The sequence below is a fragment of the Marinobacter sp. genome, assembly GCF_040904845.1.
Lineage (GTDB): Bacteria > Pseudomonadota > Gammaproteobacteria > Pseudomonadales > Oleiphilaceae > Marinobacter.
In genome coordinates this window covers 1-57,671 of sequence record NZ_JBBDSR010000007.1, presented here as the reverse complement: position 1 = coordinate 57,671, position 57,671 = coordinate 1, and the positions used below count along the sequence as shown (strand labels likewise).

51 protein-coding genes (1 of these 51 running past the window's edge) are annotated in these 57,671 nt (G+C 54.2%); 39 read left to right on the top strand and 12 right to left on the bottom strand.

Annotated elements, in window-relative coordinates:
* A protein-coding gene (locus WD429_RS01080; protein WP_368420319.1) for an FCD domain-containing protein crosses the window boundary here: on the bottom strand, positions 1-312 show its 5' end (the start). Its footprint begins 447 nt before the window's first position; only the first 312 of its 759 coding nucleotides appear in the window; its start codon is at positions 310-312; its stop codon lies beyond the left edge, outside the window.
* A gap of 340 nt (positions 313-652) precedes the next feature.
* On the opposite strand from WD429_RS01080, the gene dctP reads away from it, so the two are divergent.
* From dctP to WD429_RS01040, 8 genes are all read left to right on the top strand, one after another.
* Positions 653-1,705, top strand: a complete 1,053-nt coding sequence (gene dctP, locus WD429_RS01075) for a TRAP transporter substrate-binding protein DctP (protein ID WP_368420325.1) — start codon at positions 653-655, stop codon at positions 1,703-1,705.
* 99 nt (positions 1,706-1,804) lie between these two features.
* Positions 1,805-2,518: a TRAP transporter small permease subunit gene (locus tag WD429_RS01070; protein WP_368420318.1), complete on the top strand. Its 714-nt coding sequence runs from the start codon at positions 1,805-1,807 to the stop codon at positions 2,516-2,518.
* Positions 2,515-4,053 carry a TRAP transporter large permease subunit gene (locus WD429_RS01065; protein ID WP_368420317.1) on the top strand — a complete coding sequence of 513 codons (1,539 nt, stop codon included), beginning with the start codon at positions 2,515-2,517 and terminating at the stop codon, positions 4,051-4,053. Before WD429_RS01070 ends, WD429_RS01065 begins: the two co-directional genes overlap by 4 nt.
* A 19-nt stretch (positions 4,054-4,072) precedes the next feature.
* The gene (locus WD429_RS01060; RefSeq protein WP_368420316.1) at positions 4,073-4,498 is read left to right on the top strand and encodes a heme-binding protein; all 426 of its coding nucleotides are present in this window, start codon (positions 4,073-4,075) and stop codon (positions 4,496-4,498) included.
* A gap of 40 nt (positions 4,499-4,538) precedes the next feature.
* Positions 4,539-6,014, top strand: coding sequence for an FAD-linked oxidase C-terminal domain-containing protein (locus WD429_RS01055; protein ID WP_368420315.1), 1,476 nt, complete (start codon positions 4,539-4,541; stop codon positions 6,012-6,014).
* Entirely contained in the window at positions 6,004-7,068 is a 1,065-nt protein-coding gene (gene glcE, locus WD429_RS01050) for a glycolate oxidase subunit GlcE (protein ID WP_368420314.1), read from the top strand. The genes WD429_RS01055 and glcE overlap by 11 nt, the downstream gene beginning before the upstream one ends.
* Before the next feature lie 190 nt (positions 7,069-7,258).
* Positions 7,259-8,467, top strand: a complete 1,209-nt coding sequence (gene glcF / locus WD429_RS01045; RefSeq protein WP_368420313.1) for a glycolate oxidase subunit GlcF — start codon at positions 7,259-7,261, stop codon at positions 8,465-8,467.
* Positions 8,468-8,520: 53 nt separating this feature from the next.
* On the top strand, positions 8,521-8,967 hold the full coding sequence (locus WD429_RS01040) for a DUF4124 domain-containing protein (protein WP_368420312.1): 447 nt from the start codon (positions 8,521-8,523) through the stop codon (positions 8,965-8,967).
* Between the two features lie 13 nt (positions 8,968-8,980).
* On the opposite strand, the gene WD429_RS01035 is transcribed toward WD429_RS01040, so the two are convergent.
* Positions 8,981-9,952, bottom strand: coding sequence for a calcium/sodium antiporter (locus WD429_RS01035; protein WP_368420311.1), 972 nt, complete (start codon positions 9,950-9,952; stop codon positions 8,981-8,983).
* A 126-nt stretch (positions 9,953-10,078) separates the two neighbouring features.
* Between WD429_RS01035 and WD429_RS01030 the strand changes: the two genes are divergently transcribed.
* Positions 10,079-10,717, top strand: a complete 639-nt coding sequence (locus WD429_RS01030) for a hypothetical protein (protein WP_368420310.1) — start codon at positions 10,079-10,081, stop codon at positions 10,715-10,717.
* Here the strand turns inward: WD429_RS01030 and WD429_RS01025 are convergent.
* Complete coding sequence (locus tag WD429_RS01025) at positions 10,714-10,845, bottom strand: hypothetical protein (protein WP_368420309.1); 132 nt, start codon at positions 10,843-10,845, stop codon at positions 10,714-10,716. The genes WD429_RS01030 and WD429_RS01025 overlap by 4 nt on opposite strands.
* Before the next feature lie 86 nt (positions 10,846-10,931).
* Here WD429_RS01025 and WD429_RS01020 point away from each other — a divergent pair, with 86 nt between their 5' ends.
* Positions 10,932-11,087: a hypothetical protein gene (locus WD429_RS01020; protein ID WP_368420308.1), complete on the top strand. Its 156-nt coding sequence runs from the start codon at positions 10,932-10,934 to the stop codon at positions 11,085-11,087.
* Positions 11,088-11,140: 53 nt separating this feature from the next.
* Positions 11,141-12,322, top strand: coding sequence for a Bcr/CflA family efflux MFS transporter (locus WD429_RS01015; RefSeq protein ID WP_368420307.1), 1,182 nt, complete (start codon positions 11,141-11,143; stop codon positions 12,320-12,322).
* A gap of 28 nt (positions 12,323-12,350) precedes the next feature.
* On the opposite strand, the gene pcaF is transcribed toward WD429_RS01015, so the two are convergent.
* The 3 genes from pcaF to WD429_RS01000 all read right to left on the bottom strand — a co-directional run bounded on the left by pcaF (position 12,351) and on the right by WD429_RS01000 (position 15,181).
* Entirely contained in the window at positions 12,351-13,556 is a 1,206-nt protein-coding gene (gene pcaF / locus WD429_RS01010; protein WP_368420306.1) for a 3-oxoadipyl-CoA thiolase, read from the bottom strand.
* A gap of 27 nt (positions 13,557-13,583) precedes the next feature.
* A complete protein-coding gene (locus WD429_RS01005) occupies positions 13,584-14,375 on the bottom strand; it encodes an enoyl-CoA hydratase-related protein (protein WP_368420305.1) in 792 nt (263 codons plus the stop codon).
* 161 nt (positions 14,376-14,536) lie between these two features.
* On the bottom strand, positions 14,537-15,181 hold the full coding sequence (locus WD429_RS01000) for an IclR family transcriptional regulator (RefSeq protein WP_368420304.1): 645 nt from the start codon (positions 15,179-15,181) through the stop codon (positions 14,537-14,539).
* Positions 15,182-15,295: 114 nt separating this feature from the next.
* Between WD429_RS01000 and WD429_RS00995 the strand changes: the two genes are divergently transcribed.
* Genes WD429_RS00995 through WD429_RS00985 form a run of 3 tightly spaced genes read left to right on the top strand, consistent with a single transcriptional unit; the run spans position 15,296 to position 18,536 of the window.
* The gene (locus tag WD429_RS00995; RefSeq protein ID WP_368420303.1) at positions 15,296-16,462 is read left to right on the top strand and encodes a CaiB/BaiF CoA transferase family protein; all 1,167 of its coding nucleotides are present in this window, start codon (positions 15,296-15,298) and stop codon (positions 16,460-16,462) included.
* Positions 16,455-17,294 carry a citryl-CoA lyase gene (locus WD429_RS00990; RefSeq protein WP_368420302.1) on the top strand — a complete coding sequence of 280 codons (840 nt, stop codon included), beginning with the start codon at positions 16,455-16,457 and terminating at the stop codon, positions 17,292-17,294. The genes WD429_RS00995 and WD429_RS00990 overlap by 8 nt, the downstream gene beginning before the upstream one ends.
* A 24-nt stretch (positions 17,295-17,318) precedes the next feature.
* Positions 17,319-18,536 (top strand): MFS transporter, encoded by a 1,218-nt coding sequence (locus WD429_RS00985; protein ID WP_368420301.1) that lies wholly within the window; start codon positions 17,319-17,321, stop codon positions 18,534-18,536.
* A gap of 3 nt (positions 18,537-18,539) precedes the next feature.
* On the opposite strand, the gene WD429_RS00980 is transcribed toward WD429_RS00985, so the two are convergent.
* Positions 18,540-19,436, bottom strand: a complete 897-nt coding sequence (locus WD429_RS00980; RefSeq protein WP_368420300.1) for a LysR substrate-binding domain-containing protein — start codon at positions 19,434-19,436, stop codon at positions 18,540-18,542.
* Positions 19,437-19,613: 177 nt separating this feature from the next.
* On the opposite strand from WD429_RS00980, the gene WD429_RS00975 reads away from it, so the two are divergent.
* Positions 19,614-20,696 carry a porin gene (locus WD429_RS00975; RefSeq protein WP_368420299.1) on the top strand — a complete coding sequence of 361 codons (1,083 nt, stop codon included), beginning with the start codon at positions 19,614-19,616 and terminating at the stop codon, positions 20,694-20,696.
* Between the two features lie 47 nt (positions 20,697-20,743).
* Here WD429_RS00975 and WD429_RS00970 read toward each other — a convergent pair whose 3' ends face one another.
* The 3 genes from WD429_RS00970 to WD429_RS00960 form a co-directional block, all read right to left on the bottom strand.
* Positions 20,744-21,637, bottom strand: a complete 894-nt coding sequence (locus WD429_RS00970) for an alpha/beta fold hydrolase (protein WP_368420298.1) — start codon at positions 21,635-21,637, stop codon at positions 20,744-20,746.
* A 90-nt stretch (positions 21,638-21,727) separates the two neighbouring features.
* Positions 21,728-23,818 (bottom strand): acetate--CoA ligase family protein, encoded by a 2,091-nt coding sequence (locus WD429_RS00965; protein ID WP_368420297.1) that lies wholly within the window; start codon positions 23,816-23,818, stop codon positions 21,728-21,730.
* A gap of 17 nt (positions 23,819-23,835) precedes the next feature.
* Complete coding sequence (locus tag WD429_RS00960) at positions 23,836-24,984, bottom strand: acyl-CoA dehydrogenase family protein (RefSeq protein WP_368420296.1); 1,149 nt, start codon at positions 24,982-24,984, stop codon at positions 23,836-23,838.
* Between the two features lie 462 nt (positions 24,985-25,446).
* Here WD429_RS00960 and WD429_RS00955 point away from each other — a divergent pair, with 462 nt between their 5' ends.
* The 10 genes from WD429_RS00955 (at position 25,447) to WD429_RS00910 (ending at position 38,243) form a co-directional block, all read left to right on the top strand.
* Positions 25,447-26,412: a TAXI family TRAP transporter solute-binding subunit gene (locus WD429_RS00955; protein ID WP_368420295.1), complete on the top strand. Its 966-nt coding sequence runs from the start codon at positions 25,447-25,449 to the stop codon at positions 26,410-26,412.
* Positions 26,413-26,479: 67 nt separating this feature from the next.
* Positions 26,480-28,339, top strand: a complete 1,860-nt coding sequence (locus WD429_RS00950; RefSeq protein WP_368420294.1) for a TRAP transporter permease — start codon at positions 26,480-26,482, stop codon at positions 28,337-28,339.
* A complete protein-coding gene (locus tag WD429_RS00945) occupies positions 28,326-29,753 on the top strand; it encodes an MmgE/PrpD family protein (protein ID WP_368420293.1) in 1,428 nt (475 codons plus the stop codon). Before WD429_RS00950 ends, WD429_RS00945 begins: the two co-directional genes overlap by 14 nt.
* Before the next feature lie 48 nt (positions 29,754-29,801).
* The gene (locus WD429_RS00940; protein WP_368420292.1) at positions 29,802-31,871 is read left to right on the top strand and encodes a 3-hydroxyacyl-CoA dehydrogenase NAD-binding domain-containing protein; all 2,070 of its coding nucleotides are present in this window, start codon (positions 29,802-29,804) and stop codon (positions 31,869-31,871) included.
* Positions 31,872-31,973: 102 nt separating this feature from the next.
* Positions 31,974-32,531, top strand: coding sequence for an acyl-CoA thioesterase (locus WD429_RS00935; RefSeq protein ID WP_368420291.1), 558 nt, complete (start codon positions 31,974-31,976; stop codon positions 32,529-32,531).
* 152 nt (positions 32,532-32,683) lie between these two features.
* Positions 32,684-34,195, top strand: a complete 1,512-nt coding sequence (tcuA, locus tag WD429_RS00930) for an FAD-dependent tricarballylate dehydrogenase TcuA (RefSeq protein WP_368420324.1) — start codon at positions 32,684-32,686, stop codon at positions 34,193-34,195.
* Between the two features lie 20 nt (positions 34,196-34,215).
* Positions 34,216-35,052, top strand: a complete 837-nt coding sequence (locus tag WD429_RS00925; RefSeq protein WP_368420290.1) for an aspartate/glutamate racemase family protein — start codon at positions 34,216-34,218, stop codon at positions 35,050-35,052.
* The gene (locus WD429_RS00920; protein ID WP_368420289.1) at positions 35,045-36,415 is read left to right on the top strand and encodes a flavocytochrome c; all 1,371 of its coding nucleotides are present in this window, start codon (positions 35,045-35,047) and stop codon (positions 36,413-36,415) included. Before WD429_RS00925 ends, WD429_RS00920 begins: the two co-directional genes overlap by 8 nt.
* A 26-nt stretch (positions 36,416-36,441) precedes the next feature.
* Positions 36,442-37,251, top strand: coding sequence for an electron transfer flavoprotein subunit beta (locus WD429_RS00915; RefSeq protein WP_368420288.1), 810 nt, complete (start codon positions 36,442-36,444; stop codon positions 37,249-37,251).
* Positions 37,252-37,259: 8 nt separating this feature from the next.
* Positions 37,260-38,243, top strand: a complete 984-nt coding sequence (locus WD429_RS00910) for an electron transfer flavoprotein subunit alpha/FixB family protein (protein WP_368420287.1) — start codon at positions 37,260-37,262, stop codon at positions 38,241-38,243.
* Between the two features lie 21 nt (positions 38,244-38,264).
* On the opposite strand, the gene WD429_RS00905 is transcribed toward WD429_RS00910, so the two are convergent.
* Positions 38,265-39,209: a LysR substrate-binding domain-containing protein gene (locus tag WD429_RS00905; protein WP_368420286.1), complete on the bottom strand. Its 945-nt coding sequence runs from the start codon at positions 39,207-39,209 to the stop codon at positions 38,265-38,267.
* Between the two features lie 98 nt (positions 39,210-39,307).
* Here WD429_RS00905 and WD429_RS00900 point away from each other — a divergent pair, with 98 nt between their 5' ends.
* From WD429_RS00900 to WD429_RS00885, 4 genes are all read left to right on the top strand, one after another.
* Positions 39,308-40,756, top strand: coding sequence for an FAD-dependent oxidoreductase (locus tag WD429_RS00900; protein ID WP_368420285.1), 1,449 nt, complete (start codon positions 39,308-39,310; stop codon positions 40,754-40,756).
* A 2-nt stretch (positions 40,757-40,758) separates the two neighbouring features.
* A complete protein-coding gene (locus WD429_RS00895) occupies positions 40,759-41,517 on the top strand; it encodes an SDR family NAD(P)-dependent oxidoreductase (protein ID WP_368420284.1) in 759 nt (252 codons plus the stop codon).
* Positions 41,518-41,547: 30 nt separating this feature from the next.
* Positions 41,548-42,123, top strand: coding sequence for a cysteine hydrolase family protein (locus WD429_RS00890; RefSeq protein ID WP_368420283.1), 576 nt, complete (start codon positions 41,548-41,550; stop codon positions 42,121-42,123).
* A 111-nt stretch (positions 42,124-42,234) separates the two neighbouring features.
* Entirely contained in the window at positions 42,235-43,575 is a 1,341-nt protein-coding gene (locus WD429_RS00885; protein WP_368420282.1) for an MFS transporter, read from the top strand.
* Positions 43,576-43,613: 38 nt separating this feature from the next.
* Here the strand turns inward: WD429_RS00885 and WD429_RS00880 are convergent, their stop codons facing one another.
* On the bottom strand, positions 43,614-45,446 hold the full coding sequence (locus WD429_RS00880) for a sigma 54-interacting transcriptional regulator (RefSeq protein WP_368420281.1): 1,833 nt from the start codon (positions 45,444-45,446) through the stop codon (positions 43,614-43,616).
* Between the two features lie 376 nt (positions 45,447-45,822).
* On the opposite strand from WD429_RS00880, the gene WD429_RS00875 reads away from it, so the two are divergent.
* The 10 genes from WD429_RS00875 (at position 45,823) to dmpE (ending at position 57,596) form a co-directional block, all read left to right on the top strand.
* Positions 45,823-46,707 (top strand): VOC family protein, encoded by an 885-nt coding sequence (locus WD429_RS00875; RefSeq protein WP_368420280.1) that lies wholly within the window; start codon positions 45,823-45,825, stop codon positions 46,705-46,707.
* A gap of 42 nt (positions 46,708-46,749) precedes the next feature.
* Positions 46,750-47,637, top strand: coding sequence for an alpha/beta fold hydrolase (locus tag WD429_RS00870; RefSeq protein WP_368420279.1), 888 nt, complete (start codon positions 46,750-46,752; stop codon positions 47,635-47,637).
* Between the two features lie 11 nt (positions 47,638-47,648).
* Complete coding sequence (locus tag WD429_RS00865) at positions 47,649-48,173, top strand: flavin reductase family protein (RefSeq protein WP_368420278.1); 525 nt, start codon at positions 47,649-47,651, stop codon at positions 48,171-48,173.
* A 48-nt stretch (positions 48,174-48,221) separates the two neighbouring features.
* Positions 48,222-49,445: an acyl-CoA dehydrogenase family protein gene (locus WD429_RS00860; RefSeq protein WP_368420277.1), complete on the top strand. Its 1,224-nt coding sequence runs from the start codon at positions 48,222-48,224 to the stop codon at positions 49,443-49,445.
* A 209-nt stretch (positions 49,446-49,654) separates the two neighbouring features.
* Positions 49,655-51,265, top strand: coding sequence for a DUF1302 domain-containing protein (locus WD429_RS00855; protein ID WP_368420276.1), 1,611 nt, complete (start codon positions 49,655-49,657; stop codon positions 51,263-51,265).
* A gap of 10 nt (positions 51,266-51,275) precedes the next feature.
* A complete protein-coding gene (locus tag WD429_RS00850; RefSeq protein ID WP_368420275.1) occupies positions 51,276-52,649 on the top strand; it encodes a DUF1329 domain-containing protein in 1,374 nt (457 codons plus the stop codon).
* A gap of 70 nt (positions 52,650-52,719) precedes the next feature.
* The gene (locus tag WD429_RS00845; protein WP_368420274.1) at positions 52,720-53,781 is read left to right on the top strand and encodes a photosystem II stability/assembly factor-like protein; all 1,062 of its coding nucleotides are present in this window, start codon (positions 52,720-52,722) and stop codon (positions 53,779-53,781) included.
* A 31-nt stretch (positions 53,782-53,812) separates the two neighbouring features.
* The gene (locus tag WD429_RS00840; protein WP_368420273.1) at positions 53,813-56,329 is read left to right on the top strand and encodes an RND family transporter; all 2,517 of its coding nucleotides are present in this window, start codon (positions 53,813-53,815) and stop codon (positions 56,327-56,329) included.
* 44 nt (positions 56,330-56,373) lie between these two features.
* Positions 56,374-56,790: a heme-binding protein gene (locus tag WD429_RS00835; protein WP_368420272.1), complete on the top strand. Its 417-nt coding sequence runs from the start codon at positions 56,374-56,376 to the stop codon at positions 56,788-56,790.
* 23 nt (positions 56,791-56,813) lie between these two features.
* Complete coding sequence (gene dmpE / locus WD429_RS00830) at positions 56,814-57,596, top strand: 2-oxopent-4-enoate hydratase (RefSeq protein WP_368420271.1); 783 nt, start codon at positions 56,814-56,816, stop codon at positions 57,594-57,596.
* The last annotated feature ends 75 nt before the right edge of the window (positions 57,597-57,671 follow it).

Here is a 57,671-nt window from a genome sequence, read left to right as displayed (position 1 = left end):
CTCCAGTTGCTCCCGCACCTCAAGCAGATCATAAAGGGTGCGCGGGTGGCCGGCGAACAGGTGCATCAGGGGGCTGCGATCATCAAGGTCTTCGGTGGTCGGCACTATGCTGGCCACGAACGACCCTTTGCCATGGAGGGTCTCGACCACGCCACGGCCCTGCAGTTCGTGCAGGGCTTCACGAACGATCGCCCTGGACACACCGAGCCGGTTTGCCAGTTGCCGTTCCGAAGGAATTTTCTGCCCGGGGGCAAGGCCTCCGTCCAGAATCAGCCGCTCGAGCCGGTAGGATATTTCCTGTGAAATGCCCATCTTGAGTTCCGCGATCTCCGTTGCTGGTCTGACCAGTTCAGCCGTCTCGCCGCGAGGGGTAAATTCCTCGCGGCGATTGCTTTCCGGCCCCTGTACTATGGCTTACCGAGGCTATTTCGTCCATTTTACGCAGGTTAAAAACTGGTCTGACCAGTTGGCAATTTTCTGGACTAAACCCACTTCGCCTACGACTATCTATCTAATACTGGCTGGTGCCGGTGTTGACCTCACTCTGCATAACAACAACGTCAACGGAGATGTGTCGATGAACATAAGCAAGAACACCCAAAGTCACTGTGATGACGGTGAAACGCCGCCACGCAGGAGTTTTCTCAGATCCATGGCGGTGGGGGCGGCTTTGTGCGGCACGCTGCTGATGGGGGCCGGGCAGGCGCACGCTGCCACCACCTGGAAAATCCAGTCAGTGTGGGATGCGGGAACTGTCGGTTACGACCTGTTTGAAGAATGGTGCGACAGCATCGAAGAGAAGTCAGGCGGTGAGCTGATTTTCAAAGCGTATCCAGCCAAGTCGGTTGCCGCAGACAACAACGCGTTGTTCGAGGCGGTGCGCAACGGCGTACTGCAGGGTATGAACCCGTTCACCCTGTACTGGTCCGGCAAGATTCCGGCCTCGGTGTTCCTGTCGTCTTACCCAGCCGGCCCGGACCAGCCTCACCAGTGGGACACCATGTTCTACTCGCTGGGTATGCTGGAAAAAACCCGTGAAATCTACAAGAAGTATGGCCTGTTCTACGTGGGCCCGATTCAGCACGATGCCAACATCATTCACTCCAAGAAGCCGGTGAACAGCCTCGCCGACATGAAGGGCCTGAAGATGCGCGTGCCGGGTGGCATGGTCGCGGAAGTGTTCCAGGAGTTTGGCGTAGCGACGGTCAGCCTGCCAGGGTCAGACATTTTCCCGGCGCTGGAAAAAGGCACCATTGACGCAGCGGACTATGTCGGACCTGCCGTGAACTATGAGCTGGGCTTCTCCCAGGTCACCGACTACATCATGTTCGGCCCCCCGGGTGTGATGTCGATCTATCAGCCGGTGGACCTGATGGACCTGACGGTAAACCTGCGGGCCTGGAACAATCTTGATCCCAAGCTGCAGGCTCTGGTCGAGGAGCAGGTGCGCAGTTTCTCCCAGACCCACTACCTGACCATCCAGAAGCGCAATATCGAGGCCATGGAGAAGTTCAAGGCCGATGGTAATCAGGTGACCCGACTGAGCCAGAAAGACATGGAAGAGTTCCGTCGCACCGCCATTCCGATCTGGTACAACTGGGCCAATAAGGATGACGACGCCAAGGCGATCTTTGAAATGCAGCTGGATTACATGATGAACGACACCGTCGGCTACATCGACGAGGAAGACATCAAAGGCATGTAAGCCTTCACATACATAAAAACCATAAAGCGGGGAAGGGCAGGGAGTGCTGTGAAAACGCATTCGCTCCCTTCCCCGCGCTGTGATTGAGGTAGTAACAACATGTCTGATCTGAGCGCCTTTGGCTTTGTGCTGCCCCACTGGTTCTACTGGGGGTGGCTGGCGGTGATGCCGTTGATCATGATGGCCCTGGACCGGTGGTCGGCAAAACGCGGTCAACAGGCGATTGACCGGAACGCCGAAGCCAATGCAAAGCTTCAGCAGATTGAAGCTGAAATGAAGGGCACCATTGGTTACACCTACGAAGGTAACTGGTTCACCAAGTCCGTTGACTGGATCAGTGACAAATCCGGTGTGTTCATCGCATTCTGGACCGTGAACGCGGTGGTGTTCTACTTTTTCGAAGTGGTCATGCGCTACATCTTTAACCAGCCCACCATCTGGGTACATGAAGCCAGCTTCCTGCTGTTTGGCATGCAGTACCTGTTGGCCGGAGCCTTCGCGTTACTCCACGGTGCCCATGTGCGGGTGGATGTGGTCTATAACTTTCTGCCGCCCAGAGGGCGGGTGGGCATGGACATATTCACCTCCATGTTCTTCTTCATGTTTGCGTTTGCGCTGATCATCACCTCCTGGACCTTCTTCCAGAACTCCTACTCCATGAACGAGCGCACGGTGGAAACCTGGGGCATTCAGTATTGGCCGGTCAAGGCCATGATGTTGCTGGGCTCGGTTCTGTTATTGCTGGCGGGGCTGTCAAAACTGATTAAAGACATCGCCACGTTCGTTCACTTGGGCCGGGAGCAGCACGCATGAATTCGACGACGGTTAATCCGCAAGGCTCCGGCAATCTGACCGGAAAACTGGGTACCTGGCTGATGATCATTGCCACGGTGGTTCTGGGCTTTGTGATGTTGGTGGAAGTGATCAACATCGTATTTTACGATCCCTTCAGTGATGAGAAATTCCTGTTCAAATTTTCCGGTGTGTTGTCCGACGTCAAAATTGGCACGTTGACCTACCTGATGTTTGGCTCACTGCTGGTGGCACTGATGATGGGCCTGCCGCTGGCGTTCGTTACCGGTGGTCTGGGGGTTGCCTTTATCTACCTGGTGGGCGACTCGATGATGCTGAACATCGTGCCCAGCCGTATTTTCCCGATGATGACCAACTCGGATCTGGCGGCGATTCCTCTGTTCATCTTTATGGCCTCCATGCTTGAGCGAGCCGGGTTGATCGAGGAAATGTTCAACGTGGTCTACAAATGGATGGGCGGCCTCGGCGGCGGACTGGCCATTGCCACCATCGTTGCCTCCACCATTCTGGCGGCTATGGTGGGCGTGATCGGCGCGGCGGTGGTGACCATGGGCATTATTGCGTTGCCGGCCATGCTTAAACGCGGCTATGACCACAAGATAGCCCTCGGGTCGATCATGGCAGGTGGCACGCTGGGCATCCTTATTCCCCCGTCCATCCTGGCGATTCTCTATGCTGTAGTGGCTCAGCAGTCGGTGGGTGAGCTGTATCTGGGGTCGGTGATTCCGGGCCTGATACTGTCGAGCCTGTATGTGCTGTATATCGCCATCAGAGCCAAGATCAATCCGAAATTGGGCCCGCCCGTGCCCGAAGATGAGCGAATTTCACTGAAGCAGAAACTGCTCCTGCTCAAAGATCTGATCGCGCCTTTGGTGCTGGTGTTTCTGGTGCTGGGCTTGTTGTTCGGTGGCATCGCGACGCCGGTTGAAGCGGCGGGTATTGGCTCGTTCGGTGCCATTCTAGTGGCAATGAAGCACAAAGTGTTTTCCATCGCCTCACTGCGGGATGCGTCGGTGACCACGGCCAAAGCCACCGCGATGGTGCTGTGGATCATGTTTGGTGCCTCGGTGTTTGTGGGCTTCTACATACTGCAGGGCGGTCAGGATTTTATTACCGAATCGATCCTCGGTATCGGCTTGTCACCCTACGCCGTGTTGCTGCTGTTGATGGTGCTGCTGGTGGTTCTGGGCATGTTCCTGGACTGGGTGGGCATTCTGCTGCTCGCCGTGCCGATCTTTATCCCGATTGTGGAAGCGCTGGAATTCCCCGGGCTGCTCGGTTTCCCCGCCGTTGCCGGGGAAGACGTGGTGTTGTGGTTTGGTGTGCTGTATCTGGTGAACATGCAGATGTCGTTCCTCAGTCCACCTTTCGGGTACGCACTGTTCTACCTTCGCGGCGTGTGCCCGCCTGAAATCTCCATGGGTACCATCTTCAAGTCGTCACTGGTGTTCCTCGCGATTCAGGCGTTTGGCCTGTTCATTTGCGTGCTGATACCCGGTGTGGTGACCTGGCTGCCCAATCTTGTATACGGATAAACACAAGGAGTAACTGACTATGTTGACCATTAACCGGCTTGATCTCGCCGACGCCCGAGTGCTGATCGAAGGCGCTGCCGAAAAAGCCCGCGAGATTGGCGTGCCCATGTGCATTGCCATCGTGGATGAGTCCGGTAATCTGATCGCGTTCGAACGTATGGACGGCGGCAAGATCACCAGCGTGACCATCGCCCAGGACAAAGCGTTCACGGCGGCAGCGGCTAAGAAAGCCACCCACGATTACAACAAAGTGAACGTGCCCGGTAGCCTGGCGTTTGGTATTCACACCGAAGTGGGCGGCCGCATCAGTTCGGTTGGCGGTGGCTTGCCGGTAATCGTTAATGGTGACGTGGTGGGCGGCATTGGCCTGAGCTCCGGCACGCCGCAGCAGGATATGGATTGTGCCCAGGGCGGTATTGATCACTTTGAAACCAAACGCGGTTAACCGCTGTCACAGTTGACGAAACACACACCCAGAGACTGATATGGCCACCAGACCCAAAGCCAGTAAAGCCGAGCTGGCGGAGCAGTTCCGGGCGTTTATCGACCCGGAATACGTCATCACCGATGACGAAACCATGAAGCCCTACGAATGCGACGGCATGTCCATGTATTGCGAGATGCCGTTGCTGGTGGTGCTGCCGGAAACCGTCGCGCAGGTGCAGCGCGTGATGCGCATCTGCAACGAAAACGCGGTGCCGGTGGTGGCACGGGGCGCGGGGACCGGGCTCAGTGCCGGTGCCATGCCGAACAAAGAAGGCGTGGTGCTGTCGCTGGCGAAGTTCAACCGCATTCTCAACATTGACCCGCTGGCGCGCACCGCTCGCTTGCAGCCCGGTGTTCGCAACCTCGCCATCAGTGAAGAGGCCGCCCAGTATGGCCTGTATTATGGCCCGGACCCTTCCTCTCAGATCGCCTGCTCCATCGGCGGCAACGTCGCGGAAAACTCCGGCGGCGTGCACTGTCTGAAGTACGGGTTGACCGTTCACAACCTCCTCAGCGTGGAAATGGTCACCGCCGAGGGCGATGTGGTCACCATTGGCAGCGATGGTCTCGATGGCTGTGGCATGGACCTTCTTGCCCTGGTGACTGGTTCCGAAGGGCTGCTGGGGGTGGTCACGGAAGTGCAGGTCAAACTGCTGCCCAAGCCGGAAGTGGCAAGAGTGGTCATGGCGGGCTTCGACAGCGTGCAGAAAGGCGGTGACGCGGTTGGCGGCATCATCGCCCACGGCATCATCCCCGGCGGCCTGGAAATGATGGACGGCCACGCCATCATAGCGGCGGACGATTTTGCCCAGGCGGGCTACCCCCGGGAAGCCAAGGCCTTGCTGCTGTGCGAAGTGGATGGCACTGAAGAGGAAGTGCTGGAACACATCGCCGAGGCAGAAGAGGTGTTCCGCAAGCTGGGGGCCACCTCCGTGCGCACCTCGTGCAGCGAGGAAGAGCGCGCCTTACTGTGGAAGGGCCGTAAATCCGCCTTTCCCGCCGTGGGCCGCATCTCCCCGGATTACTACTGCATGGACGGCACCATACCCCGCCGGGAAATCGCCCACGTGCTGACCGAGATGGAGAAAATGTCGGAAGAATTCGGCCTGCGCGTGGCCAACGTATTCCACGCCGGCGATGGCAACCTGCACCCACTGATCCTGTTCGATGCCAATGTCCCCGGCGAGTTCGAGCGCACCGAAGCCTTCGGCAGCAGCATCCTGCGCCTGTGTGTGGAAGTGGGTGGCTGCATCACCGGTGAGCACGGCGTAGGCGTGGAGAAAGTCCGCCAGATGGCCGTGCAGTTTAACGACGAAGAGCTGCAACAGTTCCACGACGTCAAAGCCGCGTTTGACCCCGCCGGCATCCTTAACCCGGGCAAGGGCGTTCCGGCCCTGAAATTCTGCCAGGAATACCGCTCACTCGAGCACAAACAACACAAGCACGACCAAACGGAAGCGGCCCATGGCGGATAACCTCCAGACCCTACGGGAGCAAGTGCTCCAGGCCCGTAATGCCGGGCACAAACTCAACATCGTTGGCGGCGGCACCAAAACCTTCATGGGCCGAACCGCCGACCCGGACGCCACCACCCTCAACGTGGGAGAGCATACCGGTATCGTCGATTACCATCCGGTGGAACTGGTACTGACGGTACGCGCCGGCACCCCCCTGAGCGAAATCGAAACAACGCTGGCGGAAGAAGGACAAGTGCTGCATTTCGAGCCCCCCCATTTTGGTGAACACACCACCATCGGCGGAACCCTCGCCTGCAACCTCTCCGGCCCCGGCCGCCCCTGGGCAGGCTCCGTGCGCGACCAGGTTTTAGGCGTACGGCTGATCAACGGCAAAGGCGAACACCTGCGGTTCGGCGGTCAGGTCATGAAAAACGTCGCCGGCTACGACGTCTCCCGCCTGCAGGCCGGTGCCATGGGAACCCTGGGCGTCATGACCGAAATCAGCATGAAAGTCATGCCCAAACCCGCCGCCACCCTGACCCTGGTGCAGGATATGGCGATGGACGACGTCATCCACTACATGAACAGCCGCGCCGCCGAACCCAAACCCATCACCGCCGCCTGCTGGATCGACGGCAAAGTCTACCTGCGCCTCTCCGGTGCCCGCTCGGCAGTGGAAGCCACCGCGCAAAAATGGACCGGCGAAGTGATGGAAAACGGTGAAGCGTTCTGGCGGCAAATCCAGGACCTGCAGCACGACTTCTTCACCGGCGATGATCCCTTATGGCGCTTCTCCGTCGGCTCCACCGCCGCCAATCCGACACTCGACGGCCCATGGCTGATCGACTGGGCCGGTTCCCAGCGCTGGTACCGTGGCGAGGCCGACCAGAAGCAGCTCGAGGCGCTGGCGAAAGAAGCTGGCGGACAGGTCAGCCTGTTCCGTGGCGGCGACCGTGAAGGCGAAGTGATGCACCACCAGCCGGACGCCCTGAAAGGCATTCAACGCAGGGTGAAAAACTCGTTCGATCCCGACGGCATCTTCAACCCAGGTCGGCTCTATAGCTGGTTGTGAAGAGAGATGAAATCCCGGTAGTGGCCGAGATGGCCATCAGAGAAGTCCGGGAAGTGAGTGGCAGCCGCTTTTCTGAAACTGTGCGGAGCCATGGATGGCGGAGCCCAAGCACACAGGGATGTGCTTGAAGCGTGTTTCAGAAAAGCGGCTGCCACTCACTTGCGCACCGAACTTAGCACAAAGGTAAACCATGCAAACCAATCTAGTTCAACAATTTGCGAACACCAAAGAAGGGCAGGAGGCCGAATCCATCCTGAGGGCCTGCGTCCACTGCGGCTTCTGCACGGCAACCTGCCCCACCTACCAGGAACTCAATGACGAACGCGACGGCCCCCGAGGCCGCATCTACCTCATGAAAATGTTCCTCGAAGGCCAGGAAGCCACCGAAAAAACCCGCGAACACCTCGACCGCTGCCTCACCTGCCGCAGTTGCGAAACCACCTGCCCCTCCGGGGTACAGTACGGTCGCCTGGTCGACATCAGCCGTGGCCTGATGGAACAGGAAATGCCCCGGCCGCCAAAAGAAAAGTGGCTGCGCTGGTCGCTGGCCCGGGTCATCCCCAATCGCAGACTGTTCGGGTTACTGCTGCGCCTGGGCCAACTGTTCCGCCCGATCCTGCCGGAAAAACTGCGCACCAAAGTGCCGCCCAGAAAACAGGCCAGCCCCTGGCCCTCAGCCAGCCACAACCGCATCGTGCTGGCTCTGGCCGGATGCGTGCAGCCCTCCGCCACGCCCAACACCAACGCCGCTGCCGCCCGCGTACTCGACCGCCTCGGCATCACCATGGTGGAAGCGCCGGAAGCCGGTTGCTGTGGTGCGGTAAATCACCACTTGTCCGAACACGAAAAAGGCCTGGAGCGCATGCGCCAGAACATAGACGCCTGGTGGCCCGCCATCGACGCCGGCGCAGAGGCCATCGTCATGACCGCCTCCGGCTGTGGGGCCATGGTGCAGGACTACGGTCACCTGCTGAAAGACGACCCGGTCTACGCCGCGAAAGCCGAAAAAGTCAGCGAGCTGACCGTCGACCTGGGCGCGTTTCTGCTGAAACAGGATCTGGACAAACTCAAGGTAAACCGGGGCACCGGCAAAGTGGCGTTCCACTGCCCCTGCACCCTGCAACACGCCATGAAACAGAACGGCGTGGTGGAGCAGGTGCTGACCAAAGCGGGCGTGGACCTTGCAGTCACCAAAGACAAACACCTGTGTTGCGGATCGGCCGGTACGTATTCCGTGCTCCAGCCCGAGCTCAGCCAGAAATTACTGGGCAACAAACTCAAGGCGTTAACCGTCGATAACCCCGACCGCATTGTCACCGCCAACGTCGGATGCCAGATGCACCTGGAAACCAAAGCGACGGTGCCGGTTCAGCATTGGGTCGAATTACTGGATCAGTAAGATCTGCTATAGTCCCCGACCCAAAACACTGAAACCACAGGGAGTGGAATCACATGCCAGGGAAATTGGCGCTCTTCATGGTGGCCGTGTGGCTGTTATTGCCCGCGGCGGCCTCAGCCGAACTGTATAGATTCACCGACGACCAGGGCCTGGTGCATTACACCGACACCCGCCCGCCTGATCACCCCCATCAATCCATCACGTTGAAATCGCCGTCGGTTGTGACCATGTCCGACAACCTGGAGCAGGGCAGGCGGGTAACGGCGATACGTAAAAAGGTCAGCCGCGCCTTGGACCGGCCTTCAGGCAGGCAGCGAAAACGTTCTGGTGCAACACAAAAAGTGGCCAAAAACGAAAAACAGTGTGCCGCTTACCGTAAACGCCTGGCCCGCATCCAGCAGCAATTGCGGGCAGGCTACAGCAATGACCGGGGCAACAGCTTGCGACGCCAGCGGCGTACCCTGGGCCAAGCCCTCAGCCGCGAGTGCCTGCTGCGCTGATGCAGGCCACGTGCTACTGGCCGAAAGTTGTGATCACCAGATAGGCGGTGTAACCCACAAAGCACGCCAGCAGGAAGGTACCTTCAAAGCGATTGATGCGGCCCGGGCCACGGAAACCGTAGCCAATAACAAACAGTGAGAGCGTCAGTGCAGCCATCACCATCAGGTCCCGGCTCAACACTTCTGGCGCTACCGCCATGGGCGAAATCAGCCCGGCAATACCGACCACCGCCAGGGTGTTGAACAGGTTGGAGCCGAGAATGTTGCCCAGCGCCAGATCGTGCTCGCCTTTGCGAGCGGCAATGATTGACGATGCCAGCTCCGGCAGGGAGGTACCGACAGCAACAATGGTAAGCCCGATGATCAGGTCACTGACGCCGAATGCTGAGGCCAGATCCACTGCACCCCACACCAGAATGCGCGAACTCACAATGAGCAGCGCCAGCCCCACAACCAGCCACAGCACAGCGGATTTGACTGGCATGGCGCGGGTTTTCAGTTCCGCATCCACTTCTGACCCCATCGTGTCCGCCGTCTGAGTCATCCCCTGGCGAATCGACCAGGCCAGCAACGCGAAAAACACGCCAATCAGAACCACGGCATCCAGCGTGCTCAACACGCCGTCCCACAATTGCCAGATTGCCAGCAGCGTGATCGCCATCAGAATCGGCAGCTCCTTGCGCATCACCTGTGAGTGCACGGCAATCGGGCTAATCAGCGCGGTGATCCCCAGAATCAGTGCTATGTTGGTAATGTTCGAGCCATAGGCATTCCCCAGCGCCAGGCCTGGATTGCCCTGGGTTGCAGCCAGCGCAGAGACCACCATTTCCGGGGCGGAAGTGCCGAACCCAACCACCACCATACCAATCAGCAAGGGCGGCATGCCGAAGTGGCTGGCGGTTATGGCAGAACCCTCAACAAACCGGTCGGCACTCCAGACCAGTAGAACAAGACCAGCAGCAATGGCCAGCAGGGCAAGAAGCATGATTCATCCTCGTAAGGCAGACAGGGCCAGTTCCCGAGAGCAGTTTGCAATTACCAGGCAGTCATTTGCAATCTGTATTGATATATCAATAATCTTTAAAAGAGACGATAAAAGCAGAGGTGACAGATGGATTATGTCAGCGCAGTGAGCAGTGCCATCATGGCACTGGTATGGGTGGTGTATTTTCAGCTTTTCTTCATGCAATACCGTAGGGGTAATCGCGCCTACCTTGTGATTCACCATGCCCAGAACGAAAGCCCCGATGCTCCCTGCCTGCTGGTTAATATGGGGCAGGAACCGGTACACCTGCAATGTGTACAGGCGGTGACACGGTCAGCGGATGGTAAGGACAACGTCTTCACCGTCACCAAATACGACCGGGTGGCCGCAGACGATACCAACATTCAGGAAAACCTCCGCCAGGGCCCCATCCAACCTGGAGGATATCTCGTGCTTGGCAGTTTCCGGGATATTATCCTTGGGCGGCGCAGCGAAGAAGACTGCGCGGGGCAGCTCATTGAAAATGTCAGTGAGCTGGAACTGCGGGCCGCCGTCATACATGGCCCCAGTAAGTTTCCGATTGGCGCGCGCCGTCGTTTTTATCTGCAGCACAATGGCAAAAGCGAGATATTCCCGGAGAACATCCACACCGAACAACTTGTCGGCCGGCGAGACAAAAAAGAAGTCAGCGCCTGGATAGAAGACGAGCTGAACCCCAAGAAAGTCGGGCGGAGTGAATCGGAGGATGAAGAGCAGACCGACTAGCTGGGCTCTCGCTCCATCGACTGACGCACGCCATAACGCAGCCCATTGCTCATGGTGTTCACCGCGCCCGGCGAAATGCTGATCAGGACCGCGGCCACCGCAAAGGTCAGCCAGAGGGTGAGTGACATTACTTACCGCTCCCATGTCGAAGTGTGAATATAGGATGCTAAACTTGTGCCACCAACCCATGATAGCGTCAACAGGAGAAATCGCCATGGCTAGAAAACGGGCAAAGCCTACACAGGAAAGCGCGATCAAGCGCGAACTGAAAACCCCGAAGTACCAGATGCGGGTAGTTGAAGACAAGAGCAAGTATAAACGCCAGCGGGATAAGACAGTGAGAAGCGAGGATTTCCGCAAAGCCGCGTGAGCGTGGTTTTACGGAAATCTTTGATTCTCTCCTTCTACAAGCCCACACATTTTATGCCCCAGATTCAACTGGCACTATTATTGGGAATGACGGTTGCGCTGGGGCCGTTAGCCCTCGATGCCTACCTGCCAGCCTTTCCGGATATCGCTGATGGCCTGGGAGTCTCCCACGGACAGATCGGGTTAACCCTCAGTGCCTATGTCGCGGCATTGGGGCTGGCGCAGCTCGTCGGTGGGCCGCTCTCTGACCGTTACGGTCGCCAACAGGTTCTGCTAGGCGGGCTGGCCATATTTGCGGCAGCGGCCTTCATGGTTGCCCAAGCCGACACCCTCGGCCAGATGCTGTTCTGGCGTGTCATTCAGGGTATTGGCGGTGCGTTCTGTGCAGTCTCGGTTCCGGCGATTGTCCGGGACCAAAGCCAGGGCTCCGAAGCCGCCCGACTGTTCGGCCTTATCGGATTGATCATGTTTGTGGCACCAGCGCTTGCCCCTTCCATGGGGGCCATACTGCTGGTGCTCACCGATTGGCCGGCGATATTCCTGATGCTGGCTGCTTACGCCATAGTACTGGCTATCATCCTGCACTTTGCGCTGTTCCGTCGCCTCCCGAAGCGGGAGAGGGTGCCAACACCCGTTTCCACCCTGGTCACCAACTATCTCCTGGTGTTGCGGCACGCGGTTACCATGAGGTTTATCGGTCTGCAGGCGCTTTGCTTCAGCGCCATGCTGGTGTTCATTACTCACGCGTCTTTTATCTATCAGGAATGGTTTGGTCTGTCGACGGCCATGTTCTCCGGCCTGTTCGCCGCCAATATCGGGGCCATGGCTTGCCTTAACCTATTGAACCGCCGGCTTCTCAGCCGTTATGAATCCGTCGACATCCTCCGGGTGTTGGTTTTCCTGCAAACCGTCGCCATCATCGCACTGGTGTTCTGCGCCTTGGTCGCCGCCCCCTATTGGGCCGTTGCCGCGTGCATCGTTGTTGCCGTGGGCTTCATGGGGGCAATTGTGCCCAACAACATGGCCAATGCCCTGGAGTTCTTCCCGCATCTGGGTGGCACTGCAGCTGCTTTGCTGGGCGCGGCGCAATTCACCATTGCCGGTGCCATCAGTGCGATATCTGCCTCACTCAGCGGTGGCTCCTTGATACCCATTGTGGTGACCATGGCCGTTTGTGTTTCAGGCGCTGCGGTGCTGGCAGCCGGGGCACCGGGGGCGGTTCGGCGAATGCCTTGAGGATCGGCGCTTCTCCGTCCCGCTAAATTCAGTCAATGCGTTCGATGATCATGGCAATGCCCTGACCAACACCAATACACATGGTGCAAAGCCCATAGCGACCATTAGTATTTTCCAGCTGGTTGAGAGCGGTGGTGACGAGTCGTGCTCCACTCATGCCAAGCGGGTGCCCAACTGCGATAGCTCCGCCATTAGGATTAACTCGGGGATCATCGTCGGCTAGCCCCAGGTCTCGCATTACTGCAAGTCCTTGTGCCGCAAACGCTTCGTTCAGTTCGATTGTATCCATGTCTTCAAGCTTTAAACCGGTTAAGGCCAGAACTTTGCGAACGGCCGGAATGGGACCGACACCCATAATCCTCGGTGGAACACCGGCAACCGCTGTAGCTATTACTTTGGCGCGAGGTTTCAGGTTGTGTTCGATGACCCCCTTTTTAGAGGCCATCAGAAGCGCGCATGCTCCATCATTAACTCCCGAGGCATTTCCAGCGGTTACCGTGCAATCAGGACCATTGACAGGTTTTAGCTTCTGCAGAGCGGTAAGGTCTGTTTGGGGGCGAGGGTGTTCGTCTTGATCCGCTGTTTTTGTCTCCTTTCTACCGTAGGGCACGGTAACTGGGACGATTTCTTTTGCGAAGAAACCTCGGCGAAGAGCATCTGCCCATCGCTGCTGGCTTCTCAATGCGAAGCTATCTTGGTCCTCTCGGCTGATTTTGAATTCTCTCGCAACGTTATCAGCCGTTTCGGGCATGCTGTCGACGCCGTATTGCGCTCGCATCAGTGGGTTGATAAAGCGCCAGCCAATAGTAGTGTCTTCGAGCTGAGTCTGCCGGGAAAATGCCTTGTCAGCTTTGCCCATGACGAAGGGTGCTCTTGTCATGGATTCCACACCACCAGCGAGTGCGAGATCTAGCTCTCCTGTTTTCAGGCCCCGAGAAACATTGCTCACAGCATCCAATCCTGAACCACATAGTCGGTTAATTGTCGTGCCGGGAACTTGATTGGTCAACCCTGCAAGTAGTGCGGCCATCCGGGCTACATTCCGATTGTCCTCACCTGCCTGGTTGGCGCACCCGAATATCACATCGTCAATTTCAGACCAATCAAATTCACCATGACGCTCTATCAGCGCTTTGATAGGCATTGCTGCAAGATCGTCAGCTCGGGTTTGTGAGAAAAGGCCACCAAAGCGGCCGATGGGTGTTCGCACTGCATCTACAATATACGCGTCCATAGTTTCTCATCCGGAGTGACTGAAAGGTTAGTTGCCGGTGAATGCCGGTTGACGTTTTTCAAAAAATGCCTGAACACCTTCCTTGTAATCATCTGACAGTCCGCAGCTTTTCTGGAGCTCCGCCTCAAGTTCAAGCTGCTCGATAAAGGTATTCTGGTAAGCAGATTCAACCGCATGTTTAATTGCAGCTAATGCCCTGGTCGGTTTTTGCGCTAGCAGGTGAGCAAAACCAAGGGATTCTCTTGCGAATTCATCGTCGTTGTAGCAGTGCCAAACTAGCCCCCAAGTTTCGGCTTTTGGGGCACTGATTGCTTCTCCGGTCATCGCCCAAGCGATAGCCCTTGCCTGGCCTATCTTTCGCGCCAATGACCAGGTTCCGCCACAATCTGGAATGAGGCCTATGTTGGCGAAGCTCTGGATGAATCGAGCTGATGACTTCGCAATAACGATATCGCATGCAAATGCTAGATTTGCCCCGGCCCCGGCAGCAACGCCATTAACAGCACAAATAACGGGTATCTTTAACGACTTTATTCTGCTGACTAGTGGGTTATAGCCATCCATTAGAGATCGGCTTAAATCAGGAGGGCGCGCTTCGGGTGAGCGGCGACGCTCATTGAGATCTTGGCCAGCGCAGAATGCTTTTCCGGCCCCGGTAATAAGAAGAGCTCGTGTGGTGCTGTCGCACCCTATGGCATCCACAGCATCCATTAACTCTTTTCGCATGATGGCATTAACACTGTTAAGCCTGTCGGGACGATTAAGAGTTATGATTGCCAGAGGTTGTCCGGTTTCCAGTTTTATGGTTTCGAAAGTCACGACTTAGAGCCCACTCTGTTTGTCTGTAGAAACGGATCTATGCAATCGACCGATTCCGTCGGATACTGTCTAGAGTAAGCTAGGGCGCTTCTATAACAACTTCCCGCTAGTTATGCGGCCATGATGAAAGGTAATGCTGCATAAGGTTCAACGCTTGTGCGCTAGAATCGGCAGCAAATTTTTTGGGCTGTTTCTTTAAGCAGGTCCTTAAAGCTGGAGTTTTTTTCGGAACCGATTGATTCAACGCTACCCGAGAGAGTAACGGCTCCGAGCAAACAATCCTGGCTGTCGAAAATGGGTACAGCTATAGCTGCTACACCGGGGAGGCGCTCACCGAAAGAGGTCTGGATGCCGCTATTGTTATCGGCATTTTTTAATACTTTGGCTGCAGCACTGTTGTCGAGTCCGAGCCGAGACCCTTCTTCCACATAATGTCTAAGCTCACCACTTCCTATCTCTCTCAAGAGGCAAATTCGCTCATTTCCATCGCGGATATAAAACGAAGCGGTTTCACCGGTTTTATCTCGAAGCGTCTTGAGATGTGGGCGAATGACTGATTCGAGATCGTTGCTTACTGGAGGCGTAGTGGAGAATCTGAACAGTGCAGTGCCTGGACGATAAAGCCCATCTACTCCACGGGCCACATAGCCAAATCGTTCAAGCGAACCCAGAATCCGTAGGATTGTGCTTTTGTGAAATTTTGTTTTCTCTGCTAATTGGGCGAGAGTCCAAGCATCTTTATCGCTTCTGAAAGTGTTCAGCAGGCTCAAGGCCCGTTCTACTGATTCAACTCGGTTTTCAGCCATTATTCGTATCCTGTTGCATCGGTCGCAATATAAACGTCGTGACGAGGCGTTGCAAAATCTGCTTTGGTGAGAGTATTCTGGTAAGCAGAATGCATTCTGTCTAGGAGAATACTGATGCAACCACTTTCGGGGTACCGCGTCCTCGATTTGACGAACGTTCTGGCTGGTCCATTTTGCTGTCACCAACTTGCCCACCTTGGTGCTGAAGTAATTAAAGTGGAGAATCCGAAAGGCGGTGACCTGGCTAGACAGCTAGGAGCAGATCCGGCGTTGAATGATGCGTTCATGGGGGCGTCGTTTCTCGCACAAAATGCAGGCAAGAAATCAGTTGTGCTAAATCTGAAGGACTCTGGTGACCGGCAGCGTTTTCTGGAGTTAGCGAAGACGGCGGATGTCATCGTAGAAAATTTCAGGCCCGGAGTTATGGCACGGCTATCTCTGGATTTTGAGCTTATCAAATCGGTAAACCCAGAAATCGTGTACTGCGCAATATCCGGTTTTGGCCAAGACGGCCCTTTGGCGAGTTATCCTGCTTATGATCAGATCATTCAGGGGATGGCGGGAGTAATGAACATCACCGGAGATCCGGACACGGCACCATACCGAGTTGGTTATCCGTTGGCTGATACTGTCGGTGGTTTGACTGCGGCGATGGCAATCAATGCTGCTCTTGCGTCCAGCGAACGAAAGGCGACTTTCATTGACGTCGCTATGCTTGACTCTGTTCTCGCAACGATGGGCTGGGCAGTATCCAACCTTTTGGTTGCGGGAAAGCCCCCGGCACCTATCGGAAATAACAATGTCACTGCGAGCCCGTCAGGAACATTTCGTACCAAGGATGGATTGATCAATATTGCTGCCAATAAACAAGAGCAATTTGAGCAACTTTGCATATTGTTGCAGCGGCCCGAATGGCGTGACGACCCCAGGTTTATAAATAGACATTCACGGCTGTCGAACCGCGAGGAACTGAGTCGTTTGATTGAGTCTCTGCTAGTGGAACAAACCACCGAGTTTTGGTGGCATACCCTGACTGAAAAGGGGGTACCGGCTGGACCAGTCTTTAGCGTGAAAGAGATGTTGAATCATCCACAGGTTAAGTCGAGAGGGTTGATTGAGGAGTTTGATTCAGAATGTATAGGTCGACCACTGAAGATTGTTAGTGGCGGTTATAGATTTAATGGTTTGCCTCCGAGAGTTGGCTCACCTCCTCCAACGCTAGGTGCCGATAATGACTCTATTTTGCCAGTTGCGAGCCAGGAGGAAAGGACCGATGAATGACTCAGTACAGAATTTCGAAGCGCAAAACCAGGCCGCAGATTGGTGGCGTACTGAAATTATCGACATGGAGCCTAACAAGATAAATTTCCGGGGCTACCCAATCGAACAACTGATAGGTCAGATATCTTTCGTGGATATGATCTGGTTCATGTTGACTGGAGCTATGCCAAGTAAGGGGGAGGCTCGCCTCATTGAGGCAGCATTGGTTGCGGGAGTCGACCATGGTCCACAGGCCCCGAGTATTGCTATCGCGCGAATGGCAATGACCTGTGGGGGCTCTTTGAATAATGCGTTGGCTTCAGCTGTAAACGTACTTGATGATGTCCATGGTGGAGCTGGAGAGCAAGCCATGATGTTGTTTCAGGATATTCGGTGGAAAGTTGAACAGGGTTTACCGATGTCCGAGGCAACCCGAGAGGGGTTAGATAAGTGGCGTTGTGAAAAAGGAAAGATCGTCCCGGGATTTGGGCACCGTTTTCACACGACGGACCCTAGAGCTCCAAGGTTAATTGGATTGGTACGTGAAGCGGCAGGCAAAGGGGTCGTGTCTGGAAACATAGCTGACATTGGCGCAGAAATTGAGAAGCAGCTTGGTGAGTCTAAATCTCGCAATATCCCCTTGAATATAGATGGCGCTACAGCAGTAATTTTTTCTGAGCTAGGTTTACCTGCGCCACTTGGCAGAGGGTTATTCTGTTTATCACGAAGCGTCGGAATCCTAGCCCATGCTTGGGAGCAGCAACTTCAAGGAGGTCGAAACAAAGGACCTTTACCAAAAGGGTGGCTTTGGAAATATGACGGCGTGCCTCCCAGAGATTTTAAGTCCGCTTAACCTTAGATTGAGCTGAGAGAAAGAATGGCTAAGCCTGGACTAGCATCATCCAATGATCTGATGACCAATATGATTGCTATCTGCTTGGGGCTGGCCAGTGCATTTATGGTTCAGACCATGCTTTTGATAGCAGTGCCTCTTTATGCACTTGAGCTTGGAGCTACCCCGCTGCTCGTCGGGATTATTCTGTCTTTTCCATATTTGCTGCCCCTGATACTGGCAATTCCGCTGGGTGGAGTGATCACCCGATATGGAGGCAAGAGAATCGTCATCGCAGGTGCGGTGGGAATGGTTGCCGGACCATGGATAATAGCGTTTCTCCCAGGTTATGGGGGGCTCATAATTGCTCAGCTAATTATCGGCATTGCACATATGGTTATGGTGTTGGCCGGGCAATCCATTATTTCCGGGCTAGGACACGGCAAGGCGCTGGAAAAGTATTTTGGATGGTACGCCACATGCCTATCCGGTGGTCAGCTCGTTGGGCCACTGTTGGCTGGATGGTTGATTGACTTAAAAGGAACGGACCTGTCGTTAATGGTGATGGGCTGGATCGGCCTTGTGGGAGTGGTCTGCGGGATTTTTCTTACTGGTAGTGCTAAGGAAGGCCAGACTACGGAACGGTCGCTTCTTGGATATAGAGCACAAGCTCGCCTGTTGAAAACTAATCCAGGCGTCAAAATCTCAATCGCTTTGACCGTTGCAGTTATGTTTGCTTTAGGAGCACATGGGAGCTTCCTTCCGGTATACCTGGAGAGTCTGTCCGTTTCTGCGACAGTAATCGGTGCGTTGGTTAGCTTGCGAGCATTTTGCGCAATGGCCGTAAGGCCATTCATGTCGTCGGTCATTGAACTTCTGGGCGGGCGGTCCGCCGCAATGGTTTGGTCATCGGTATTTGTTGCTGTAGGGCTAATGTTTACTGGTATTACTGGGAATATCTATCTTCTTGGCGTGCTTGCTGTGCTTGTGGGGATTGGTTCAGGAATATCACAGCCATTGTCAATGGTAGTACTTGCAGAGCACGTGCCTGCTGCTCAGCGCTCTAGTGCATTAGGAATGCGTCTTATGGGGAATCGTGGTGTTCAGTTCCTTGCCCCTTTAACACTGGGGATTTTGGCAGAAGCTGCGTCCTTTAGTTTAACTTTTTTTGTTGGTGGCCTATTCGTTTTTGCATTCGTTGCACTGATCGTTTTTCTAATACCCGACTTCAAAAGAGAAGTACTAGCGACAGAAAAATATTGAGTTCTAAAGAACGTCTTCTTTAATTTCATTTAGAAGCCATTCTCGGAAGATGCGCATCTTAGGAGATATTATTCGACCCTCGGGATAAATAAGATAATACGCTAATTCCCGAGTTAATGGACTGTTGAAAGGTCTTACAAGTGTGCCTGATCTAAATTCGTCTTGAAGCATCCTGGTCTGCCCCATTGCGATACCCATGTTGTCGATGGCTCCTTGGTATGCGAGGAGTGAGCTTGGAAACTCAGTTGTTTCTAAATCTTCAGGCAAGCCTACTCCCATATAGTTAAGCCAGTCTTTAAAGTCGGTTTTTCTATAATGTGACTGTAATAATGGGTATTCTAATATATCGATAGGATTAGTGATTGGGATGTCTTCTTTTATAAGATCTGGGCTGCAAACAGGTTCTATTATATCATCAAATAAATGTTCGCCTTCTCCTTCATGACTCTTTTCTCCGCATAGTTGAATGGCGGCATCTGCGTCTGATTTTGAAAAATTTATTGGAGCTACACTAGTCGAAATACGAATTGGTATCTCAGGATGTATTTCCTTGAAGCGGTTGAGTCGCTTTATTAACCATTTTGCTGCAAACGTTGTATATACCTGTATTCGAAGTGGTGATGTGAGAGAGGATCGTTGCAGACGCTCTGTAGCTGATGCAATGGCCGTGAATGCTGGCCCAATCTCCTTCTGGTAGCTTTCTCCCGCTTCTGTGAGACATACCCCGCCTTGGTCTCTGATGAAAAGCTTAATTCCCAGATAGTCCTCCAGCGTTGCAATCTGGCGGCTGACTGCGGATTGACTGACAAACAGTTCGACTGCGGCTTTCGTGAAACTGCCTTGCCGAGCTACACACTCGAACACTCGCAACGGATTGAGGGGTGGGACTTTTCTGCTCATTTTAACATCATGCGTTTTGTGAATGGGGGGGTTACAAATGCGAAGTAGTAACACCGCTTGGAAACAGTTTAACTGACAATGCACGGTTTGGGAAATGAAGGGAATATTTGAACTAAGGTTCTTGTTCAAACGTTCGATTTCCTTTTTTAAAATCAGAAATTAATATGGGGTTTTTTGATGTTCAAACAAAAACAATTGTCCGTCTTTCTATCAATTATTGTCGCAAGTGCTGTTTCGGGACCGACTTGGGCTCAAGATTCATCTTCAAAGGTGGATATTGAAACCTACGGTCACCTTAATATTGGATATATGAATGGTGACACTGGTGATGGTTCCGAAAGTTATATTGTAGATAATGATAATAGCGCCAGTCGTGTAGGTGCTAAATTAAGTGGATATGTTGATGAGCTCGGAATGACCGTGGGTGTTCATGCTGAATTGGAATATCAACAGAATGCCTCTAACCTCGTTACGTCTGAAAACCGTAGCATAGACGGTGACTTTAACGAGCGCCAACTCAACGTCTTCGCTCAGGGTGGCTTTGGTAAGGTTTCATTGGGGCAAGGCGATGGCGCAGCCAATGGCAATATTGAAAGAGACCTCTCTGGGACAAATGTTGTTTCGTTTGCAAATCCCGCTCTAATCGGTGGTGCTCTTTCCTTCATTGATCGCGGTGCAGGCGACGAAGTTGCTCTGAAGTCGGCGATGAGTGATCAGGATTTTGAGAGTCGTTATGATCGCTTGCGTTATGATGCACCTTCGCTTGGCCCGGTTGATCTATCTGTGAGTCAAGGCGTGAAGGGTAACGATGATGTAACTGAAGTGGGCGGGCGAGTTAGCGTCCCATTTGCCGGAAAACTGGCTGCAGGGCTTGGTTACTCTGTTAAAGATGTCGGCGGAGCGACTGGTGATGTCACGACCGCAGGTGGCTCGGTATCCTGGTTGCATAGCACCGGTATCAGTTTGACGGGAGCTTTCTCACGAATTGAGGACGATGATTCAACCAATCCTGATTCTGATTTTTATTTGCTAAAACTGGGTTACAAAGTGGGTAAGCATGCATTTGATGTACATTATGCAGAAGCCGAAGACCGAGCGGCAGAGGGAGATAGCGCTGATACGAAAGGGGTAGGCTATGTGTACACTCCGGTGAAATGGCTGAACCTATACGCTGGATACAATAATCATTCACTTGAGCGTCGAAGTGGAGATTATGAAGATGTGAATACTGTCCTGGTAGGTTCTCGCCTGAAATTCTAAGTGGTACCGGGAAAAAAGAAGGGGCTCAAATGAGCCCCTTCTTTTTTCTATTTTCTAAGTAGTGTGGGGGTTTTTTTAGTCCAAGCAATGATTTCACCTGCTACCGGCATCATCGAGTTCGCATCAATATGTAGGTGATGGCCTCCCTCAAGTTTGATTTGTGTGAGGCCTTTGATGGCTTTTCGACACGCATGACTAGGGTCCCGTTCGTGAATAATGCCCCGGTCTCCTTCAATAAGTAAGCTTGGGCATTGAATATTATCTAGAATGGCAACGGCCTGATCGGTTGAAAACGCTACTGGTCTCGGAGCTGTAATCTGGCGGTCGATACGTAGTCGATACCCGTTCTGAGTGTCACCTGCCAAGCTGCGAATTACGATTGGCCGCACCGCGTCGGCCGTAATTGGCAAGAGACTCTTACGGACACGCGCTTCAATGGCTTCATCAATATCTTGGTATTGTTTCTCGTGGAGGTACTCTTTTCGCTGTGCTGAGACACCACTCCTAAGCTGATCGACCAGATGTTCCGGTTCGACAAGACGGCCCAGAAGGCCATCAATCAGTACTATCCCTCGTACGAACTCGGGATAGGTTGCTGCCATGAGGTTTGCTACGCCTGCACCTAGAGAATGACCCAGAAGTGTCACCTTAGGATTACCAAGCTCATCCAGTACATCGAGTACGTCATGACAGTAACTCCACATCGAGTATTCCGAACCTGGTGGCCGATGGCGAGAGTGCCCGTGGCCGGAAAAATCGATAGCAATAATTCTTACACCGAGTTCATTTGCGATAATTGGGGCGATCCTTGAGAAGGAGGCTGCGTTGTCCATCCAGCCGTGCATAGCGATCCACAGTGGATCGCTCCGAGAACCCCAAGTCATCCCCGACAGCTTACTTTGCTTACCAGTGAACGTCCGGTTATTAGTATCGTGCGACATTGTAGCCCCCTATAAAAAAAAGCCCTCACAGTAAATGCGAGGGCAAAATCACCATGTGGAATCGGTGAGGGTCACTCGTTAGATTTTGCGCTAAGCTGAAACCGTGACAAGCGCATCTACCGCCAGTGCGCCTTTGCCATCCTCCATGACCATCAACGGGTTGATTTCAGCCTCCATGATTCCGTGGCTTTCAGATACTGCTAATTGAGAAAGTTTAACTATCGCTTCTGCTATAGCCTTGATGTCTCCTCGAGTTCTGCCTCTGAATCCTTTAAGAGCTTCAAGGGCTTTTACTTCTCCGATCATCTCCATTGCAGTGTCAAAGTTTACTGGAGCGAGACGTAAACTCCGGTCCTGATAAAGTTCTGTATAGATCCCGCCAGCTGCAACCATAACGATAGGCCCTACATCTTTGTCTCGCTTAATACCAATCAATGCTTCGCCTACTGATTTCTCCATGCGTTGTACCAGCACTCGCTCAACTTTTTCACCGGGAAGGTTCTTCTCCACGTTATGACGAATCAGGTTGATGGCCTTTCCGAGTTCTTCTTCGTTATGAATTGGAAGAACCACACCACCGATGTCTGTCTTATGAGAAATCTCACTGCTTAGTATTTTGGCTACAACTGGGTAGTCGAAAGTAAGCTTTGGAATTGGCTCGTTTACATCTACCACGATGTAATCTGCATGGGGCAGTCCAATCTCAGCAAAAAGCTCGTAAGCTGCAGCCTCGTCGATGGGGCGCGGGTTTGAGGGCCAGTTGCCGGTCGCGGTTTTGAGTTCGGGGTTCGGTTCCCGTCTGTTTAACGCTGAGGCAATAACATCACCACAGGATTCAGGCGTTCTGAAGTTGGGTACCCCTTCTTCGGTGAGAAGGACTAAGGCTTCCGGTGCCTCTGGAACGATAAAGCAGGCTAAAGGTTTCTTTTGATTGACGCTGTCAATGACGGGTTTAACCGCGAGGTTTGGATGATTTCGCGCGGATGACCCAACCACTGCAAGAACAAGATCGAACTCTTCTGCCTGGCAATAGGTATCGAGCGCTGACTTCATCACATCATACTGAGTTCCGGCCAGCGTCAGATCGAGAATCCGTCCGGATCCTCCATCAATACCAGCTGCTTGAAGCTTTTTCTGCGTTACTTCCGAGGGTGGAACAATGTCGATGCCGCGGATGCCGAGTTGATCCACGGCCATTGCTGCGCCGCCTCCAGTAGTAGTGACTACGCCAACACGTGGACGTGGGTCACCTGATTTTCGGCGCGGGGTCTTGGCCAGCAAAGGCAGCGATTCCAGAAGCCCTTCAAACGTGTCGACGCGTGCGATTCCGCAGTCTCTTAGTAACGCATCAGTAACACTGTCTTCACCAGCCAATGCGCCTGTATGAGAGACTGCAAGTTCAGCGGCAGCCTCAGAGCGCCCGAGCTTATAAGCAACCACTGGCTTGCCACGAGCCGCCGCAGCAATAGCGAAACGCTTGAGCGCCTCAGCATTGCGAGACGTTTCCAAAAATAACAGATAACCAGTGATGGTGGGGTCATCGAGTGTGGATTCACAAATTTCACCGACTGACAAGTCGCACTCACTGCCGACGGAGACCAGCGTGTTGAATCCAATACCTCTGGATCTTCCACGCGAAGTCAGCGCGCCAATAAGACTGCCACTGTGGGAGGCACAGAAGATGCCTCCTTTTGGTAAACCAGGTTCGCCAAATGCAGCATTGGCCGTGAGGGTCAGGTTTTGATGAACATTAACCAGTCCAATGCTGGACGGCCCAAGCAGACGGACGCCAGATTTACTGGCGATGTCCTTGAGGCGTTTTTCGCGCTGGACCCCGGCTGAGCCTGTTTCTGAAAAGCCGCCTGCGAGAATTGTGGCAACAGGAATTCCCAGGGCTCCGCATTCCTCAACCGCGGCAATAGCCTGTTCTGTGTTGGTGAGGATGAATGCGTGATCAGGAACTTCAGGCAAGGCGCTGAGTGATGGGTAGGCCTGCTCTCCCTGCACCTGTTCGCGGGCAGGGTTTACGTTGTAGATCGTGCCTTCAAAGCCTGCGCGTCGCAGGAACTGAAGAGGGCGAGCCGCCGTCTTTTCGGTATTATTTGAAATTCCGACCAGTGCAACGCTAGCAGGATTTAGCAACGCTTTCGCCAGGGCTTGGCCAGTAACTGCATTAGACATGAGGTAACCTCTTGGAATCATTTGGCGCGTTGGTTAAAGCGGCGCTCGAATACCGACTCTGCAATTCTGTTCTTCAGGACCTCCAAGGAGCCGCCCGCAATCATCCAGCCACGAGTCCGCTTCACGCAGTATTCGACAAGTGATTCGGAAGAAAATCCATATGCACCCATAGCTTGCATGGAGTCGTTAGCAACGTTGAAACCAGCCTCATTGCAGGCCAGCTTCGCGATTGCTGTGTCAAACGCGGTAGGTAGGGAGTTTTCACCATTTACAGCCGCGCGATACAGCAACATTTGCGCTGACTCAAGTTGCAAAGCCATCTCAGAAAATTTCCACTGTAAACCCTGGAATTCACACAGCGGCTTTCCAAACTGGGTTCGCGTCTGACAATGTTCTTTAGCGATGTTGAAGGCATATCGACCAAGAGCAAGAGCTCGGGATGCGTTGCCGATTCGCTCAACGTTAAATCCTGAAATCTGTTTTTTGAATCCACCGGGTCCAAGAAGGACGTTCGATTTGTGAATCCTGCAATTATCGAAATACAGCTGGCACCATTCTTCGCCACTCATAAAGTGCGAGGGTTGGCCCACCTGTAGGCCTGGTGCGTCTCGATCAATAATGACCGAGCCAATGCCGTCAAGGCCCGGTCCAAACCGCACGTATACCAGGTATGCTGTTGCATCTACGCTATGTGTGGAGAAGACCTTTGTGCCGTTAATGATGTAGTGGTCACCATCTTCTTTGGCGCTGGTTTTTAGCTCCGTTACTGCTGAGCCAGCCTCTGGCTCACTCATTCCAAGACCTAGCAACGTTTTTCCTGCGAGTAGGTCGGGGAGGTAGCGCTCTTTGAGTTCAGGCGAGGCGTATTCGGCAAAAGTGCGAATTGCACCGAAATTTCCTGCTTGAACAATGTCAGCGCTCTTGGGGCAGGAGGCCGCCAGCTCCTGGATCGCTATGACAGCGTCCATGAGCGTGCCGCCGATGCCGCCATCTTCTTCTTTTACAAGAATCCCGATAAGACCTTGCTCGGCCAACATTCGTGCTACTTCCCACGGGTAGCTATTAGCGTGCGCTCTTTCAAGTGCGCCACTGGCCAAGTGGGCCTGACCGAAACGTCGAACGCTGTCAGAGAACGTTTGCTGTTCTGGTGTTAAATCAAAATTCATAGCTGTCGCCTAATGTGTTGGGTTGAAGGATGGGGCAAGCTGTAACTATAGAATCCCTCCGAACCCCAGGCTTAGGCAACTTCGCATAAGTTAAGGCGGCCATGAGTTATTTGAATGCTTGCTGATTCCACGCGAAATTAAACGACTAAATTGGCGTGTCAGCATCTTGTCCCTGCTTCTCTATCAACAAGTTAGAGGGAACACGATTGAGCGCGTTGAGCGCCGTCCCTTTTCACCGAATCTGAGGGCATGATGAATGGTTATGCCCGCATTCGAAATGGTCTGTACTCAGCGCTCGAGCAATTGGGATAGTCTGCCAGTCAACAGTTCATCGAAATTTGCTCTTTATAGGGGCATCGATGAACCGAGTCGGGCCCAGGCTTCTGGGGGACTCACTGAGAGGCAGAGCTTTAAATCTGTCGATTGAATGCCACAAAAATTACAGTAAATGTGAGGTTTGACATGAAAATAAAAAAGATAGTTAAAACAATTGGGTATGCCGGAATCTGTGCTTCGCTGTGCCTCGGTACAGTAGCAACTGCAACGGAATACCGAAAGGTTGCAACTGCATCGACGACGGGTGCTTTCTACCCGATTGGCGGCGTGCTCGCCTCAATCTTGTCTGATGAAATGGAAGGTTATAATTTTACTGCAGAGGCAACAGGTGGCTCTGTCGAAAATGCCCGCCTGATCGGGTCTGGTCAGAGTGATATTGGCTTCTTTGGTGGGGATACTCTCTGGAACGCTAATCGGGCACAAGGGCCATTTGAGGGGCGCCCTGCAATCGAGCTCGCACCAATTGCGAAGCTCTACAGCATGCCGCTGCATTTCGTTACTTTGGAAGGCACTGGTATAAAAACGATAGCGGATTTGAAAGGAAAAACCGTCGCTGTAGGAGCCCCGGGCTCGGGTACAGGAAGTAAGGCAAAGATCGTACTTGAAGGCGCAGGTTTCACCTATGGTGAGGATCTGGAACCACGCCTCCTTAACTTCAGAGAAGGGGCCGACGCCCTAGTTGACGGTAACGTCGATGTAGTCGTCATTTCTGTTGGTATGCCATCAGGTAACGTCCAGGAAATTGCAGCGACACACGATTTGGTGCTGGCAAGTATTGGCGAGAAAGAACTGAAGAAAATGATAGAGGCCGCGTCTTATCTTGAGCCTTTTGTTATTCCGGCCGGCACTTACACCAGTGTTGATGAGGACGTTCAAACGATCAGTACGTCCACGTATCTTGCAGTTCGCCAGGACATGGACGAACAGGAAGTCTACAACATCTGTATGGCAGTGTTTGATAAAAACATCGACAGGTTTAAAGCAGGGCATGCCGCGCTCAGGACCACTCCGGTTGAGGAATACCCTAAGGGAATTATGCCTCTGCACGCAGGGGCTGAACGTTGCTACAAGGATATTGGGTTAGTTGAATAAATAGACTTTCAAGACCATTCGGCTCCCGTTAATAAACGGGAGCATTCTTACTTGCCGAGGTGACATTATGGTGCGGCACTACACCATTTTTATATTTGCCATGCTGATTTCTGGCTTCAGCCTCTATACTGGTATCTTTGGTAGTTTGACGCCGGTTCTTCAACGCGGTTTTCATGTTACCTTGATTATTGCGTTAATCTTCCTTGTTCATCCTATGAAGAGGGGTGGAGTCTTTGGTCAAATTGTCGACCTTATTCTTTTTGCAGCAATAATTGCATCTGGTCTTTACTTGTACGAAGCCTATCAGACGATAAACCAGCGTATTGGTTATCTCACTATCTGGGATCGTCTGTTTGGATCTGCCTTTATTGTAATTCTACTCGAGGCATGTCGGCGCGTAGTTGGTTGGCCTCTGACAATTATCGCTCTGGTTTTCTTGGGATATGGTTTTTTTGGATACGTCGTTCCTGGAAGTTTCGGTCATGGTGGTTATGGTCTAGATCGTATTGTTACAACGATGTTCTTGACTACTGAAGGTATATTTGGTCCGGCGGCGGCTGCAGCAGCAACATTTGTTGCCATATTCATTATTTTCGGGACATTTTTGGAAAAGACTGGCGGAAGCCAGATATTTATTGACTTAGCTACGGCAATTGGTGGCAGGCGTCGCGGTGGTCCTGCAAAAGTTGCAGTATTCGCCAGCGCTTTGACAGGCTCTATCAATGGTAGTCCAGTAGCAAACGTCACTACGACTGGCATTTTTACCATCCCGCTAATGAAACGGGTTGGCTATAAGCCGCATGTCTCAGGCGCTATTGAATCAGTTGCATCTTGTGGTGGCTCTGTGCTCCCGCCCGTAATGGGGGTGGGTGCTTTCGTCATGTCTGAAATGGCAGGTATTGCTTATGCAGATATTGTCATTGCTGCAATCCTGCCGGCTATTCTTTATTTTGTGTCGATCTTCTTTGTAGTCGATTTTGAAGCGGCAAAACGTCAGTTGAAGGGGTTGAACAAAGAGGACCTTCCTGACCTTAAAAAAACTCTCAAAGCTAGTCTTCTTTTGCTGATTCCCTTGGTTGTACTTGTCTATTTCCTGGTGTTCGCGAAGGTGTCTGTGACGCGTTCTGCCTTGTTTGCTATCGGCGCAACCATTGTTGTTGGATATTTTAATCCGATTGAGCGCCTAAACTTCCGAAAAATCATCGAAATTCTTGAGGTGTCTGCGAAGCGAATGCTATTGGTTTCCGTAGCTTGTGCTGCGGCGGGCCTGGTTGTAGGAATTATTACCCTGTCAGGAGTTGGCTTAAAACTGTCTGGCGTTCTAATGACTCTGGGTGAAAATTCGCTGCTCTTGAGCTTGGGGCTTGTGATGCTCGGTACCCTTGTTATTGGGATGGGATTACCTCCAACGCCCGCTTATATCGTTTTCTCGGTTCTTTCTGTGCCGGCTTTGCTAGAGCTTGGGGTTAGTGCATTGGCAGCGCATTTATTTGTTTTCTATTTTGCATCCTTTGCACCAATTACACCGCCAGTTTCATTGGCTGCCTATACGGCTGCAGGAATAGCGGGCAGTAAACCGATGGGGACAGGTATGACCGCTTTCCTGTTCTCATTGCCAGCTTTCATGATTCCGTTTCTTTTCATATACGAGCCGGGATTATTACTGGACGGTGATATTCAGTCGATCGCAACTACCTTTATTACGTCTGCGTTGGGTATTGTCGCGTTTGCCACGGTCACAGTTGGCTGGTTCATCTCTAATCTAAACCTCTGGCAGAGGGGGGTGATTGCGATTGGAGCGTTCACGCTGATTATTCCCGATGGTACGACGGATTTGATTGGTGTGGCCGTCATTGCTGCGGTTCTGATTCAGATTCTCGTATTGCGCAGAAAAGTTTCTTCGGAGTCAGTAAATGGCCACGCTTGAACGTAGCCAGCACTCCTGCTCAACCCAATTTGAGGACAATCGAATGTCTTTACTAATGAGCGCGTCTGAAAAGGCTTGTGGCCTTGCAAGCAGGCCTATTTCGCCGACCACGTTGCATGAGACAAAGCGGGTCGTAATGGACTGGTTTGCGGCAACTTTGCCAGGAACCATCACTCCGCTTGTCGGCTCTCTGAAAGATGCGATGACAGACGATCTGTTTGATCAGAAGGGAAAAGGCTCGAGTATTCTTGGCGACGTTAGGCGGGGCTCACCGCGCACCGCTGCCTTTATTAATGGCACGGCTTCGCATGTTGTTGAGTTCGATGACATTTTCCGTGATGCGCTCTACCACCCCGGGAGTCCCGTGATAGCTGCGGCCTTCGCCTTGGGTGAAGCCAGGAATGTCACCGGTATGGAGTTTATTCGTGCAGTGATTTGTGGTTACGAAGTGTCAACTAGGATCGGTGCCGCTGTGCAGCCGGCACACTACAAGCATTGGCATACCACAGGAACAGTCGGGTGTTTTGGGGCGGCTGCTGCCGCTGCTGCAATACTCAAGCTGCCTCCCCGGAAGTTTGCTCATGCGCTATCGACAGTTGGGACCTTTGCAGCTGGCTTGCGTGAGGCGTTTCAGTCTGACGCTATGAGTAAGCCTCTTCATGCTGGCCGTGCTGCGGAAGCAGGTATTACGGCGGCTCTGCTTGCAGAAAAGGGATTTACCGGCGCTGAAGCGATTCTTGAAGGTGACGCAGGTTTTGGTGTTGCGATGGCGGATGGCGATGTGGATTGGTACGGTGTATTTGACGACATTGGTGAGACATTCAATATCGAATCGGTCACTTTAAAGAATCACGGCTGTTGTGGGCATACCTTCGCTGCTATTGATGCTGCTCTCGCTCTCGTTAAAACCCACAAATTTACCTGGAAGGAAGTCGAGCACGTTGAGATCGAAACATATCGAACCGCAGTACAAGTTGTAGGTCGTGATGACGTCAAGACGTCGTTCGATGCTCGATTTAGCGTTTTCTTCACTTTAGCAACTGCTTTGGTCTATGGAAGTGTACGGCTGAATGCGTTCGGTCCTGAGCGGCTTGCTGATCCTGCTATACGATCCGTAATGGATCGCATCAGCTTATCGGTTAACGAGGAGCTAGAGAGCAGCTACCCCAAAAGGCGAGGTGCCCTCGTCCGCATAACTTATCGTGGAGGCCACGTTGTTGAATATCTACAACGGTTCCGGCATGGCGATCCGGAGGAGCCACTTACTGATGAGGAACTCTCAGATAAATTTTACGAGTTGGCCACGCCCGTAATTGGTTGCGAATCAGCGGAATTGTTGAGTGATCAGATTGCGAACCTGGATACCCTTGATCTTGCGGATTTGCTCGGCACATTGAATAGAACCACTCGGTAAAGCCGGTTTTAGACAACACAAATTTAAGTTTATAGGGGAGAAGAAACTTTGGATAGCGAGGTTTTTTACGAGCGTAAGGGGTCTTTGGGTATTATCCGAATTAATAATCCACCAGTGAACGCATTAAGCCAGAGTGTCAGGCGAGGCATTCTTAAAGGGCTTGATCAAGCTTTAGCGGATGTAGAAGTGTCGTCGATTGGAATATGTTGCGAGGGAAAAACATTCATTGCTGGTGCGGATATAAAAGAGTTCGGAAAGCCCCCGGAGGCGCCGTTTCTGCCTGAAGTGACGGATGCCATCGAGGCGAGTAGAAAACCTGTGGTTGCAATGATTCATGGGACCGCCTTAGGTGGGGGGTTGGAAATCGCTTTGGCATCCCACTATCGGATAGCAAGTCGCGATTCGAAATTCGGCATGCCTGAAGTGAACCTGGGATTGATACCAGGAGCCGGAGGCACACAGCGTCTTCCACGATTGATCGGTGTTCCTCTTGCGACCAATATGATTGCTCGTAGTGAAAAAATTGACGCAGTTAAAGCGTTGGAGGTTGGTCTCGTTGACGAGGTTGTCGATAACGATTCTTTATTTGCGAAAGGCTACGACTTTGCCCGTGAGGTGGCAACAAAAGAGCATGCCCATCCTCTGGTTAGTAATCGCCCCATTCCTGACCGCGAGAGCGCGCATAGATGGCTTGCCAATGAGGAGGGCGATTTGGAGCGACGCTCGAAAGGACGAAAATCGCCCTTGCGATCCCTCCAGGCTATTCGGTCTTCGCTGGACCTGCCTTTTGATGAAGGCTGTGCAGAAGAGAGAAAAATTTTCCTTGAAATGAAGGACTCTAAAGAGCACCAGGGGCTTACGCACGCCTTTCTAGCCGAACGTGAGGCTTTCCGTGTGTCGGGACTTGATTATGGTAAAGCAAAGACCATTCGTTCTGTAGCAGTTATCGGTGCAGGAACAATGGGACGCGGGATTGCGATCAGCTTCCTGGATGCTGGTATCCCTGTGCGCCTTTTTGAAATTAAAAGCAGCGCGCTTGAAAACGGCGTTGAAGTTATATGCAGTCATTATGATCGAATGGTTTCGAAAGGTCGGCTCGACGTTACGGAGGCCAGTAAACGTAAACAGCAGCTATCTTCAACTCTTGAATACACTGATTTGTCTGATGTGGATTTGGTGATTGAAGCAGCAATTGAAAATATGGAAATTAAGTGCAGTATTTTTAAGGAGCTAGACCGGGTGTGTCGTCTTGGGACAATGCTGGCAACCAATACATCGACCTTGGATCTCGACCAGATTGCCGGAGCAACCAGCAGACCGGAAGATGTTGTAGGGCTACACTTTTTTAGTCCCGCCAACATTATGAGATTGCTGGAAGTGGTATCGGGAAAAGAGACCTCCGATGTTACTAAGGCGACAGCAATGACTCTTGCTAAACGATTGCGCAAAGTCGGCGTGTTAGTGGGGAATTGTTATGGGTTTGTTGGGAATCGAATCTTATACAGTCGATTGCCGGAGGCACTTTGCCTCGTAGCACAAGGAGCTACTCCGGCCCAAGTTGACCGTGTTCTGACAGATTTCGGTTTTCCGATGGGGCAGTTTGCGATGTCTGATTTAGCGGGCCTGGACATTGGCTATAATGCTCGAGAGGGGCGTAGAAAAACTGGTGAACACGTCCCACGAACATGGCTGGACGAATTAGTTGAGAAAGGCCGGCTGGGTCAAAAAAGTGGGGAGGGGGTTTATCGTTATGAGGAGGGGAGCCGAACACCCATTGAAGATAACCAAGTAGATCAGATAATCGACGATTATCGCTCTGCTCAAGGCATCACCCCTCGAGTGGTAACAGATTCAGAAATTCTAGAACGGTGCCTTTACGTAATGGTTAATGAAGCCTTCAAGATTCTGGATGAGGGTATTGCAGGCCGTGAAATCGATATTGATGTAGTTTGGAACAGTGGATATGGATTCCCCTCATATAGGGGAGGGTTAATGTTCTGGGCCCGTGAAATGGGTCTCGACAGGATTTTTGAGCGAGTGCAGGCATATTGTGAATTGGATGGTGGTGAGCAGTGGAAGCCAGCTCAGGGTCTGGAGCGCGAAGTTTTTGGTTCGTAAGGCTATTGAAAGTCTCGTGAGGAGGTAAGGCGGGTCCTTAACTGGTGGTATTTAATAATAAGCATTCAGATTCCATTGATCTTAAAAAGAGTTTTATAGGCTATGAGTGAGGTCTATTTTAATCGGGTTTCGAATTCGCAAATTGTTCTGAAAGAATTGATGGTCCCATCCTATGAAAATTTCAATGGAAAAGTTCATGGTGGGGTAGTCTTGTCGTTAATGGACAAGATTGCTTACGCATGTGCCGCATCACATTCCAAGCGATACTGTGTTACGGCGTCCGTGGATAAAGTGGATTTTCTGAATCCAGTCGAGGTTGGCGAATTGTTAACATTGTATTCGTCTGTGAACTACACAGGAAAAACCTCGATGGAAATAGGCATTAGAGTGGTTTCTGAAGATTTCAAGACGGGTATTTTTAAGCATACTAATACCTCATACTTCACAATGGTTGCTTTGGATAAAGAGACCAAAGTTCCGAAGAATGTTCCTGGATTAGTTTTAGAAACTGAAGATGAAATCCGGAGGTTTATAGAAGGCAAGCTCCGAAGAAAACTCAAACACTTACATAAGAACGATATGTTTGATGCGAGGAAAGAACTTGATATGAGGATAGAGCTTGATTCACTGACTAGTGAAAACTGTCGGGTGGTCAAATAAAATATACCCGGTTCTCGACGCCGGGAGCTGCAATTCCATGAGCACTTTACGCTTTGGCTGAAAAGCCCCTTCGATCTCGATGCCTGTCAGGCGTCACCCCCTGCTTACATAATGATCCGCATAAATCCTTTTAAAGGCGAAGCCAGGCCCAGATAACGGCAGGGGATGGCTTCCTGTCCGGGAGTTTTGCGATGGATCATTACGATGTTGTTGTGCTGGGTGGAGGCAATGCGGGACTTTGTGCGGCGCTGTCCGCCCGCGAGACCGGTGCCCGGGTGGCGTTGCTGGAGCGTGCGCCGGAAACCGAAAAGGGGGGTAACTCCGCCCACACCGGCGGCGCATTCCGGGTGGCCTACGATGGCGTGGATGACCTGAAACGGCTGGTGCCGGATCTGCTGGACAGTGAGATCGAAACCTCTGATTTCGGAACCTACAGCGCTGAGGACTTTTTTGACGAACTGGCGGTTCAGAGCCAGTACCGGGCAGACCCGGATGTTCTGGATACGGTGGTCACCGACAGCCTGGATACGCTGGAATGGATGACGGGCAAGGGCGTTCGGTTTATGCCCATTTATGGTCGGCAGGCGTTCAAGGTTGATGGCAAGTATAAGTTCTGGGGTGGCCTGACGATCGAAGTCTCAGGAGGCGGCCTTGGCCTCGTTGATGCGCTGACCCGGCGCGCTACCAAAGACGACGTTGATATTCTCTATGGATGCCGCGCCAGATCGCTTACCCGAAACGGAGAAGGGTGGCAGGTTCACTGCGCAAGTGGTCAGGACTATACGGCCGGCTCCGTGATTATTGCTACCGGTGGTTTTCACGCCAACCTGCGATGGCGCACCCAGTTTCTGGGGCCGGGCTGGGATCTGGCGAAGGTTCGGGGTTCCCGCTTCAACACCGGTGATGGCATTGAATTGGCGCTGGATGTAGGCGCTGCGGCCCATGGTAACTGGTCTGGCTGTCACGCGGTTTTCTATGATCTCAATGCGCCCGCCATGGGCGACATCAACCTTCTGAACATGCAGAAAAACTACTTCCACCTGGGGGTGGTTGTTAACGCCGATGGCGAACGTTTCTTTGATGAGGGCGTGGATTTTCGCAACTACACCTATTCCTCAATGGGGGCAAGGGTGCTCAAGCAGCCCGGTGGTGTGGCCTGGCAGATCTTCGATCAACACTCCGAACACCTGCTGCCGGATGAGTATCGCATTCGGCAGGCTACCCGTATTGAGGCAGGCTCCCTGGAGGAACTGGCGGGAAAGCTGGACGGGATAAATGCAAAAGGCCTGTTGAATACCCTGAATGCCTTCAATCACGCCGTCGATGAAAATACGTCATTTAACCCCGCCGTTCGTGATGGCCGCTCCACCCGGGGCCTGGGCATTCCCAAATCCAACTGGGCTAACCCTCTGACCAAACCTCCGTTTGTCGCCTACGCCGTTACTTGCGGCATTACCTTTACGTTCGGCGGGCTCAAGGTGGACAGCCAGGCGCGAGTGCTTGATGAGGACGATCAGCCAATCAAAGGGCTATACGCGGCCGGAGAGCTGGTAGGGAATCTGTACTTCGTGAAATACGCCGGTGGTGCGGGCCTCACATCCGGTTCCGTTCTTGGCCGGATTGCCGGCCAGGACGCAGCGACTCTCACAAACACCGACTCATGACGTTGTAAGGAACCTGTTCAATGACCATTCGAATCTGGCACCAAAGCTTCACCGTTCTAAGTGACCTCGGAGCCTACGACCGTGCCCTGAAGTCTCATTTCCGGAAGGTGGCGCGTCCTGATACGGAAATCCACATGCACGGTATGAAACCCGGGACATACCGCAGCAATTACCCGGGCGAGGATATCAAGCATGCGTCGCTGCAGTATCTCCATGGCCTGCAGTTCATGGCTAACGGGCTGAATGCCGAGGAACAGGGTTTTGACGCCTATGCCATCAGCACCCTGCCGGAACCGGCACTCAGAGAGATTCGCAGCCTGCTGACCATCCCGGTGGTGGGCTATGGTGAATCCGCAATGCTAACCGCCTGCATGCTCGGGCGTCGATTCGGCGTACTGGTGTTTATCGATGAGCTGGCCGAGTTGGTTACTGACAACGCTTATCGCCATGGGCTCCGCGACAGGCTGGCGGATGTGCGTCATGTGGGCTTCCGCTTTGCTGACGTTCTGGCGGCTTTTGATGACCCGACTGAACTTCTGGATCGGTTTCGGGTGTCTGCGCGGGAACTGATCAGGCAGGGAGCCGAGGTGATCATCCCGGGCGAGGCACCGTTGAATGTGCTGCTGGCGACCCATGGCGTCAGTGAAGTGGATGGTGTTCCGGTATTGGATTCACTGGGTGCGTGGATCAAACAGGCCGAAGCCATGGTGGACCTGCAGCGCGCCAACGGCACCCACACCTGCAATACCGGCTATTTCTCTGCCCGCCCGGATGGCGAGCGGGTCCGTGAGATTTTCAGTTTTTATGGCTTGAGTGAGCGCTTTCTGGATAAGGCGCAGGAGGTAGGTAATGAGTAATTCTGTTGAGGCGGATCTGGTTGTTGTTGGCGGTGGTCTGGCTGGCTTCTGTGCGGCGCTTGCCGGTGCCGAATCCGGGCTGAGTGTTCTGTTGCTGGAAAAGACGGATGCCATCGGTGGTTCGTCTGCAATGAGTGGTGGTTGCCTGGCATTTGCCGGTACAGACTTGCAACAGGAATACGGTATCGAGGACTCGCCCGAAACCCTCTACCAGGATCTCGTGAAGGTTGGCAAGGGTGAAGCGGATGAGTCGCTGGTCCGGGCCTATACCGATCTGCAGTTGGATACCTACGAGTGGCTGAGGAAACACGGGGTCGAATTCCAGCCGGTGATTGAAGCCGCTTCCGGGCAGTCAGTGCCCCGGGTACACAGTGTGGACCCGGCCGATATGGTGCGCCAGTTGGAAAAAGCGGCACGGGCCACTGGCAAAGTGGACGTAAGGTTCAATATCCGTGCCCGCCGTCTGATCCGCAACGCGGCAGGGCGGGTCACCGGGCTGACGGCCACCAGCAACGGCGAAGAGCTGACCATTACCGGCGATAAAGGCGTGGTGCTGGCTTCCGGCGGCTTCGTCAAGGATCAGGACATGATCCACCGCTTCGCGCCCCTGTATGACAACGCGGTGTTTATTGGCGGTGAAGGTAACGAAGGCGATGGCCTGAGAATGGCATGGGCACTGGGTGCAGATGTACGCGACATGGTCCACATCAAGGGTACCTTCGGCAAGCATCCGATGGATGAGATGAATCATCATGCCTGCCTGGCAGTCTACAAGGGTGCCGTCGCGGTGAACCAGGAAGGCAAACGATACGTCGATGAATCGCTATCCTACAAACTGCTGGGCGATGCCTGCATGCAGCAGTCCTACGGCGTGACCTACCAGATACTGGACCGGGGTATCATGGAAAGTGGTGACAACCGGGTCAGGATTCTTGATTTCGAACGCCGGCTGGAGGAAGGGCTTTTTGTGGAAGCCGAGTCGCTGCAGGAACTGGCGAAACTGCTGGAGCTGCCCGAGGACGTTTTCCTGGCCGAAGTCGAAGCCTACAACCAGGCAGTTGCGGATAACGAAGCGCCTGAATTCGAACGCAAGCATCTGGTTCACGAGCACGGTGAGCTACGCACCATCAGTGAGCCGCCCTTCTACGCCTACCCTTCTACTGCGGCGGTCTTTGGCACCTACTGCGGGGTAAAAGTTGACCCGACAATGCAAGTGTTCGATGTATTCGAGGAGCCCATTGAAGGACTGCTCGCGGCCGGTGAAATGGTGGGCGGCTTCCACGGCGCGGCCTATATGACCGGTTCTGCGCTGGGCAAGGCGGCAGTATTCGGGCGCATTGCTGCGATGACCGCGGCGGCCTGAGACCGCACAACCAACGAGGAGTGAACATGGATATTCTCGTACTGCTGGCGGGCGTGGCGGACAGCCGCTATCCGCTTCACGAAGTCAGTCTTGACGGTAACGGTGATCTGGCAGAAACCGGTCAGACCCGAAGGGTCCTCGGCCCCTTCGATGAAGGCGCGCTGGAACTGGCCCTGAAACTGCGGGACAAGAGCGAGACCACGCGAGTGCACGTGCTGGTTCTGGGTGGTCCCAACGAGGACGCCCTTGCCCGCACGGTGGCCGCGTTCAAGCCCGACAGCCTGCGGGTGCTGGAACTTCAGCCCTGCCGGCCCTGGGATTCGGCACTGACTGCATCCCAGTTAGGAGCGTTTATACGCTCCGATAACAGCGTTCCCGATCTGGTATTTGTGGGGCGTGAATTTGGCGATCTGGATGAGGGCAGTATCCCGGTATTGCTGGCCGGTGAGCTGGAAATGCCGATGTTTCCATTGACCCAGTTTGCTCAGTGGCGGGGTGGACAGGAGCAGGAGCAGGAGCAGGAACAGGTGCGCCTGATGCGTGAGCGTGGCACCTCCCGGGAATGGCTTGCGCTCGACAACACGTCGTACCTCGCAACCGTGACTAACGACAAGCGCAACAAGCTTCGTCATCCACTGATGAAAAACGTCATGATGGCCAAAAAGCAGCCGGTCGATAAGGTTTGCCAGGCAACAGATAAGGCTGCCGGCGTAACCGCGACCTCGATGACAGATCCGGAAACGACCGAACGCAATGTGCAGTGCCGGATGCTGGAGGGCAGTGTGCAGGATCAGGCGGCGGCGATTGCCGACTACATCAGGCAGGCAGCGGGCTAGGAGGAAGTATGGATCAGACAAATCAGATGTCCCGAATCGTGGGTGTGGTTCCGGGAGCTTGGGGCAATGAAGCTGTAGAGACGACGCTGGCGGCTCTGCAGTCCGTGTGTGGTGACATGGCGGATTGTGACCTGCTGGTGCCCGGAGACGCTGGTATTGAACAGGTCCGCGAGCTGGCCGGTCATGCCGGAATCAAGCGGGTCCATTGCATCACTGGTGATGGCGCGGCTGACAGAGCAGAGCCAGACGTAGCGGCCAGACTGGTCAGTGAAGCGCTGAGCCAGACTGGAGGAAGTGAACCAGCCACGCTGATTTTGACCCCTCCTGGTCCCGATGGCGAGGAGCTGGCGGCGCGGGTTGCCTTCCACATGAACGGGAACGCCCTGGGCCGTTGTGAGAATGTCCGTGTCGAGGATCACGGAGTTGTGGCTACCCGGTCGGCATGGGGAGGGCGCAAGCAGCTTGTGCTGAACGTATCTGGTGGCCTGTCCGTTGCGTCTATGCGCGCCGGCAAACCGGTGCTGGATTCATCCCGCAGTGAGGCGGAGCAATTCGCTATCGATGTAAATGTGGAACTGCCCCCAGAACCTTCGCTGGATCAGGAGCCCACCGGTGAGAGCCTGCCACCGGTTGAGAGTGCCAGGTTTGTGGTGTCGGGTGGTCGTGGCCTGAATGAGGAAGGGTTTGCCCAGTTGGAACAGATTGCCCGTAAGGCAAAAGGCACGCTTGGTGGCAGTCTGCCGGCGGTGGATGCCGGGCTGGTACCAGTGGTGAGACAGGTTGGTATATCCGGAAAATTTGTAACGCCCGAACTTTATTTTGCCGTGGGGATCTCCGGCACGCCGCAGCATATGGCGGGAGTCAGCCCGGACACCCGGATTGTAGCGATTAACAAGGATCCCGAGGCACCCATATTCAGCATGGCGGAAGCGGGCGTTGTTGGCGAGTGGCAACAGTTGCTGCCGGAGATTCTGAAAGCGCTGGACGATTAGGCCGTCAGGCCTGCTCGCTGTTCAGGTGTCACGGCCGGGCCGCAGCTTGACCTGGGCGGTGACGGCTGGCCGGCGCTGGGCGTCCAGTGTCGACATCATGAAGTCGATAAACGCACGGGTGCGTGGCGCAACAAAACGCGCCTGTGGCGTGACCGAGAAGAAGGTTCTGCCATTGGTCGACCACTCCGGGAAAAGGTCCACCAGCTGTCCTGACGAGATAAAACTGTTCACGAATACGTCCAGAACAAAGATGATGCCCTGATCTTCCAGCGCCGCCTGAATAAGCGCGTCGGAACTGTTGAAGTGCAGTTTGCCATCGGGCACTACCTCTACGGATTCCCCTTCCTTTTCGAATGACCACTTCCGGGGTGTGAATCGGGAGTGTCCGAAAATACCGAGGCACACTTTCGGGTCGAGCTCGGAGGGGTGGGCGGTGTGCCCGATCTTTTCCAGCAAGGCGGGCGTGCCACAGGCCACGTAGTGAGCCTGGTAAAGGGGCCTTGCAACCAGATCTGCGTCGCTTACCGAATCTATCCTGATAGCGACATCTGTGCCACTTTCAATCAACCCTTCCGGGTGATCCGTCAGCCTCAGCGCGATGGACAGATCAGGGTGTTCGGCAGAAAAAGCCGACAATCTGGGCGAAATGACGGCTTTTCCGAATCCCACTGGCGATTCAATCCGCAACTGCCCCTGAATCGCGGAATTCTGTTCCCGCACGGAACTTTCGGCTTCTTCCACCCTGCGAAGCAGATCGGTGCAATGGTCAAAAAATCTCGACCCTTCGTCGGTCAGCCGAAGGGTTCGGGTATTGCGAGACAGCAGGGTGACGCCGAGGTAGGTCTCCAGGTTACGCACGCTGGAGGTCACTGTCGCATTGGCGATGTCGAGCGATTCCGCTGCGCGGCTGAAACTGCCACATTCCACAACCCGGGCAAATACCTGCATTGCCCAGAGCTTGTCCATTCGGTTCTTCACCTTTTTCAAATACCCCATTAGCTCAGCATGCATCGAACCCCCGATGGGGCGGACTTATAGTAGCAACAATTCAGGGAGGCACAAACATGACAAATTTAAAGTTCGATCTGATCGTCGTCGGGTGTGGCGTAGCAGGCCTGTCTGCTGCGGTTTCCGCAGCGGAAAATTGTTTGAGTGTTGCGGTACTGGAAAGGGCAACCCGTGATGAGCGGGGTGGCCAGAGCCGATTTACCGAAGCCTATCTTCGCATGCAGAGCGAAACGGCCGTGACGGATGACTTCGAGGACTTCCTCGCGGAGAACTCCGGTTTTTATCAGGATCCGGACTATGTTGCCGAATCGCTGTCGGAGCGCCAGCACTGGTCAGCCCAGGCCAGGGCATTGCCGTCGGTGGATGCCAGCATCATCAGCGCCTTCTCCGAGGGTGTTCCGACCACTATCAAGTGGCTGCAGGAGAATGGCGTCAAGTTTGACTTTCTTCCGACCCAGTTCCTGACCAGTACCCAGCCCCGGCTATTACCTGTCGGCGGTGGCGAAGCGATTGTGGAAACACTGGCGGCCAAAGCCGAAAGCCTCGGTGCGACCTTCTTTTACGAAACCTCCGGTCGCGAGTTGCGGGTCAACCAGGCCAATCAAGTGATTGGCCTGAAGGCTCACTCGCGGGTGAAAGGCGGCATTGAGTTTGAAGGTGAAGTGGTGGTTGCCTCTGGCGGCTTTGAAGGCAACAGCGAGATGATGACCCGTTACCTGGGACACCGCGCGGCGTACCTGAGGCCAGTCTGCAAGGGTGGCTATTACAACCGGGGTGAAGGCATTCAGATGTCCCTGGATGTGGGTGCCGCAGCCGGAGGTGAGTATGGAAACTACCATGCCGAACCGGTGGACCCGCGCTCGGGTATCTCTGAGCCCTCCATCTTTATCTTCCCGTACGGGATTCTGGTGAACAAGGAAGGCAAACGCTTTACCGATGAAGCGCCCGGAACAGTCGATGCCTGGTATGAGCGAATTACCCGCAAGGTCTACGGCCAGACAGATGGCATTGCCTACTGCGTTCTCGATCAGAAGGTGAAGGACATTCCCAACTATCGTCTGGGCATCCGCACCGATCAGCCTGCCATCGAAGCATCGACGATTGAAGGGCTGGCCGAGAAACTGGAGTTGCCGGTCGATGACTTCGTTCAATCCGTGGAGCGTTACAACGCAGCGTGTAAGGGTGGCGAGTACAAACCCCTGGAAGTGGATGGCGTTTGCACTGAAAACCTCAGGCCTGCAAAGAGCAACTGGGCGCTACCAATCGATAAAGGTCCGTTCATGGCCTACCCGATGATTTCGGCAAACGTCTTCACATTTGGCGGGCTGAAAATTGATGAGGGTGCCCGCGTGATCAATATTGACGGTGACCCCATCAAGGGGCTCTACGCTGCCGGGGAAACCGTGGGCATGTACTACCGCAACTATTGCGGTGGTACATCGGTTCTTCGTGGTCTGACATTTGGACGCATAGCGGGCCGAACCGCCGCCGGGCTGGAGGTATAGGCATGGCTAAGATTTCAAGGCCAAAAGTTGCGCTGGTGACCGGAGCCGGCGGCTCTATCGGAACGGCAACCTGTCAGCAGTTGCTGGATGAAGGGTATCGGGTTTTTGGCGCGGATTTACGTGCGCAGGCACCGTCAACATTGCCGGGTGCGGTTTCCTACCATTGTTGCGACATGACCGATGAACATGCGGTGAACCTTCTGGTGGACCGCATAGAGGCCGATGCGGGGAACCCCGTTTCAGCCCTGGTCAATGTTGCCGGTGTGGTCTCCGCAGGCAGTGCGCTGGACTTGTCCGTGAAAGAAATGGAACGAGTGATGCGCATCAACGTGTTCGGCAGCTTCATACCCTGCCAGGTCGTGGGGCGTCGCATGGCGAAGAATCGCTATGGTGCCATAGTGAACCTCGGCTCGGTGGTCGGAAAGAATTCCGGCAACGCCAGGGCCTGGGTCGACACCAAAGAGCTCGACCGGGCAGGCAATGTAGCTTACGGCATGAGCAAGGCCGCCGTTCACACCATGACCGGGTTTCTGGCCAAGGAGTTGGCACCGAGGAACGTGAGAGTTAATGCGGTGGCACCCGGTCCGATCGCGACCGACATGACCACCAGCTTCCCGGAAACGCTTCGTAACCTGATTCCCCTGGGACGCATGGGACAGGCCGATGAGGTCGCCCATGCCATCAGTTTTCTGCTTTCTGACAAATCACGGTTTATCACTGGAGAGACCTTGGATATCAATGGCGCGCTTTGGTGTGACTGAACCCCGAAAAACCATCAAGAGGTGAAAATTATGAGAAGTATTTATCTGGTTATGGATATGCAAAACGACCTGGTTCATCCGGAAGGTGCCAGCGGGAAAACCCCCTTGCAGGATCAGATCCAGTCCCGCGACGTGATCAATCGCACGGCCAAGGCTATTGAAACGGCGCGCAGCAAGGGCATCCCCGTTGCCTATGTGCGTGTTGCTTTCTCCGATGATCATCGCGAGGCCAACACCAGCTCCCAGGTGTTCGGTCCTATCGCCAAGAACGGCATTCTGAAAATGAATGCCTGGGGTGGCCAGGTGCATGACGCGCTGGCACCGAAGGAAGACGAGTGGGATATCGTCAAGCCCCGGGTATCGCCTTTCTACGCAACTCAGCTTGAAGTATTGCTGAAAAAGGAAGGGGTCGAGCGTATCTATTGCAGCGGTGTCAGCACACAGGCCGTGGTTCAGGCCGCCGTGCGTGACGGCCATGATCGGGATTTCGATGTGGTTCTGCTGGAAGATTGCTGTGCCTGCCCGTCGGCACAGGAACACGAAAACTCCGTGGGCAGTATTGGGCGTTTTTGCACGGTCGCGAACTCAGAATCTGCGTTCGAGTGATCGTTCCGGACGCCCTATGCCCCCTTGGGGCGTCCGTTTTTTGATCTGTAATCTGATTGTGGTGATGGCCGGATGGAGCATGTGGAGGCTGATGTCAGTACACAGAAAACCATGACCAGCTGGCTGACCGCTGCGCTCACCTTGGGATGTTTCTCGGTGGTCATGTCAGCAACCACCATCAATGTTGCCATAACCCCGATGATGAAAGATCTGGACTTGGGCCCCCAGGTTGCGCAGTTGTTTTCATCGGTTTTTCTCGGCCTGACTGTTGTTGTTGCTCCCATTTCCGCTTGGGTTGCCGATCGATTCGGCCCCTGGCGGGTTTTTTTGGGTGTCCTCGTTGTTTATGTCATTGCCTCACTGCTAGGTCTTTTCCTCGAAGGTTTTACCCTTCTTTTGCTTGTGCGGGTATTCCAGGGTATGTGCGCCGGAATTGCCCAGCCGCTTTCCATGTTTTTGTTGCTGGAATGCACGCCAGCGGCCCGCCACGGCCGGGCGCTTTCCATGTTTGGGCTGGGTGTGGTGATGGCACCCGCCATGGGGCCTGCCATTGCGGGCTGGGTGGTCGATCATGCCGGTTGGCAGTTTGTTTTTGCCCTCGGTGTGGTGCCGGCATTGATCGCGGCCCTGATGGTTCAAGTTAGCGCCAAGCCAGCCCAGACACCTGCGGAATCCCGCAAAATTACAGATTTTGACTGGCGGGGGCTTAGGGCTCTCGCTGTGCTTGTTGTGGCGGTCTTTCTGTGGCCGTTTTCCTGGGCCGTTTCGCCTTGGGCGGGCATTGTCCATTCATTGGTCTGGGTGGTCGGTCTAACCTTATTCTGGTCAACCCAGAAGTCTCGCCCTGATGCACTGATTCCCACCGATCTTTTCTTGCAGCCGGCGTTCCGGCGTGCCGCTCTCATCACTATGGCCTATGGTACCGGCATGTATGGGTCTATATTTCTGATCCCCCTGTTGCTGCAGGACGGGCTTGGCGTCTCCGCGGCTATGACGGGCAATTTCCTGCTGATCGGCGGTATTTTTCTGGCTGCCAGTATTGTCATCTCAGGTCGTCTGGTGGATGTTTTTTCGCCCAGACATATTCTGGTTCTGGGCATGATGAGTTTTACCCTTTCCTGTGTGCTGTTTACGCTGTCGGAGAATCTGGTCGTGCTGGCGGTCGCTATTGCCTTGAGCCGAGTGGGTCTGGGTAGCATCATTCCCAGCCTGTACTCGGCCATGGCGCGCTCGGTAGGCCCCGAGGAATTGCGCCAGGCAACTTCAATGACTACTTTCCTGCGTCAGGGCGGTGGTGCACTGGGCATCGTCGTTCTTGGTCTTGGGGTTTCCTGGATATCCGTTGGTTTTGATGTTTCTCCGGATAATCATGAGGATATCTATGGTTGGCTGTTTGCCGTACTGGCAGTGCTTTTTGGCAGCGCTGCAGTGATGGCGCGAAAACTGGGGTAGTGACAATGAGGAGCCATCCGTGGCGTGTTCTGCGTAGGTTACTTGTCCGCTGAGAGCTTCTTCAGCCGGTAATCCAGTTGCGCTCTTGTCAGGCCCAGCAACGTGGCCGCTTTCGATATGTTCCCTCCCGTCATTTCCAGAGCTTTCTCAACGAAGATGACTTCGGCGCGGGCCAGGCTGAAACCGCCTTCCGCGAGAATCGGGCCGGCGACGTTCGAGAGCCGAGCTTCCATGGGTTGCTCCGGTTGCTCGCCCTCCGGCGACGGGCCTTCCTGATTCGTGGGCAACTTGATGCCAATGCCGGGGCCAATATCCCAGCTCACCGTTCCCTGTGGACGGTTGTCTTCAAGATCCCCCAGGCCGGAAAGGTGGCGTTCGTCCAGGGGTTCATTGTCGTCTGCCATGATCACGCCGCGCTCGATGACGTTCTCGAATTCACGGATGTTACCAGGCCAGTCGTGATCCAGGATTTTTTGCAGCGCTTTTGGAGTGGTGCCGCTCAGGCTGCGGCCATGGAGGTTGCACAGTTTGGTCAGGATGCTTTCCAGTAACACTGGCAGATCGTCCTTCCGGTCCCGCAAAGGGGCAATGGTGACCGGGAAAACGTTGATCCGGTAATAGAGGTCGCTGCGGAATCGGCCATCTTTGACGGCCTGCCTGAGATCCTCGTTGGTAGCCGCTACCAGGCGAACGTTAACCTTCACCGTTTTGTTGCTGCCCAGTCTTTCCAGCTCACCACTCTGCAACACCCTCAGCAATTTGCTTTGTGCCGTCATACTGAGTGTGGCAATTTCATCCAGGAACATCGTTCCGCCATCAGCAGCTTCAAATCGGCCAGGGCGTGACTCAGAGGCACCGGAATAGGCACCCCGGTGAACACCGAACAGCTCTGATTCGATCAGTTGGTCCGGAATTGCCGCACAGTTGACCTCGACAAAGGGGCCATTTACCTGGCGGCTGTTAGCGTGAATTTCGTGGGAAAACATGGTCTTGCCAACACCGCTCTCACCCAGCAGCAGCACCGTTGCATTGGTCGGTGCGACACGCAGGATTTTGTGCAGGGAAGAATGGTAAGCCGCTGAGCCCCCAATCGGTCTGTCCAGAGGCGTTTTGCTCTCGCTCTCAGCCTTGAGGCCAAATGGCGTGGGTTTCGGCGAAACGGCCTGCTTTGGCTTGGTGTAGACAGGCGTTACCTGGCGGTGATCTGCTGACTGGGGCTGGAAATGTTTGAGGTCGTCCTCAATGTCATCCCAGTCTTCAACAGGCCTGGCAACCGCCCTGCAGACGTTGTCGCCGGCTGCAACACATTCGACCTCGCGAACGATGATGCGCTTGCCCATCAGTCGGGTAAGAAATCCTGAGCTATAACCGATTTCCATCCAGCACACGGGCTCATTGGCACTACCGGAAGACGACATGTGCATATCGCCTTCTATCGAGTGCTTCCAGAGAAACTCACCGTAGAGGTAACCCCGTTCCTGGTCTGCTTCAATCCTGACAGGTTCGACCTGCACCATACCGGACAACGCGTGTAGCTGTGCGCCGGCTGCCAGCATGTCGAGTTGACTCTCATCGCGACGGGCCTTCATCGCCAGTTCGGCGTCCCTCATGCCGGACAGGTAGCCGGCACGGGTCAATAGCCCGCGGGTAAACTCGATACCCAGGGAGTCAATCAGCTCTTGGCGAAGGGCTCCCACGGCCTCAGCGTGCAGGAGCAGCATGCGTTTGTCGCCCAGCCAGATCTGGCCCTCCTCGGGACGAAAGTACAGCATGCTGGCCAGATCTTTCATGTCCGGGAATCGTAGGTCGGTAATAATATCCCTTAGGTTTTTGCTCCCTTGTGTCAGATCGCTGGCTTTTACAGCAGCCATAACATCACCCGCTTAACGTAATTTTGTGCTTGGTCGGTCATTCCAGGCTTCCATCCCATCATAAGGGGTCTGGTGGCAAGGCGTCATTATTCTTTCAGTCGAGTTACAGACAGGAAGTTCAGGATTATCTTCACTGAATTGATGAAATGTCTGAATTTGATGAACTTCCTGTCTGACCCGTTCACCAGCTAGTCCCCGCCCTGAATTCTTTTTATGCCCTTTAAAAACAGTTGCCTGCGCGTCTAGCTAGGCGTTTTTACGGATCTGGCATGCCAGCTGCACTGCCCTTCTACAAGCATACCTGTATTTATCAGGAGTTTATCCGGAGCTGGTCATGCCCATCGGCCCGGGAACAAAAACAACAGGAGGCACTGCAATGGCAGAAATATCTTCTTTGGGTTATATCGGGCTGGGAGTCAGCAGCCTGGACGAATGGCAAACCTTCGCAGCAGACATTCTCGGCATGCAGGTTGGCAGCCGAGACGGAGACGTCATGAAGCTGCGGATGGATGAGTATCTTCAGCGTTTCCTGCTTATTGAGAATGGCAGGGATGACATCATGTTTGCCGGTTGGGAGTTCAATTCAGCCAGTGAACTGGAAGACTATGTCGCGGAGATTCGTGGCAAGGACGTTGAAGTCCGGGAGCTGACTGATGATGAGCGTGCCTTGCGCCATGTCGAAAAAGCCTATGCCGTTCGTGATCCGAACGGCTATGACCACGAATTTTTCTTTGGTCACGGAGTTGCGCAGCTAGCGGATCGTTTTCGCTCCAAGGTTCTCAAGAGTGGGTTTGTAACCGGTGAGCTGGGTATCGGACATATCCTTCCTTTCTGTAAGAACCGAGAAGAAACACTCGGTTTCTACGAGAACATTCTGAAGTTTCGCCTCAGTGACTATATCCGCGAGGAAGTTGCTCCGGGAATGGTTGTTGATGCTTCCTTTTTCCACACCAAAACCGGGCGCCATCATTCCATTGCCACGGCGGAAGTTCCCGACTACCCGCGGACGCTAAACCACTTCATGCTGGAAGTGGCGGATATCGATGATGTGGGTCTTGCCTACGACCGTGTGGCCAAAGCCGGCATTCCGGTGGCCCTTGAGCTGGGCCACCACCCCAACGACAAGGTTTTCTCCTTCTACGCGCAAACACCCTCCGGTTTCAACTTTGAAATTGGCTGGGGTGCCATCGTGATTGATGACAACACCTGGGAAGTGAAGTCCTACAGCCAGATGAGCGATTGGGGCCACAAGCGTCACTAGGTTGCTTGTGACGCGCGCGGAATGATTCAGAAGGAGACCGTTATGAGCCTTTGGCTTGATTTCATGGGCGCAGAGATTCGCTATGTCGATCTGCCTACTTTTGGAAAAACACGGATTGCCGAAGCGGGTAAGGGCAATTCTGAAGCGCTGATCCTGATGCACGGGATTGGTGGTCACCTCGAAGCCTACGCAAAGAACGTTGTGGCTCTTGGCAAACATTACCACGTGATTGCTTTTGATTACGTTGGTCATGGTCTTTCCGAGAAGCGGATGGACATTTCGTACGAGATCGCCGATTACGTCGACCAGCTCCGCGAATTGATGGATGCGCTCGGTATCGATGCGGCCCACATTTCTGGTGAATCACTGGGCGGGGTGGTGACAGGCACGTTCGCCACCACCTATCCGGCCCGTATCAAGCGCGCGGTTCTGAATACCACCGGTGGCATTCCGATCGTGACGGAGAAAGGCCGCCAGGACCTGAAGAATCTGGGTGAGCTTTCAGCCAAGAGTTCCGGCAAACAGCCAACCTTTGATTCGGTAATGGACCGCATGAAATGGCTATTGCACGAGGGCAATTGGGATCTGCTGACCGACGAGTTGGTGAACAGCCGCCTTGCCATTTACGCCACCGAAGAGTTCCAGAAGAGCGCGCCACTGGTCTATTCCCGCCTGCGCCGGGTCAATCAGGAAGGGGCAAAACCCGACATGATCGATCTCGAAAAAGTCGAGTGTGATGCCCTCCTGTTCTGGACCACCAACAACCCGATTCACGATATTGAGGCCGCCGAGTCAGCATTGCCGCGTCTCAGCAAAGGGCAGCTCTACGTGATGAAAAAGCCGGCCGGGCACTGGCCGCAGTACGAAAGCCCGGAAGAGTTCAATGAAGTTGTGCTCGGCTTTCTGAAAGACGGGAGGGTTCCTCAATGATGTACCACTCAATGTCTGTAAGTAACGCAACACGGATTGTTCCCCCTGTCAGCAAAGCCGATTTCTGTGACGGCATGCGCAACCTGGCCGGTGCCTGTGTGGTGATTGCAGGAAGTGCAGACGGCCAGCGAGCCGGGCTAACGGCCACTGCGGTCTGTTCCATCTCAGCGGAACCACCCCGGTTGTTGGCCTGTGTCAACAAGGACGTTTATGCCCACGGCCTTATTACCCGCAGCGGCGCGATCAGCATCAATGTGCTGGGTCAGCAGCAGGAAATCATCGCCAAGCGCTTTGCCGGCATGGTTGAAGGCGTGGCCGGCGAAGCGCGATTTCAAGAGGAAGGCACCTGGGAGCGTGGGTTGTTGGGTGCGCCGGTCCTGACCGATGCCCTTGTCAGTTTCGAATGCCGGGTCGTCGAGGCCATCCCCGCGAACACCCACGACATGTTTGTCTGCGAAGTCGTCGGTATAGCCGGGCAGATGACCAATGAGGATCCCCTGATCTATTTCAACGGAAGTTTCTCGGCTCTTGGCTGAGACAAAAATTCAGCTTGTCCAGGACAAAAACAACGTGAGGAAATTGATATGAATACGGCAGTGAAAGCCAATACACAAGTGACCCAGTCCGCGCCGACAGAAGCGGAGTTGGTAGAGCGAGCGCGGGCATTGATTCCGATGCTCAAGGAAAAAGCCGCTGACGTTGAAAAGGCCCGCATGGTACCGGCGGAAACGATTGAAGCCTTCGTGAATTCCGGTTTTTTCAAAATCCTGCAGCCAGCTCAGTTCGGCGGCTGGCAAATGAGCCCGTCCGTTTTTTACAAGGTGCTGATGGAGCTGGGTCGGGGCTGCCCAAACAGCGCCTGGAACATGATGATCCTCGGTATTCACCAGTGGGAATTTGGTGGTTTGGATCCTCAGGCTGGTCAGGATGTCTGGGGGAAGGATGACTCAGTGCTCGTCGCTTCTTCCTATCCTCCGTTCGGAAAAGTGGAAGAAGTCGAGGGTGGCTATTTACTGAATGGCCGCTGGAGAACCTCTTCCGGTTGTGATCATGGCAGTTGGGCTTTTCTGGGCGGAATGCGCAAGGACAAAGATGGCAAGCCTGTTGATCGCTGCTCTTTCCTGGTTTCCAGAGAAAACTACGAAATCCTGGACGACTGGCACACCTTCGGCCTGGCCGGGACGGGCTCCAAGAGTCTCATTGTGACGGACGCCTTTGTTCCCTATCACCGAATGCACAGTCTGATCGACTACCAGCATTCCGATCGCCCGGCCAACTTCCTGTTCCCCTTCAATCAGGTGTTCTTTGCTGCTGTTTCCGCCGTCATTGTGGGTATGGCCCAGGGCGGTATCGATGAGTACATCGAGCAGATGAAGGTTCGCCAGAACACCACCGGAGATGGCGCTGCCGCGCTAAGCCCCTACGTCAAGGATCGCCTCGGTAATGCTGTCGTACGTGTGCGCACTGCCCGTGCCCGCCTGCTGCAGATGATTCAGGACAGCCACGAGTACGTGGATCGGGGAGAGCTGGTTCCCAATCACGAGCGCGTGCATCACATGCTGGATATTGCACGGGTAGGTCGCGAGTGCGAGGAAGCAGTTCTGCTTCTGTTCAAGGCTACCTCGGCCAGAGGCATCTTCCTCGAGAACCCGATGCAGAGAATTCTGCGGGATGTCATCGCGGCGTCCAATCACATTACCCAGAACGCAGACGACACCGCGGGAATGCTTGGTGGCTACCTGCTGGGGCAGGAAATTCCGCCGATGGTGTTTGGGCTCGACCCGGTATCGATTGAAGACCAGGCATAGGCACGGGCGGAGGTCCCGTCTAGCCAGAGATAACAGCCGGGTGGGTACGCGCCACGGCTGTCACCCAGAGTCCGGTGTTTCGGGCACCGGGCTTTACAACAACAATGGCGAAACCGAGCCAATGAGGTATTACGATGATCGACCACAAGTTCAATAATTGTCGGTTAAAGGCACAGTCTGCCAAGCGATTCAGGAAATCTGTATTGGTGATGGCAGTGTGTTCAGCGGCATCCATGTCAGCCCATGCGTTCCAGTTTGATACCGGCAACCGGGACCTAAGCGTGCGCTGGGACACCAACCTTAAGTACACCGCGGCTTTTCGTGTGAAGGATCAGGAAGACCAACTGATTGCGGACCCGAACCTGGATGATGGTGACAGGAATTTCGATCCAGGCCTGATCTCCAATCGTGTTGATGTGTTCACTGAGTTTGATGCCGATTACAAAGGGACAGGCGTGCGTGTTTCTGCTGCTGCCTGGTATGACGATATCTATAACCAGTCCAATGACAACGACTCTCCGGATACCAATAACAGCTTGAGCGTTCCTCACAACCGGTTCACCGAGGACACCCGTGAATTGCATGGTAAGGATGCGGAAATACGTGATGCCTTCGTATACGGCGATTTCAATATCACCGATACCATGTGGGGTGCCGTTCGACTTGGTCAGCATTCCGTGGTCTATGGTGAAAGCCTTTTCTATGGCAACAATGGTGTTGCCGCGGCTCAGCAGCCAATCGATGCTATTCGCGCACTAAGCGTACCCAACTCTCAGTTCAAAGAAGTCGCACTGCCGGTCAACCAGGTGTCCGCTGATTTTCAACTGGCACCGAACTTTTCGGTTGGTGGCTACTACCAGTTCGAATGGGAGCGCACACGCATTCCTTCCGCCGGAAGTTACTTCAGCCCGGCGGATCTGCTGGATGCCGGCGGCGAATCCATTATTCAGCCAACCCCGGCCGGCCCCCTTCCGCTTTTCACTCGTGGTGATGACTATGAGGCGAGCGATTCCGGACAGTTCGGCCTGAAAATGAACTACTGGTCACCCGAACTGCAGACCGACTTTGGTCTCTATGCGGCAAACTACCACGATAAGAACTTCCAGGTTCAGACTCGCCTTCTCAATAACCCTATGGACCCGGCCACGGTGCCTCCGCTGGGTGAACACATGCTGTTGTTCCCGGAAGACATCGAGGTGTATGGCTTCAGTGTGAACACCGGTGTCGGCGATGCAAACGTCGGCTTTGAGGCCTCCGTTCGACACAACGCGCCATTAGTCAGCGTTACGGTCACTGACCCTGCATTTGCGGGTGCTCCTGAGGGTAATAACGACTCCAACCCATTATATGCCGTCGGCAAGACAGCCCATGCCCAGGTTAACTTTATCCGGGTCATGCCGGGTAGCGCGCTGTGGGATAGCGCGACTTTCCTTGGCGAGCTGGCCTGGAACCGCGCCCTGAGCGTTGACAAGAATCCGGGGGCCGTGGATCCCAATAATACCCGCGATGCCACGGCTCTGAGGCTGGCATTCACGCCTAACGTTTTCCGCGTTATGGACAATGTTGATATGAGCGTTCCCATGGGGGCCAGCTACGGCATAGATGGCCGATCACGGGCCGTGGGCGGCTTCAGTCAGGAGAAAGGTGGTGATTACAACATCGGACTTGCCTTTGACTATCGCAAGCGCCTGAACGTGAAGCTCTCCTACAACGGATATTACGGCCAAGGCGCACCGGTCAATATCGGCGGCATTAAAACCTATCAGCAGACCAACGCTGATCGTGACTTCATTTCAATGAACGCTTCCTACACATTCTGAGGTGCTGACTATGTACAAAAATAAAATCAGACATCTGGCTATCTCGGTTGCACTGCTGTCATCAGCGGCAATCACAGCCAACGCCGCAGTTTCCGAAGAAGAAGCTGCAAAACTGGGCAACGAGCTGACGCCAATGGGCGCGACTCGTGCCGGCAATGCGGACGGTACTATCCCGGCTTGGGATGGCGGCTTTACTGATGTGCCTGCTGGCTTCAAGCAGGGTGATCGTAGCGTTGATCCGTTCGCCGATGACGAGCCGCTATACACTATTACTGCAGACAACCTCGATGAATATCGGGACAAGCTGGCGGATGGCGTGATCCAGCTTTTCAAGGATCATCCGGATACATTCAGGATCGACGTGTACCCCACCCGCCGGACAGCGGCGGCGCCGCAGTACATCTATGACAACACCCGTGAAAACGCGACTCGCGCCCGCCTGACGAATGATGGGCTGACAGTAGAGGGTGCCTACGGTGGTGTGCCGTTCCCGATTCCGAAAAATGGACTGGAGGTTCAGTGGAATCACCTGACTCTGTGGCGCGGCGTGGCGACGGAAACCAACTACAAAGTGTGGACAACAACAGCCAGTGGTTCACGAAACTTGGCGACATCAGCGGAAGATATTGGTCAGTATCCGTTCTACTACGAGAAGGATTCCTACGAGTCAGCACCTAACGCCAAGTATATGCTCGCGATCCAGCTGGCTTATCAACCGGCGTTCCGCGCGGGCGAAGCCTTGATGGTCCACAACGTATTGGACCACGATGCTGGGCGTACCCTCTGGCAATATCTGGCAGGACAGCGTCGGGTACGCCAGGCACCCAGCATCAACTTCGATACTCCTAACGTTGTGGCTTCCGGTGTGAACTTCGTGGATGAAACCTTCGGTGGCGTCGGCTCACCAGAACGTTTCAACTGGGAGCTGATTGGCAAGCGGGAAATGATTATCCCCTACAACAACAACGCACTGTTGGCGAACGGCGATGAAACTGTTCAGGGCGAGCATCACGTGAACCCGGATTACATGCGCTGGGAACTGCATCGGGTCTGGGAAGTGGAAGCCACGTTGAAAGACGGCAGCCGTCACGCTGTGCCCAAGCGTAAGTTCTACTACAACGAGGACAACTGGGGTACCGCCATTCTTGATGGCTGGGATGCCGATGGCAACCTCTGGCGCACGTCGCTGAGTACCCCGTTCGCTGCACCGGATATCCCCGCCACAGTGAATTACTGCACCGGGTTCTTCCATGATCACCGCACCGGAGACTGGGTCTATAACTGTGCTCTGGGTGATGTTGCCGGGGAGCAGTATCGAATCATTGAGCCTCGATCCGAGAGCTTCTTTTCTCCGCAGTCGTTGTTGCGCATGAGTGGCCGCTAAGACACCCCTTGCGGCTCCCGGCACGGATTCGTTCCGTGCCGGGTCTTTTCGATTGCTTAGGGTATTTCCTATGAACTATCTGACGTTGAAAACCAGGAACTGCCTGGCAGGCGTTGCGCTTCTGGTCAGTTTTCCGGCATTGGCCAACGATGCGCCAGACACGCTGAACCAGGGCGCAGTTGAATCTGAACTGGCCCGTTCGTCGATGTTGTCTGCCATAAACTTCGCGGGAGACCGGTTGGTGGCAGTGGGTGTTAAAGGACATGTAGTGCTGTCTGACGATGAAGGCGAAAGCTGGCGGCAGGCTGAGCATGTGCCTGTTTCCGTCACTCTGACAGGGGTCTGTTTCAACAACGCCCGTGACGGTTGGGCCGTTGGCCACCGAGGTGCCATTCTCAGAACAGGCGATGGAGGGGAAAACTGGGAGCTGCAATACGACGGCTTTAAAGCTGCCAACGACGTCCACGAGGCGCTGAAGAAGACAAAATCAGACGATGCATTCTACGGCGAGATGATGGTTGAGGATGGTGCCGACAAACCTTTTCTGGAAGTCCGCTGCCTGGGCGAAAAGCAGGCAGCTGTAGTCGGGGCGTTCGGCTTTGCTTTCACCACAACGGATGGTGGTGGCAACTGGGAGCCATCTGTTGATGTGTTTGAAGGCACGGGGCAGATGCATGTGTACGGCATTGTGCCCGCCGGCAAGGGGCTGGTCATGGCTGGCGAGCGGGGTGCGCTTTTTGAAACCAGCGCAAATATGAGTGGTTTTCAGCAACTGCCATCCCCCTATGACGGTACTTTTTTCGGGCTCATGGATGCCGGAAGTGGAGGGCTGGTCGCCTACGGCCTTCGTGGTCATGCCTATTGGTCAGGTGATGGTGGTGAGTCCTGGCGGGAAGCGGAGCTTGATACAAACCGGAGTCTCACTGCCGGTACCGGCTTGGCTAATGGCAACCTTCTGCTGGTGGACAACTCCGGAAGTGGGTGGGTGAGTCGCGACAATGGCCACTCCTTTAATCCGGTCTTTGGCGATCGTTCCTTTGCCGTGACTGACCTGTTGCAACTGAACAACGGGGATGTGCTGGCCACAGGCGCGCGGGGTTTTTTGCGCTTCAGTTCTTTCCAGCTCAACTGAACCGAACCAACTGTAGAAAAGGCTCTGGAATATGGGTATCAAAAGTAACGATGGCTTTGAATCGATTTCTTCGCTTGAAGATTTCAATACTCAGTCCGGTAACCGGGTAGAGCGCCTGCTCTTTAACTATCGAGCCTGGGTGGTGGGTGTCTGCCTGTTGCTGACCGCATTTTTTGGCGTGTCCGCGATGGATAGCAAGCTGAATGCCAGCTTCCTGAAAACCATTCCGGCCAGTCATCCTTTCATCATGAAGTATTTCGAGCATGAAAGTGATCTGACAGGGTCAGGAAACGCGATCCGCATCGCCGTCGTCACGGAAGATAACAGTCGGATTTTTTCAGCCGACTATATGGAAACCCTCCGCCAGATCAATGATGAAGTTTACCTCTTACCCGGGGTTGACCGTGCATTCATGAAGTCCCTGTGGACCCCGCTGACCCGGTGGCAGGGTGTCACTGAAGTAGGGTTCGACGGCGGAACGGTGATTCCGGACGGCTTTTCCGGCAGCGACTCCGATCTGCAGCAACTCCGGGACAACATCATGCGCTCCGGGGAGATCGGGCAGCTGGTCTCGCAGGACTTTCAATCCAGTATCGTCTATGTGCCGCTGCTTGATACCAACCCGAAAACCGGCGAGCCGCTGGACTACAAGGTATTGTCTGACGACCTGGAACGTATAAGGGACAAATACTCTGAGCAAGGGGTCAGCATTCACATTACCGGCTTTGCCAAGGTCATGGGGGATCTTATCTCTGGCCTGGAAGCGATGCTGGTTTTCTTCCTGCTGGCAGTTGCGATCACGACGGTCGTGCTCTTCTACTTTACCCGCTGCGTACGGAGCACTCTCGTTGTTCAGGGCTGCACGCTTATCGGGGTGGTCTGGTTGCTGGGCATACTGCCGTTACTGGGCTATGAGCTAAATCCCTACTCGATCCTCGTTCCGTTTCTCGTATACGCCATTGGTGTCAGCCACGGTGCCCAGAAGATGAACGGCATCATGCAGGATATCGGTCGCGGCACGCACAGGCTGATTGCCGCGCGTTACACCTTTCGGCGCCTGTTTGCTGCGGGAATGACCGCGTTGCTCGCTGACGTAGTGGGCTTTGCAGTACTGACAATTGTTGATATTCCCGTGATTCAAGAGCTTGCCATCATCTGCAGTATTGGTGTTGGCCTGTTGATCTTTACCAACCTGGCCTTGCTGCCGGTCATTCTGTCCTTTTTTGGCGTTTCTCCAAAGGCCGCTGAACGAAAACTGAACATGGAGCATGAGGCTCACGACCGCACCAACCGGCGCACTCTATTCCTGAAAATCATACGTGCACTGGATAAATTCACCACTCGCCGCTATGCCAGCGTTGCATTGATAGCAGCGGTGGCACTGGCCGGGTGGGCGTTTACGGTGAGTAAAGACCTGAAGGTGGGGGACCTGGATGCAGGAGCCCCCGAGCTTCGATCAGACTCCCGCTACAATCAGGACAATGCCTTCATTAACAGTGCCTACGATGCCAGCAGCGACATTTTCGTAGTGATGGTAGAAACGCCGCCCGGAGAATGTGTGAACTACCAGACTCTGCGCAAGGTGGAAGAGTTGGAATGGCGACTTACTCAGCTTGCCGGAGTCGATAGCACGCGCTCACTCGCCAGCCTGGCGCGGCGAATCAATGTGGGAATGAATGAGGGCAGCCTGCTCTGGAACGAGCTGCTTCCCAATCAGGCGATGATCAACGCAGCGGCCAATCGTTCGCCGCGGGAGTTGTTTAATTCTACCTGCGACTTGCTGAAGGTTTATGCCTACCTGAATGATCATAAAGCTGAAACGCTGACCTCTGTGGTTGAGGAAGCGCAGGACGTGGCCGCCCTGTACAACACCGATGAGGTTCGGTTTGAACTGGCAGCTGGGAACTCAGGTATCGAGGCTGCCACCAATATTGTGGTCAAGCGTGCCAACACTCAGATGCTGATCGGCGTGTATATCGCTGTGGCCCTGCTGTGCCTGATTGCTTTCCGCTCCTGGCGGGCAACCGTTTGTGCCATCCTGCCGCTGATGCTGACATCCATTCTGGCGGAAGCTCTGATGGTGAAGCTTGGGATGGGGTTAAAAGTGGCGACCCTACCTGTCGTTGCGCTGGGTGTCGGTATTGGTGTGGATTATGCGCTGTACATACTCAGCGTAACGCAAGCCTGGCTTAAACGCGGGGCCTCGCTTTCCGAGGCGTATTTCCAGGCCCTGAATTTTACCGGCCGCGTCGTCATCTTTACCGGTATCACGCTGTCGCTCGGGGTTGTTACCTGGGCGTTGTCTCCCATCAAATTCCAGGCTGACATGGGGCTGCTCCTGACGTTCATGTTCCTTTGCAACATGTTGGTGGCACTGATCCTTGTGCCGGCACTTGCCTACTTCCTGCTTGTCCTAAAGTTTGTCGTGCCACCTGAAGGTGAGGGCAGCGTAGCCGGAGCGGATGCGACCAGCCAGGCAAAGACACCAAAGAGTCTGGCCAACGATTGCGAAAACCAACACAAAGAATCCCATGAGGTCTCGGTATGACGAATGCACCATCAACACCAATCCCCCGAGTGACCGGAGCGGAAATGCAACTTGCGGTCGCAGAAGCGGGTGTATCCGCTGCGAAAGAGTGCGCTGGAAAGTGCGACCTGCAGGTCAGCATCTCAGTGGTGGATGCAGGCGGGCACCTGCTTTCGTTCTCCAGGATCGCCGGTACCCCGTGGAGCAGCATTGAGCTTTCACAGGGCAAGGCCCGCACGGCGGTGTCGTTCGGAATGCCCAGCAATACCCTCGGAAACATGATCGATAGTGCGACCGAGCGGGTAAGGCTTCACCTGTTGTTACGCCCGGACATCGTGGCGATGGGCGGTGCTTTCCCCATTCGGGTCAATGGCCGGATTGTTGGGGCTATCGGGGTGTCTGGTGCCAGTGAGGAACAAGACATCGGATGTGCCGAAGCTGGCCTTGCAGCCATCAACAAACTGCTTGAGAGCTCACTCTGAATTCAGGGGAGGGGAGAACCGAAATGACAAAACTGGATACCAATACACTGGGTAACGAGCTTTATGAAGCCCTCGTGCAAAGACAGATGGTGGAGCCCTTAACCGAACGTTACCCAGACATGACGATCAGTGATGGCTACAACGTTCAACAGCGACTGATTGAACGACGCCTGGAACAGGGTGAAAGGATTATCGGCAAGAAAATCGGAGTCACCAGCCAGGCGGTGATGGACATGCTGGGTGTTAGTCAGCCGGATTTTGGTCAGCTTACGGATCGAATGGTGGTCAATCAGGGCGAGAGCATCCCTATGTCACGCCTGATTCAGCCCAAGGCCGAGGGCGAGATTGCCTTTGTGCTGAAACGTGATCTTGCTGGCCCAGGCGTGACGGTTGCCGACGTGCTGAGAGCGACGGAAGGCGTGATGGCCTGTTTCGAGATCGTCGATTCCCGTGTCCGTGACTGGAAAATCAAGATACAGGACACCGTTGCTGACAACGCTTCTTGCGGTGTCTTTGTGCTCGGTGACCGTCTGGTGGATCACCGTGATTTAGACCTGTTTACCACCGGCATGGTGCTGGAGAAAAACGGACAGGTTGTCGGCACCGGTGCCGGCGCAGCGACTATGGGTTCACCTGCCATTGCCGTGGCTTGGCTGGCCAATACGTTGGGAGAGCTGGGCATGTCCCTGAAAGCGGGAGAAGTGATTCTTTCAGGAGCCTTGTCCGCCATGGTGCCAGTGAAAGCCGGGGATAACCTGCGCATGACCCTTGCCGGTATCGGCAGCTGCTCCGTGCGTTTTGACTGAATTTGCAAGAGAGGCAAGTAATCATGAGCAAGAAAATCAAAGCCGCGATCATCGGCTCGGGCAACATTGGCACCG

Bases quoted from the DNA above. Each gene is read 5' to 3' on its own strand.
- dmpE (WP_368420271.1), top strand. From the start codon at position 56,814: ATGACAAAACTGGATACCAATACACTGGGTAACGAGCTTTATGAAGCC.
- WD429_RS00965 (WP_368420297.1), bottom strand. From the start codon at position 23,818: ATGTCTAATGCAGTTACTGGCCAAGCCCTGGCGAAAGCGTTGCTAAAT.
- WD429_RS00970 (WP_368420298.1), bottom strand. From the start codon at position 21,637: ATGTCGCACGATACTAATAACCGGACGTTCACTGGTAAGCAAAGTAAG.
- WD429_RS00910 (WP_368420287.1), top strand. From the start codon at position 37,260: ATGGATCAGACAAATCAGATGTCCCGAATCGTGGGTGTGGTTCCGGGA.
- WD429_RS00840 (WP_368420273.1), top strand. From the start codon at position 53,813: ATGGGTATCAAAAGTAACGATGGCTTTGAATCGATTTCTTCGCTTGAA.
- WD429_RS01000 (WP_368420304.1), bottom strand. From the start codon at position 15,181: ATGGCTGAAAACCGAGTTGAATCAGTAGAACGGGCCTTGAGCCTGCTG.
- WD429_RS00895 (WP_368420284.1), top strand. From the start codon at position 40,759: ATGGCTAAGATTTCAAGGCCAAAAGTTGCGCTGGTGACCGGAGCCGGC.
- WD429_RS00935 (WP_368420291.1), top strand. From the start codon at position 31,974: ATGAGTGAGGTCTATTTTAATCGGGTTTCGAATTCGCAAATTGTTCTG.
- WD429_RS00915 (WP_368420288.1), top strand. From the start codon at position 36,442: ATGGATATTCTCGTACTGCTGGCGGGCGTGGCGGACAGCCGCTATCCG.
- WD429_RS01055 (WP_368420315.1), top strand. From the start codon at position 4,539: ATGGCCACCAGACCCAAAGCCAGTAAAGCCGAGCTGGCGGAGCAGTTC.
- WD429_RS00985 (WP_368420301.1), top strand. From the start codon at position 17,319: ATGGCTAAGCCTGGACTAGCATCATCCAATGATCTGATGACCAATATG.
- WD429_RS00890 (WP_368420283.1), top strand. From the start codon at position 41,548: ATGAGAAGTATTTATCTGGTTATGGATATGCAAAACGACCTGGTTCAT.
- WD429_RS00950 (WP_368420294.1), top strand. From the start codon at position 26,480: ATGGTGCGGCACTACACCATTTTTATATTTGCCATGCTGATTTCTGGC.
- WD429_RS00990 (WP_368420302.1), top strand. From the start codon at position 16,455: ATGAATGACTCAGTACAGAATTTCGAAGCGCAAAACCAGGCCGCAGAT.
- WD429_RS00945 (WP_368420293.1), top strand. From the start codon at position 28,326: ATGGCCACGCTTGAACGTAGCCAGCACTCCTGCTCAACCCAATTTGAG.
- WD429_RS00980 (WP_368420300.1), bottom strand. From the start codon at position 19,436: ATGAGCAGAAAAGTCCCACCCCTCAATCCGTTGCGAGTGTTCGAGTGT.
- WD429_RS00845 (WP_368420274.1), top strand. From the start codon at position 52,720: ATGAACTATCTGACGTTGAAAACCAGGAACTGCCTGGCAGGCGTTGCG.
- WD429_RS01035 (WP_368420311.1), bottom strand. From the start codon at position 9,952: ATGCTTCTTGCCCTGCTGGCCATTGCTGCTGGTCTTGTTCTACTGGTC.
- glcE (WP_368420314.1), top strand. From the start codon at position 6,004: ATGGCGGATAACCTCCAGACCCTACGGGAGCAAGTGCTCCAGGCCCGT.
- WD429_RS00885 (WP_368420282.1), top strand. From the start codon at position 42,235: ATGACCAGCTGGCTGACCGCTGCGCTCACCTTGGGATGTTTCTCGGTG.
- WD429_RS01020 (WP_368420308.1), top strand. From the start codon at position 10,932: ATGGCTAGAAAACGGGCAAAGCCTACACAGGAAAGCGCGATCAAGCGC.
- WD429_RS00865 (WP_368420278.1), top strand. From the start codon at position 47,649: ATGTCTGTAAGTAACGCAACACGGATTGTTCCCCCTGTCAGCAAAGCC.
- WD429_RS00835 (WP_368420272.1), top strand. From the start codon at position 56,374: ATGCAACTTGCGGTCGCAGAAGCGGGTGTATCCGCTGCGAAAGAGTGC.
- WD429_RS00870 (WP_368420279.1), top strand. From the start codon at position 46,750: ATGAGCCTTTGGCTTGATTTCATGGGCGCAGAGATTCGCTATGTCGAT.
- WD429_RS00855 (WP_368420276.1), top strand. From the start codon at position 49,655: ATGGCAGTGTGTTCAGCGGCATCCATGTCAGCCCATGCGTTCCAGTTT.
- WD429_RS00905 (WP_368420286.1), bottom strand. From the start codon at position 39,209: ATGGACAAGCTCTGGGCAATGCAGGTATTTGCCCGGGTTGTGGAATGT.
- WD429_RS01015 (WP_368420307.1), top strand. From the start codon at position 11,141: ATGCCCCAGATTCAACTGGCACTATTATTGGGAATGACGGTTGCGCTG.
- WD429_RS01040 (WP_368420312.1), top strand. From the start codon at position 8,521: ATGCCAGGGAAATTGGCGCTCTTCATGGTGGCCGTGTGGCTGTTATTG.
- WD429_RS00880 (WP_368420281.1), bottom strand. From the start codon at position 45,446: ATGGCTGCTGTAAAAGCCAGCGATCTGACACAAGGGAGCAAAAACCTA.
- dctP (WP_368420325.1), top strand. From the start codon at position 653: ATGGCGGTGGGGGCGGCTTTGTGCGGCACGCTGCTGATGGGGGCCGGG.
- WD429_RS00955 (WP_368420295.1), top strand. From the start codon at position 25,447: ATGAAAATAAAAAAGATAGTTAAAACAATTGGGTATGCCGGAATCTGT.
- WD429_RS00925 (WP_368420290.1), top strand. From the start codon at position 34,216: ATGACCATTCGAATCTGGCACCAAAGCTTCACCGTTCTAAGTGACCTC.
- WD429_RS00995 (WP_368420303.1), top strand. From the start codon at position 15,296: ATGCAACCACTTTCGGGGTACCGCGTCCTCGATTTGACGAACGTTCTG.
- WD429_RS00850 (WP_368420275.1), top strand. From the start codon at position 51,276: ATGTACAAAAATAAAATCAGACATCTGGCTATCTCGGTTGCACTGCTG.
- pcaF (WP_368420306.1), bottom strand. From the start codon at position 13,556: ATGGACGCGTATATTGTAGATGCAGTGCGAACACCCATCGGCCGCTTT.
- WD429_RS01030 (WP_368420310.1), top strand. From the start codon at position 10,079: ATGGATTATGTCAGCGCAGTGAGCAGTGCCATCATGGCACTGGTATGG.
- WD429_RS00875 (WP_368420280.1), top strand. From the start codon at position 45,823: ATGGCAGAAATATCTTCTTTGGGTTATATCGGGCTGGGAGTCAGCAGC.
- WD429_RS00920 (WP_368420289.1), top strand. From the start codon at position 35,045: ATGAGTAATTCTGTTGAGGCGGATCTGGTTGTTGTTGGCGGTGGTCTG.
- WD429_RS01065 (WP_368420317.1), top strand. From the start codon at position 2,515: ATGAATTCGACGACGGTTAATCCGCAAGGCTCCGGCAATCTGACCGGA.
- WD429_RS01025 (WP_368420309.1), bottom strand. From the start codon at position 10,845: ATGTCACTCACCCTCTGGCTGACCTTTGCGGTGGCCGCGGTCCTGATC.
- WD429_RS00975 (WP_368420299.1), top strand. From the start codon at position 19,614: ATGTTCAAACAAAAACAATTGTCCGTCTTTCTATCAATTATTGTCGCA.
- WD429_RS00860 (WP_368420277.1), top strand. From the start codon at position 48,222: ATGAATACGGCAGTGAAAGCCAATACACAAGTGACCCAGTCCGCGCCG.
- WD429_RS00900 (WP_368420285.1), top strand. From the start codon at position 39,308: ATGACAAATTTAAAGTTCGATCTGATCGTCGTCGGGTGTGGCGTAGCA.
- glcF (WP_368420313.1), top strand. From the start codon at position 7,259: ATGCAAACCAATCTAGTTCAACAATTTGCGAACACCAAAGAAGGGCAG.
- WD429_RS01070 (WP_368420318.1), top strand. From the start codon at position 1,805: ATGTCTGATCTGAGCGCCTTTGGCTTTGTGCTGCCCCACTGGTTCTAC.
- WD429_RS00960 (WP_368420296.1), bottom strand. From the start codon at position 24,984: ATGAATTTTGATTTAACACCAGAACAGCAAACGTTCTCTGACAGCGTT.
- WD429_RS01060 (WP_368420316.1), top strand. From the start codon at position 4,073: ATGTTGACCATTAACCGGCTTGATCTCGCCGACGCCCGAGTGCTGATC.